Below are 40,706 nucleotides of genomic sequence, written 5' to 3'. Positions count from 1 at the left end.
CTTCCGCCGCCTGGCCATCCGCTACGAACGCAGGCTCGACATCCACCATGCCCTCACCGCCCTCGCCTGCTCCCTCATCTGCCTCAACGCGCTTCAGGAGCGGTTTTGAAAGGCGCTGTTATTGCGGAGAGAGCAGACGGATCAGCCCGTCCAGCTGGTCGAGGTCGCGGTAGCTGATGGTCATGCGGCCGCCGCGCTTGCCGTGCTGGATGGCGACCTTCAGCCCCAGTCGGCCCATCAGGTCGCGCTCCAGGGCCTTGGTGTCGGCATCGGCGCGCACAGGGCGAGCGGCCGGCTTCATCCGCTCGGCCGCCGCCGCCAGCGCCTCCGTCTGCCGCACGTTCAGTCCGCGCGTGACGACCATTTCCGCCAGCCTCACCGGGTCCGGCGCCGTCAGCAGGGCCCGCGCATGGCCCGCCGAAATGCTGCCGCGGTCCAGCATCTCCCGGACCTTGGCGGGCAGCGAGAGCAGCCGCAGCGTGTTGGACACATGGCTGCGGCTCTTGCCCACCGCCTGCCCGAGCGCATCCTGCGTCAGCCCGTACTCGTCCAGCAGCCGCTTATAGCCCCGCGCCTCCTCCAGCGCGTTCAGATCCTCGCGCTGCAGGTTCTCGACCAGCGCGGCGGCCATGGCCATGCGGTCGTCCAGCTCGTGCACATAGACCGGCACCTCGTGCCGCTGCGCCAGCTGCGCCGCGCGCCAGCGCCGCTCGCCGCCGATGATCTGATAGGCGCCCGCCTGTCCCGGCTTGGGCCGCACCAGCAGCGGCTGCAGCACGCCATGCTCACGGATCGAGGCCGCCAGCTCCGCCAAGCCGGATTGATCGATCGGCCCACGCGGCTGAAACGGACCAGGCTCCAGCGCCTCCAGCGGCAGGGTGCGGGGAATACTGGCGCCGGGGCTCGCAGGCGTCGCGGCATTCTGGTCGCCCAGCAGGGCAGAGAGCCCCATGCCAAGCCGGGGTGACTTGCGCGCGCTCATGCCGCCTTACCTCCCCGCGCGCGCTCGCGCCGCAACATCTCGGCCGCCAACTTGACATAGGCCTGCGCCCCCGCCGAACGCGGGTCGTAGAGCAGCACCGGAAGGCCATGCGAGGGCGCCTCGCTGACGCGGATGTTGCGCGGGATCACGGTCTCGAACACCTTTTCGCGGAAAAAGGCACGCACATCGGCCGCCACCAGTTCGGAGAGGTTGTTGCGGCGATCAAACATGGTCAGCACGATGCCGTCCAGCGCCAGGGCCGGGTTCAGCACACGCTTCACCCGGTCGATCGTCCGGGTGATCTGCGAGACGCCCTCCAGCGCGAAGAATTCGGCCTGCAAGGGAATCATCACCGATTCCACGGCCACCAGCGCGTTCAGCGTCAGCAAGCCGAGTGAGGGCGGACAGTCGATCAGAATGAAGTCGAAGCCCTTCAGCGTCTCGCCCGCCGCCTCCAGCGCCAGGCGCAGCCGGTGCTCGCGCTTCTCCATGCCGACCAGCTCGATCTCCGCTCCCGCCAGATCATTGTCGGCCGGCAGAAGGAAAAGGTCCGGCACCTTGGTCGGCCGCATCAGCTCCGCCAGCGGCTTCTGCCCCACCAGCAGCGCATAGGAGCCCGCGCCGCGCTCCCCGCGCGGCAGGCCAAGCCCGGTGGAGGCATTGCCCTGCGGGTCGAGGTCGATGACCAGCACCCGCTTTTTGGTCGCAAGCGCGGTGGCCAGGTTGATGGCGGTCGTGGTCTTGCCGACCCCACCCTTCTGGTTGGCGAGCGCGATACGGCGGAGAGGGGCTGCTTTAGGCGCCGGCACGGCGGATTCCAGACATGCGGAAGAGGGTGGCGTTCGGGTCCGTGCTGCTCTTGAACCGCTCCACGGCCATTGTCCAGCCCGCGGCTTCCGCCTCCGCCAATTCCGCCTCCGCGCTTTTGCCCTTTGGAAAGATTGCGACACCTCCAGGCGCCAGCAGACTCGCCGCCCAAGGCAGCAGCAGCTCCAGCGGCGCCAGCGCCCGCGCCGTCACCACAGCGGCAGGCGGCAGGCGCAAGGCCTCGATCCGCGCCGGATGCACCGCCACATGCGCGAGCCCCAGCTCGGCGGCGGCCGCCTGCAGGAAAGCCGCCTTGCGCCGATCCGCCTCCACCAGGTGCACGGGCCGTGCCAGGGCGGCCGCCAGCACCATCCCCGGAAAGCCGCCGCCGGAGCCAAGATCCACCAGCGCCCCCTCCCCCGCCGGCACCAAGGGCAGCAACTGCAGGGAATCGGCAATGTGCCGCTCCCGCAGCGCTCCGGAATCCCTTCCCGAGACCAGGTTGATCCGCGCATTCCAGCGCAACAGCAGCTCCAGGAACCGCTCCAGCCGAGCCGCCGTTTCACGTGAAACCTGCACCGGCGGCAGGTCCGGCATTGCGCCCTGCTTCACGTGAAACGCTCCTGCCGCCGCCGCAGGTGAACGGCAAGCGCCGCCAGCGCCGCCGGGGTCACACCCGGCACGCGCCCCGCCCCACCCAGCGTCGCCGGCTGCGCCACACCCAGGCGCTGCCGCATCTCATGCGAAAGCCCCGGCACCGCCCCGAAATCGAGCCCGCGCGGAATGGCGAGCTGCTCCTCCCGCTCCAGCAACCGCAGCTCGGCGGCCTGGCGCTGCAGATAGGGTGCATAGAGCGCCTCGGCCTCCACCTGCGCCCGCACGCCCGGTGCCAGGCCCTGCAGCCAGGGGAAGACCGCCTCGACGGCCGGAACATCCACCTCCGGCAGCGCCAGCACCTCCAGCAGGCTGCGCCAGCGGCCATCCTGATTGATGGCGATCCCGGCCGCCTTCAGGGCCGCCGGCGTGCCGCCCTCCACCCGCGCCCGCGCCAGCGCCGCCTCCACCCCCGCGGCGAAGGCGCGGAACCGCGTCGCGCGCTCTGCTCCCACCACGCCCCAGCCCATGCCCTTCTCCGTCAGCCGCAGCCCGGCATTGTCGGCCCGCAGCGCCAGCCGGTGCTCGGAGCGCGCCGTCAGCATCCGGTAAGGCTCCGTCACCCCCTGCAGCACGAGGTCGTCAACCATCACGCCGAGATAGGCCTCGGTGCGCGCCAGCACCCGTTCCGCCTCCATTCCCCCGGCCAGGGCCGCCGCGTTCATCCCTGCCAGCAGCCCCTGCGCCGCCGCCTCCTCATAGCCCGTGGTGCCGTTGATCTGCCCGGCCAGGAACAGGCCCGGCACGTCACGCGCCTCCAGCGTCGGGCGCAACGCACGCGGGTCCACATGGTCGTACTCGATGGCATAGCCCGGCCGCAGGATCGCCGCCTTCTCCAGCCCGGGAATGGTGGCGATGAAGGCGTGCTGCACATCCTCCGGCAGGCTGGTGGAAATGCCGTTCGGATAGATGGTGCGATCCTCCAGCCCTTCCGGCTCCAGGAAGATCTGGTGCCGCTCGCGCTCCGCGAAGCGCACCACCTTGTCCTCAATCGAAGGGCAGTAGCGCGGCCCCACGCCCTGGATCTGCCCGGAATGGATCGGCGCCCGGTGCAGGTTGGCATAGATCAGCGCATGGCCGGCCGGCGTGGTCGCCGTGATGCCGCACGCCACCTGCCGGTTGGTGATCCGCTCCGTCATCCAGGAGAGCGGCTCCGGCTCGCTGTCGCCCGGCTGCATCTCCAGCGCCGCCCAGTCGATCGTCCGTCCGTCGAGCCGCGGCGGCGTACCCGTCTTCAGCCGCCGCATCGGCAGACCCAGCGCCTCGATCGCCACCGCCAGCCCGATCGCGGGCGCATCCCCCACACGTCCCGCCGGAATCCGCCGCTCGCCGATATGGATCTCGCCGCGCAGGAAGGTGCCCGTCGTGATGACCAGCGCTCCGCAGCCGATCCGCGCGCCCTCCGCCGTCAGCACCGCCGAAATGCGCCCCTGCGCATCCCGCTCGATCCCTTCCGCCGCCACCGCGCGGATGGTGAGGCCCGGCTGCGCCTCCAGCAGCCCCCGGATGGCCTGGCGATACAAGGCCCGGTCGGCCTGCGCGCGCGGGCCGCGCACCGCCGGCCCTTTGCTGCGGTTCAGCAGCTTGAAATGGATGCCCGCCTCATCGGCGGCGCGCCCGATCAGCCCGTCCAGCGCATCAACCTCGCGGACGAGATGCCCCTTCCCCACGCCGCCGATCGCGGGGTTGCAGGACATCTCGCCCAGCGTCTCCAGCTTGTGCGTCAGCAACAGGGTGCGGGCGCCGCAACGGGCGGCGGCCGCGGCGGCCTCCGTGCCGGCATGTCCGCCGCCCACCACAACAACGTCGAAAGCATCATCGCGCATGGCGCCATCCTATAGCGCCCCGCGGCCTACTTTCCGATGCAGAAATCCCCGAACACGAGGTCGAGAACCGCCTCGACGCCCACCCGCCCGGTCAGCCGCCCCAGCGCCCGCAGCGCCGCCCGCAGTGCTTCCGCCGCCAGCTCCGGCAGGGGCGCCCGCTCCACCTCGCCGAGCCAGGCCACCGCCTCCCCCAATGCGGCCCGGTGCCGGGGCCGGGTCAGGCTGGCCTCCTCGGACAATCCCGCCCGTGCCGCCGCCGCCTCGGCGAGCACCGCCTGCAGCCGCTCCAGCCCCACCCCCGCCGATGCCGAGACACCCACCGGCGCCACCCCGCCGATCCGCTCCGCTGCCGGCGCCAGATCGGTCTTGTTCGCCACCACCACGACCCCGGGCGCCACCAGCGCCAGCGTCGCCGCATCCGGCGGCTGGTCGGCGGCGAAGACGGCGATCACCAGATCCGCCTCCTCCGCGCGCCGCCGCGCCCGGCGCACGCCCTCCGCCTCGATCTCGTCCGCCGTCTCGCGCAGCCCTGCGGTATCGGCCAGCCAGACCGGCACGCCGCCGAGATCCAGCCGCACCTCCACCACGTCGCGCGTCGTCCCCGCCCGCGCCGAGACGATCGCCGCCTCCCGCCCCGCCAGCGCGTTCAGCAGCGAGGATTTCCCCGCATTCGGCGCCCCGACGATGGCGGCCCAGAGCCCCTCGCGCAGCCGCTCACCGCGTCCGCCATCGTTCAGATGCGCGCCGATCTCCCCGGCCAGCGCCGCCGCTCCCGCGCGCACCTCGGCCTCCAGCGTGCTGGGCAGCCCGTCCTCGGCGAACTCGATGGCGGCCTCCTGATGGGCCAGCAGCCGCGTCAGCCGCTCCGTCCAGCCGGCATAGCGCGCCGCCAGTGCCCCGCCCGCCTGCCGCAGGGCCTGCCGCCGCTGCGCCCCCGTCTCGGCCTCGATCAGGTCGGCGATGCCTTCCGCCGCCGTCAGGTCCATCCGCCCGTTGAGGAAGGCGCGGCGCGTGAACTCGCCCGGCTCTGCCGGCCGTGCCCCGCAGGCCAGCAGCGCCTCCACCACGCCCTCGCGCACGGCCCGCCCGCCATGCAGGTGCAGTTCGGCGGCATCCTCGCCCGTATAGGAGCGCGGCCCCGGGAACCAGAGCACCAGCGCCTCGTCCAGCACCTCGCCCGTTGCGGGGTGCCGCAGCCGCCGCAGGCTCGCCCTCCGCGCCTTCGGCAGCCCGCCGGCCAACTGCTGCAGGATGGCGCCGCTCTCCGATCCGGAAAGCCGCAGCAGCGACACCGCCGCGCGGCCGGCGCCGGAGGCCAGGGCGAAAATGGTGTCGAAAGGCATGATCGAACTCCAGGCGACAGGCCAGGGGCGCTGCCCCGGACCCCGCCGCGAACGACGGGCGGGGTCCGGGGTGGCACTGCCACCCCGGCGGGGGTGCAGGGGGCGGCGCCCCTTGCCGCTATCCCTTCTTCACCACATCCTTTTCGGTCAGCATCAGGCGCCGTGCGCGCCCGCCCTCGACCAGATGCGCCTGGAGAATTTCGTCGACATCCTCGCGCGTCTCCGCCCGGTACCAGATCCCTTCGGGATAGATCACGATCGCCGGCCCGAACTCGCAGCGGTCGAGGCAGCCGGCCTGGTTCACCCGGATGCCGGGGATCCCGAGTTCCTTCGCCCGTGCCTTCATGTAGTCCTTCAGCGCCTCACTGCCCTTGGCCGCGCAGGAGCCGCGGCGATGCCCCTCCGGCCGACGGTTGCAGCAGACGAAGACATGCGCCCGGTAAAAGGGCGGCGGATCGGTCTCACTCACGGATGCGCTCCTTGGGGTGTGAAGCCCCCCCTGCCTCGCCCATGTAGCGAGGACCTACCGGAGCGACCAGAGCCATGCCCGAGATCGCCGAGAACCTGCTGCGCCACGAAAGCTCGCCCTATCTGCTTCAGCATGCGGAGAATCCGGTCCACTGGCGCCCCTGGGGCGCCGCCGCGCTAGAGGAAGCGCGCGCGACGAACCGCCCCATCCTCCTCTCGATCGGCTACGCCGCCTGCCACTGGTGCCACGTCATGGCGCACGAAAGCTTCGAGGATCCGGAGACGGCGGCGCTGATGAACAGCCTGTTCGTCAACATCAAGGTGGACCGCGAGGAGCGTCCGGACATCGACGCCCTCTACATGGGCAGCCTGCACCTGCTCGGCGAGCAGGGCGGCTGGCCGCTGACCATGTTCCTCACCCCCGAGGGCGCCCCCTTCTGGGGCGGCACCTACTTCCCGCCGGAGCCACGCTGGGGCCGTCCTTCCTTCCGCCAGGTGCTGCAGGGCCTGGCGCAGGCCTACCGGGAGGAGGGCGACAAGGTCGCGCAGAACGTCGCCGCCCTGAAGCAGGGTCTCGCCCGCATGGCCGAGGCCAATCCCGGTGCCATGCCCGGCCCGGCCCAGCTCGGCGCCGTGGCCCAGGCCCTCCTCAACGCGCAGGATCGCGTGGCCGGCGGCATGCAGGGCGCCCCCAAATTCCCCAACCCGCCCATCTACCGCTTCCTGCTGCAGATGGCCGAGGCCCTCGGCCAGCCCGTCTGTGCCGAGCCGGTGCATCTGCTGCTGCGCCGGATGAGCCAGGGTGGCATCTACGACCATCTGGGCGGCGGCTATGCCCGCTACAGCACCGATGCCGAATGGCTGGTGCCGCATTTCGAGAAGATGCTCTACGACAACGCGCAGATTCTCGAACTGCTGGCGCTTGCCCATGCCCGCGCGCCCGATCCGCTCTACGCCGCCCGCGCCGCCGAGACCGTCGCCTGGCTGGAGCGCGAAATGCTGGCCGAGGGCGGCGCCTTCGCCGCCACCCAGGACGCCGACAGCGAGGGCGAGGAAGGCCGCTTCTACGTCTGGCAGGCGGATGAGGTCGATGCCCTGCTCGGCGACCGCGCCCCCCTCTTCCGCCGCATCTACGACGTCTCGGAGGAGGGCAACTGGGAGGGCAAGGCGATCCTGAACCGCACCGCCCATCCCGCCCCGCTCGCCGAGGCTGAGGAGGCCGCCCTCGCCGAGGCCCGCGCCATCCTCTTCGCCGCCCGCGCCCGGCGCATCGCTCCCGGCCGCGACGACAAGGTGCTGGCCGACTGGAACGGCCTGATGATCGCCGCCCTCGCCCGCGCCAGCGCCGTCTTCGGCCATCCGGAATGGCTGGCCCTCGCCCGCCGTGCCTTCGCCTTCGTCGCGGAGCGCATGGCCGCCCCTGATGGCCGTCTGCGCCATGCGTGGCGGGATGGCCGCGCCTCCGCCCCCGGCCTGCTGGAGGATCACGCGGCCATGGCCCGCGCCGCCCTGGCCCTGTTCGAAGCCACCGGGGAGGATGCCTTCCTGCGCCAGGCCATCGCCTGGACGGAGGCGGTCGAGCGCCACTTCGCCGCCCCCGATGGCGGCTACTTCACCTCCGCCGATGACGCCGCCGACGTCCTGGTGCGCGGCCGTACCGCCGGCGACAACGCCACCCCGGCCGGCAATGGCCTGATGGCCGAGGTCCAGGCCCGCCTCTATCACCTGACCGGCGACTCGCGCTGGCGCCACCAGGCGGAAGCCACCATCGCCGCCTTCACCGGCCTGACCCAGGCGTTGCTCGCGATGCCCACCCTGCTTGCCGCCGCCGACCTGCTGGAGAACGGCGCCACGGTCGCCGTGGCCGGAGCGCCGGCCGATGCGGCGGCCGAGCGGCTGGCCACCGCCGCCCTGGCCCTGCCGGACGCCGCCGTGACGGTGCTGCGCGTGACGGAGGCGGCGGCCCTGCCTGAAGGCCATCCCGCCTTCGGCAAAGGCCCCGTGGAAGGCCAGGCGGCCGCCTATCCCTGCCGCGGCGGCACCTGCGGCCTGCCCGTGCTGCAGCCGGAGCGCCTTGCCGCCGCCCTCCGCCGCGCCGCCTGAGCCGGGCGGCGCCGTGCGCGCCGCCCCCCTCCCGCATCCCGACTTGACGCTGCGGGCAGAGCGTGTCGAATCAGCATCGCATGCCGCAGCTTTCCTTTCTCACTCCCCTCGGCGCGCTGACCTTGTCCGAGGAGGATGGGGCCATCGTCGCACTGGACTGGGGCCGAGGCCGGGATCAGGCGGAAACTCCCCTGCTCCTCGCCGCGCGCGACCAGATCCAGGACTATTTCGACGGCCAGCGGACGAGCTTCGCCCTGCCCCTGGCTCCCTTTGGCAGTGCCTTCCAGCAGCGGGTCTGGGCCGCCCTGCAGGCCATTCCGGCCGGCGAGACGCGCAGCTATGGCGAGTTGGCGCGCCTGCTCGGTTCCGCGGCCCGGGCCGTGGGGCAGGCCAACGGCGCCAACCCCCTCCCCATCCTGATTCCCTGCCACCGCGTGGTCGGCAGCAACGGCGCGCTGGGCGGCTATTCCGGCGGCGAAGGTCTCGCCACCAAGCGCTATCTTCTGGACCTCGAACGCCGCGCACGGCGCCAGCAAGGGACACTCCTATGAACCACGCCATCCGCATCCATGAACCTGGCGGCCCCGAAAAAATGGTGTGGGAGGAGGTTCCCCTGCCCGCGCCCAAGCCCGACGAGGTACTGGTCCGCCACCACGCGGTCGGCCTGAACTACATCGACGTCTATTTCCGCACCGGCCTCTACAAGATCCCCTCCCTCCCCGCGACGCTCGGCATGGAAGGTGCCGGCGTGGTCGAGGCGGTGGGCAGCGAGGTCACCGAACTGGTGGTGGGCGACCGCGTGGCCTATGCCATGCCGATCGGCGCCTATTGCGAGGCCCGCACCATCAAGGCCGACCGGCTGGTGAAGCTGCCCGATGGCATCGACTTCAAGACCGCCGCCGGAATGATGCTGCAGGGCATGACGGCGCAATACCTGCTGCGGCGCACCTTCCCGGTGAAGGCCGGCGACACCATCCTGGTGCATGCCGCGGCCGGCGGCGTCGGCCTGATCCTGTGCCAATGGGCCAAGCAGCTCGGCTGCACCGTCATCGGCACCGTCTCCACCCCCGCCAAGGCGGAGCTGGCCCGCGCCCATGGCGCCGACCATGTGCTGATCTCCGGCCAGGACGACCTGCCCGCCCGGGTGAAGGAAATCACCAGCGGCGCCATGCTGCCGGTCGTCTATGACAGCGTCGGCAAGGACAGCTTCATGCCATCGCTGGACTGCCTCGCCCCCTTCGGCATGATGGTCTCCTACGGCAACGCCTCCGGCCCGGTGCCGCCCTTCGACATCGGCATTCTCGCTGCCAAGGGCTCGCTCTTCCTGACGCGCCCGACGCTCGCCACCTACACCGCCAAGCCCGCCGACCTCGTCGCCACCGCCACCGACCTGTTCTCGGTGGTGCTCTCCGGCGCGGTGAAGATCAACGTCAACCAGACCTATCCGTTGAAGGACGCCGCCGAGGCGCACCGGGCGCTGGAATCCCGCAAGACGACCGGCAGCACCGTCTTCATTCCCTGACGCCGCCGGGGCCGGAGGCATCCGGCCCCGCCCTTCAGGCCGCCCGCAGGAAATAGCGGTAACGGTAGATCTCCCGCATTCCCAGGGCTTCATAGAGCGCGCAGGCCGGTACGTTACCGGCCGAGACCTGCAGCCAGCCCGTCAGGCCGCCACGCGCCTGCGCCCAGGCCGCGGCGCCGCGCAGCAGCCGTCGTGCCATGCCCTGGCGCCGGAATTCCGGCGCCGCCGCAACGTCGAAGAAGCCGACCAGCCGTCCATCCACCGCCACTTGCGCCGCGGCCGCCGCGCGTCCATCCGGCGTGCGCAGCAGCACCCAGGCGGCCGGCACCAGCATCATGGCGGCCGCCTGCAGCTTCTCCGCCCGGCGCGCCGGCGTCTGGTGCTCCGCCGTGGCGATGAGGGAGAGCCATTCCTCGCCAGGCTGCTCCGCCATCTCAAGTCCTTCCTCCGGCGCCGCGAAGGCGGCCAGCGGGCCAGCCATGACGCGGGACTCCTCATCTGCCCTGTAACCGCGCTCCAGCAGCGCCTCCTCCAGGCCTGGCGGGTCCAGCGGCGTCGAGCGGAACCGGGCCGGCAATCCGACGCGCCGGTAGGCCGCCTCGATCCGGTCCAGCCGCAGGGGCAGGCCGGCATCCGGCGCGGGATCGAGCGAGCTGACCGCATTGGCCCGCCCCGTGCCGCCCAGGAAGGCGCGCAACAGGAAGGGTCCGTCGAAGGCGGTGCGGAGCGCCGGCACGGCGGTGTGCGAGGCGCGCTCCAACTCCACCACCGAGACCCCCTGCCAGGATTTCCCCTGCATCCGCCGCCCTCCTTCGTCACACCCTCAACCTAGCGCGCGGGATGAGGCTGAAAAGGCGAACAGCCGCGCAGCCGGCGCAGGTCGCTGCAGCGGGATTAGCAGGGCTGCCGGCGGAGCTGCCGGCGCGGCACCCAGCGCTCCGGCCGGCTTCCGCGCCAGGAATTCACGGGCTTCGGAGAGGCCGCGATGGTCCCCGGAAGGCAGCGCCTTCCGGAGCGCGAGGCAACCGGCTTCAAGCCGCCCGGATCTCTCCCAGGAAGCTGTCCATCTGGCTGCGCAGCACCTCCGCCTGCCGTGCCAGTTCGCTGGAAGCGCTGCGGAGGTCGCTGGCGGCACCGCCGGTGCGTTCCGCCCCCTCACGCACGCCAGCGGCATGGCGGGAGGCCTCGTGCGTACCGGCAGCCGCCTCCGCCACCGCGCGGCCGATTTCCTGGGTGGCCTGCGCCTGCTGCTCGGTGGCTCCCGCCACCTGCCCCATGGCGCGGTCCAGATCGGCGATGATCTCGGCGATGGCGCCGATCGCCTGCACCGTACGCCCGGTTTCCTGCTGCATGGCGCTGATTTGCGCGGCGATCTCCTCCGTGGCCCGGGCCGTCTGGGCGGCAAGCTGCTTCACCTCGCTGGCCACCACGGCGAAGCCCTTGCCGGCCTCCCCGGCGCGCGCCGCCTCGATGGTGGCGTTCAGCGCCAGCAGGTTGGTCTGCCCGGCGACCTGGTTGATCAGCTGCACCACGTCCCCGATGCGCGCGGCAGCCTCGGCCAGGCTGCGCACCGTGCGGCCGGTCTCCTCGGTGGTGTTGCTGGCCCGGCGCGCCATCTCCGCACTGGTGCGCACCTGCCGCGTCACCTCGCCGATCGAGGAAGCCAGTTCCTCCGCCGAGGAGGCGACCGTCTGCACATTGGTGCTGGCCTGCTGGGCGGCGGCCGCCACCGAGGTGGCGCGATTGGCGCCATCCTCGGCCGTGCCGCTCATCTGGGCTGCCGTCGCGTCCAGCTCGGTCGCCGCCGCTGCCACGCCGCGCAGCACGGCGGCGGTTTCCGCCTCGAAGCCCTTCAGCAGGTGGTCGAGTTTCTCGCCGCGGAGGGCACGGGCCCGCTGCGCCTCGGCCTCCGCCGCCACGGCCCGGTCGCGCTCCAGCGAGGCGGTGCGCAGCACCTCGATCGCCCCCGCCATGGCGCCGATCTCGTCCTGCCGCCCGCGGTGCGGCACGTCCAGCGCCAGCTCGCCCTCCGCGATGCGGCCGACGGCGCCGGTCAGGCCGGCGAGCGGCGCGACGATCCGCCGCAGCATCACCGCCACGCCGCCGAGCACCAGGCCAAGCACCAGCAGCCCGGCGAGGCCGACCAGCAGGAACTCCCGCCAGGCGGCCTCCGCCCCGGCGGCGCTCTGCGCGGCCGCGCTGTCCAGCGCCGCGTCGCGCATCGGCAGGATGCTGACGAGCGCCGGCACCGACCAGGCGCGATAGCCGGCCAGGTCCTCCGGCCAGGGGGAGGTGGTGCCGGCGAGCCGCGCCTGCAGGAGGCGCATGTACTCCCGGTAGCGCGGCTCGGCCTGGCCGATGAAGCCACGGCGCAGGGCCTCATAGGCTGCCACCACCGCCGGCCCGCCGGCCGGCGCCAGACGCTCGGCCGTGGCGAAGGCCGTCTCGATCCTGCCGGTGAAGACCTGCGCATCGCGCAGCGCGTCGGCGGAGGGCGGCCCGGCGAACCAGCTGTTGATCATCAGGCTGCGCCGCCCGGCCGCATCGCGTGCGTCCATGATCTGGAAGGCGATCTCGACCATCGGCGCCAGGTCGGGGCGCAGCGTGCGCAGGCGCGTCTCGGCCAGGCGGCTGAACTGCTGCAGCACGTCCACGCTGGTGCTGCGCAGGGCATTGGTCGCGGTGGTGAGGGCAGGGTCGGTGGCCGTGGCGGCCTGCAGGTTTTCCGCCACGCGTGTCCGCATCGTGGCCAGTTGCTCCGCCAGGGAGCGGAGCGGGGCCAGGTCCAGCCCCGCTTCGGCCGCCGCCGCGCTGGTCGCGGCGAGCAGGCCGTCCACCGTCTGCGCCCGCTCCCGCAACAGGGGGGCATTGGCGCGGCGGCTCAGGTTGGCGGCGTTCAGCTCGCCGATTTCCACCACCAGGGCGGTCTGCGTGCGCATCGCGGCGCTCAGGGTGCCGGTCATGGCCCGCGCTTCGATGGCACGCCCCGCCTGCACCCACGCCGTTCGCGCGAGCCAGCCCGCTCCCAGCAGTGAAGGGGCGGCCACCAGCCCGAAGCCGATCAGGAAAACCCTTGCGATGCGCATGCTGACCCCCCCCCCTCCACCTGCGGAGCGGGGGGGAAGGTCGGGCTGCCCGGGTTACAGGAGGGTTGACGGCGTTACACACGAATCCGTGAGCAACGCCGCCCGGCTGCCGGCGGACAGCGCCCGCCGGCGGCTTCCGTCAGGTATTCATCGCGTCGAAGAAGTCCTGGTTGGTCTTGCTGTACTTCAGCTTGTCCAGCAGGAACTCCATCGAATCCTGGGTGCCCATCGGGTTCAGGATGCGGCGCAGCACCCACATCTTGGTCAGCGTGGGCCGGTCGATCAGCACCTCCTCGCGGCGGGTGCCGGACTTGGTGATGTCGATCGCGGGGAAGACGCGCTTGTCCGAGAGCTTGCGGTCGAGGATCACCTCGGAGTTGCCGGTGCCCTTGAACTCCTCGAAGATCACCTCGTCCATGCGGCTGCCGGTATCGATCAGCGCGGTCGCGATGATGGTCAGCGAGCCGCCTTCCTCGATGTTGCGCGCCGCGCCGAAGAAGCGCTTCGGCCGCTGCAGGGCGTTGGCGTCCACGCCGCCGGTCAGCACCTTGCCCGAGGAGGGCACGACCGAGTTGTAGGCGCGGCCGAGACGGGTGATGGAGTCGAGCAGGATGACGACGTCCCGCTTGTGCTCGACCAGGCGCTTGGCCTTCTCCAGCACCATCTCCGTCACCTGCACATGGCGGGTCGCCGGCTCGTCGAAGGTGGAGGCCACCACCTCGCCGCGCACGGTGCGCGCCATGTCGGTGACTTCCTCCGGCCGCTCGTCGATCAGCAGCACGATGAGAAAGACGTCGGGGTGATTGACGCTGAGGCTGCGGGCGATGTTCTGCAGCATCACGGTCTTGCCGGTGCGCGGCGGCGCGACGACGAGCGCGCGCTGCCCCATGCCGATCGGCGCCACGAGGTCGATCACCCGGGAGGTGTAGTCCTTCTGCACCCCCTTCCCGACATTCTCCGCCTGCGGGTTCTCCATCTTCAGCTGGCGCGTCGGATAGAGCGGCGTGAGATTGTCGAAGTTGATGCGGTGGCGCAGCGCCTCGGGCGGCTCGAAGTTGACGGTATTGACCTTCAGCAGCGCGAAGTAACGCTCCCCGTCCTTCGGCGCGCGGATCTGCCCTTCCACGGTGTCGCCGGTGCGCAGCCCGAAGCGGCGCACCTGGGCGGGGGAGACATAGATGTCGTCGGGGCCGGGCAGGTAGTTCGACTGCGGCGAGCGCAGGAAGCCGAAGCCGTCGGGCAGGATTTCCAGCGTGCCATCGCCGTGGATCGCCTGGTCGTTCTCCGCCAGCTGCTTCAGGATCGCGAACATCATGTCCTGCTTCCGCAGGCTGGAGGCGTTCTCGATCTGCAGGGACTCGGCGAAGGTGAGCAGGTCGGAGGGGCTTTTGGCCTTGAGTTCAGAAAGATGCATGGGTCGGACGCGTTCCGTTCCGGCGGAGAGCAGGGGGACATTTCCGAGGCCACGCAGGAGATTCCGCCTGCAAGGCGGGGCGGCGCGCGCAGGGCGGCCGGCCATGTCCCAGATAAGGAGGAGGGAGTCTCGGCGCCAGCTTGGGCGGAAGCCCACTTGTCGCCAGGACGGGAAGTGGCGGGACGCTACGAGGAACCTTCCCCTCCCGTCAATGGTGCAAATGGCGCTTCAGGGCACCACGTCAAGCTTTTCCCGAAGTTTTTTTGCCGGCGGATGGCAGGGAAAGGCAGCGGGCAGCAGTTCCTCCCGCCCCCGGCTCCCTGCCCCGGCACCTTCAGAACGGCTTCACGATCACCATGATGACGATCAGGATCAGCAACACGGTAGGCACCTCGTTCATCGCCCGCCAGTAGCGTTCGGAATGCCGCCGCTGGTCGGCCAGGAAGTCCTTCCGGGCGTAGCCGAGATGGTGGTGGAACAGCGTCATGCCGAGGAAGCCGGTCATCTTCCCGTGCCACCAGCCGGCGCTCCAGTCCACCACGCCGGGCGTCAGCACCAGGGTAATGCCGAAGGTCCAGGCGGCGATCATCGCCGGGTTCATGATGCCGCGCAGCAGGCGGCGCTCCATCACCTTGAACAGCTCGCTCTGCGCCGAGCCGGGCGCGGCCGGCGTATGATAGACGTAGAGCCGCGGCAAGTAGAACAGCCCCGCCATCCAGGCGAAGACCGAGAGCAGGTGGAGCGACTTGGTCCAGAGATAGTATTCGCCCAGAACATCGAAGGTCATCAGCCGATCCCCAGCAGGCCCGGCAGCTCCGCCATCCGCCCGAAGGGCTGGGCGCCCTGCGCCGCCAGCACCGCCGGGTGCGCCTCCCCGGCATAGGCCAGCACGCGGCAGCCGGCGGCCAGGCCGGCGCGGATGCCGGGCAGGCTGTCCTCCACCACCACGCAGTCCTCCGGCGCCGCGCCGCAGGCGGCGGCGGCGGTCAGGTAGAGGTCGGGGTAGGGCTTGGGCCGGTCCACATCCTCGAAGGAGAAGGTCCGCCCGGCGAAGGCCTCCACCAGCCCCAGCCGCTCCAGCTTGGCGGCCAGCTCGCTGCGCGAGGAGTTGGAGGCGCAGGCACAGGGCAGCCCGGCCTTCACGACCGCCTGCAGCGCCTCGATGGCACCTTCCACCGCCACCACCTCCGCCGCCATGCGCTCGGTCAGGCGGCGGGACATCTCGGCCGGCCAGCTGTCAGGCAGGCGGCCATACTGCGCCTCGATCACCGGTACCATGTCCGGCACGGCGCGGCCGAGGAAGATGCGGCGGCTCTCCTCGGGGGTGATGAACCAGCCGCGCCCGGTCAGGTCCTCCGCCACCACGATGGCGGCCAGCGCCTCGCTGTCGGCCAGCACGCCGTCGCAGTCGAACAGCACCGCGGCCGGGCGGGCGGGCGGCGGGCGCATCACGCGCCCACTCCGGCCGCCAGCGCGCGGGCCCGCGCATGCGGGCAGTCCCCGTAGGCCTTCGGGCACTGCCGCCCCCCGGCGAAGGAGCAGAGCCGCCGGTCGCTCTCCCGCACCCGCCGGACCAGCCCGGCCAGGGCGGCGATGAAGCCGGCATCGCTGTTCTGCGCCGGCACGCGGAAATAGCCGGGCAGCCCGAGCTTGTGCGCCAGCTCGCCGTATTCGACATCCAGCTCCACCAGCGTCTCGGAATGCTCGGAGACGAAGGCGATCGGGCAGACCAGCACCGCCGTCCTGTCCTGCGCCGCCTGCTCCAGCGCCGCCTCGGTGGAGGGCCCGATCCATTTCTGCGGCGTCACGCGGGACTGGTAGCAGATCGAATGGTCCAGCCCCTCGATGCCGATCCGCTCCATCACCGCGGCCACGCTGCGTTCCACCTGCCACTGATAGGGATCGCCGCGCTTGACGATGCTCTCCGGCAGCCCGTGCGCCGAGAACAGGATGCGCAGCGGCACGGCGGGCGACAGTTCCGCGCGCGCCTTCTCGTAGGCGGCGCGCACCAGGGCGGCGGTGGCCGTGGCGAAGCCGTCGTCGGAATGCCAGCAGCACAGCACGCGGGTCGGCCGCAGCAGCCCGATCCGCGCGCAGGCCGCCTCCCAGTCCTCCACCGAGGAGCCGGTGGTGGTGGTGGAATACTGCGGATAGAGCGGCAGCAGCAGGATCTCGTCGGCGCCCCACTCCTTCACCTGCCGCGCGGCCTCCTCGGCGAAGGGGTGCCAGTAGCGCATGGCGATGAAGCAGCGCGCCTCCATCTCGTCGCCGGCCAGCGCCGCCTCCAGCGCCGCCCCCTGCGCCTGGGTCAGCTCCAGCAGCGGCGACCGGCCGCCGAGGATCGCGTAGTTCTCGCTGGCCGCCTTGGTGCGCCGCGCCGCGATGAACCTGCCGAGCCAGGGCCGGATGAAGCCCGGCACCCGCAGGATGGCGGGGTCGGTGAACAGGTTCTCCAGGAAAGGCCGCACCGCCGCGGGGCTGTCGGGCCCCCCGAGGTTGAACAGCACGATGGCAACACGGGGAGCGGGGGCGTCGGACATGCCTCCGGAGATGCCATGCACAAGCCCGTGGTCAAGGCTCCCGCCGATGAATTCCCGCGCCGGTGCGTCTTTCGGCCCCCGTCGCGGAATGGCAGGATGGCGCGACGCCCTCCGCGCTTTTCCTTGTCCTGCCGGCCGCGCCTGCCTAGGTGGGGGCGTGAACGGCTTTGCAGACCTCTGACATGACGGAAAAGAACAACCCTGCGATGAACGACCAGACCCCCGCCCCGGAAACCCCGGCCGACGCCGCCCAGGCGCAGCCCACGCCGGAGCAGCCGGCCGACACGCTGGCCCGCATCGCCGAGCTGGAGGCCGAGCTGGCCCAGATGAAGGACCGCTGGCTGCGCTCGGAGGCGGAGATGCAGAACCTGCGCACGCGCACCAAGCGCGAGGTGGAGGATGCCCGCCAGTACGCCGTGCAGAAATTCGCACGCGACGTGGTGGAGGCGGCCGACAACCTGCGCCGCGGCCTTGACGCCCTGCCCCCCGTGGAGGAGGGCGAGGCCGAGCTGCTGACCAAGCTGCGCGGCGGCTTCGAGGGCGTGGAGCGCGCCTTCATCGCCCTGCTGGAGCGCAACGGCATCACCAAGCAGGACGCCACCGGCAAGCCCTTCGACCCCGAGCTGCACCAGGCCATGGCGCAGCAGCCGCCGCCGGAGGGCGTGGCCCCCGGCACCGTGCTGCAGTCCTGGACCCCGGCCTGGACGCTGAACGGCCGCCTGCTGAAGCCCGCCATGGTGGTGGTGGCCGGCGAGGGCGTCTCCGAGACGGCATGACCCCCGCGCGCGCCATCCTCCCGGCCGAGCTGCCCGCGCTGCTGGCGCTGAACAACCGCCACACCCCGGCGGTGAACGCGCTCGCCCTGCCGGAGCTGGCCGCGCTGGTGGAGGGGGCGCTGCTGGCCCTGGCAGCCTGGGAGGGCGGGGCAGCCCGCGCCCTCCTGCTCGCCTTCGGGCCGGAGGGTCCGGCGCGCGGCCCCAACCACGCCTGGATCCGCGCCCATGCCCCGGAAGCCGCCTATGTGGACCGCCTGGTGGTGGACGGCCCCGCGCAGGGCCGCGGCCTTGGCCGGGCGCTCTACGCCGCGCTGGCGGCGCGCGCCGCCGCCGCCGGCCTCGCCGGGCTGGGCTGCGAGGTGAACCTCGCCCCGCCCAATCCGGAGAGCCTGGCCTTCCACAGCCGCCTCGGCTTCCGCCGGCTCGGCGAAGCCACCGATCCGCGCAACGGCAAACGGGTGGCTTATCTCGCCTGCTCCGCTGCACAATTTTTGCGCAGCGCCGCAACGCCGCCCTTGTCGCGCGGCGCCCGGCTCAATACATCGCTGTCACAAGCGCCCGGAGCCTCCCATCTCCCGGGCGACCCCCTTTCACCCGCCTGATGAGCAAGGGGATGGTTGCGGCGCCACAGGACCGGGCCGCCTCCATCCGCCGCAGAGGAGAACTCGCATGAGCAAAGTCATCGGCATCGATCTCGGCACGACGAATTCCTGCGTCGCCATCATGGAAGGCGGCGACGTGAAGGTGCTGGAGAACGCCGAGGGCGCGCGCACCACGCCGTCGATGGTCGCCTTCTCCAAGACCGGCGAGCGCCTGGTCGGCCAGGCCGCGAAGCGGCAGGCCGTGACCAACCCGACCGACACGCTCTATGCCGTGAAGCGCCTGATCGGCCGCCGCTTCGACGACGCGACGGTGCAGAAGGATATCGGCCTCTCCCCCTACAAGATCGTGCGCGCCGACAACGGCGACGTCTGGGTCGAGGCCGGCGGCCAGAAGATGGCCCCGCAGCAGATCAGCGCCTATGTCCTGGGCAAGATGAAGGAAACCGCCGAGAACTATCTCGGCGAGAAGGTGACGCAGGCCGTCATCACCGTCCCCGCCTACTTCAACGACAGCCAGCGCCAGGCGACCAAGGAAGCCGGTCAGATCGCCGGCCTCGAGGTGCTGCGCATCATCAACGAGCCGACGGCGGCCGCCCTCGCCTATGGCATGGACAAGAAGCACGCCGGCACCATCGCGGTCTATGACCTCGGCGGCGGCACCTTCGACGTCTCCGTGCTGGAGATCGGCGACGGCGTCTTCGAGGTGAAGTCCACCAACGGCGACACCTTCCTGGGCGGCGAGGACTTCGACCAGCGCGTCATCGACTACCTGGCCGACGAGTTCAAGAAGGAGAACGGCATCGACCTGCGCGGCGACAAGCTCGCCCTGCAGCGCCTCAAGGAGGCCGCCGAGAAGGCGAAGATCGAGCTGTCCTCCGCCAAGCAGACCGAGATCAACCTGCCCTTCATCACCGCCGACGCGACCGGCCCGAAGCACCTGGTGCTGCAGCTGACGCGCGCGAAGCTGGAGGCGCTGGTCGATGACCTCGTGCAGCGGACGCTCGAGCCCTGCCGCAAGGCGCTGAAGGATGCCGGCATGTCCGCCGGCGAGATCGACGAGGTGATCCTGGTCGGCGGCATGACCCGCATGCCCAAGGTCATCGAGGCGGTGAAGCAGTTCTTCGGCAAGGAGCCCGCCCGCAACGTCAACCCGGACGAGGTCGTCGCCATCGGCGCCGCCATCCAGGGCGGCGTGCTGAAGGGCGAGGTGAAGGACGTCCTGCTGCTCGACGTGACCCCGCTCTCGCTCGGCATCGAGACGCTGGGCGGCGTGTTCACCCGCCTGATCGACCGCAACACCACGATCCCGACCAAGAAGTCGCAGACCTTCTCGACGGCCGACGACAACCAGACCGCGGTCACCATCAAGGTGTTCCAGGGCGAGCGCGAGATGGCGGCCGACAACAAGCTGCTCGGCAACTTCGACCTGCAGGGCATCCCGCCCGCCCCGCGCGGCGTGCCGCAGATCGAGGTGACCTTCGACATCGACGCCAACGGCATCGTCTCCGTCAGCGCGAAGGACAAGGCCACCGGCAAGGAGCAGCAGATCAAGATCCAGGCCAAGTCCGGCCTGTCCGACGCCGACATCGAGCGCATGGTGAAGGAGGCCGAGGCCAATGCCGAGGCCGACAAGAAGCGGCGCGAGGCGGTCGAGGCCCGGAACCAGCTGGAGGCCCTGATCCACACGACCGAGAAGTCGCTGAAGGAGAACGGGGACAAGATCGGCGCCGCCGAGAAGGGCGAGGCCGAGGCGGCCCTCGCCGCCGCCCGCACCGCGCGGGAGGGCGAGGATGCGGAGGCGATCCGCAGCGCCACCGAGCGCCTCTCCGCCGCGGCGATGAAGATCGGCGAGGCGATCTACAAGGCCAACCCCGCCGAGGGTGCGGCGCCGGAGGCCGGCCAGGCCGAGGGCAAGCCCGGCGAGAAGGTGGTGGACGCCGAGTTCGAGGAGGTCGACCCCACCAAGAAGAAGCCGGAGTGAGGCGTCCGGTGGAGTTCCGCTCCACGCGCTGACCTGCGGGCGCCCGGCTCCGGCGATGGAGCCGGGCGCATCTTCGTTCCGGAGCTTGGGGGACAGGCCGCGTCATGGCCAAAAAGGACTTTTACGAGACCCTGGGCGTGGCCCGGGATGCGGGCGAGGATGAGCTGAAGAAGGCTTATCGCAAGCTCGCCATGAAGTACCACCCGGACCGCAATCCGGGCGACAAGGGCGCCGAGGCGAAGTTCAAGGAACTGAACGAAGCCTATGACGTGCTGAAGGACGCCGAGAAGCGCGCCGCCTATGACCGCTTCGGCCATGCCGCCTTCGAGGGCGGCGGCGGTGCGGGCGCCGGCGGCTTCGGCGGCGGCCCCTTCGGCGGGGGCGGCTTCGGCGGCGGCGGCGGCGGCTTCGAGGACATCTTCGCCGAGATGTTCGGCCAGTTCGGCGCCGGCGGCCGCGGGCGCAGCACCGGCACGGCGGCCGGCCGTGGCGCCGACCTGCGCTACTCCATGGAGGTCTCGCTGGAGGAGGCCTTCGCCGGCGTCCGCAAGACCATCCGCGTCACCACCTCCGTCCAGTGCGATGCCTGCGACGGCACCGGTGCCGAGGGCAAGAACCAGGCGGCACAGACCTGCACCACCTGCGGCGGCGCCGGCAAGGTGCGCGCGCAGCAGGGCTTCTTCCTGATCGAGCGCACCTGCCCGACCTGCAACGGCACCGGCCGCGTGGTGAAGAACCCCTGCAAGGTCTGCGGCGGCGCCGGCCGCGTGCAGCGCGAGCGCACGCTCAACGTCACCATCCCGCCGGGCGTGGAGGACGGCACCCGCATCCGCCTCACCGGCGAGGGCGAGGCCGGCCTGCGCGGCGCCCCCGCGGGCGACCTCTACGTGGACATCAGCATCCGCCCGCATGCCCTCTTCCAGCGGGACGGCGCCAACATCTATGTCCGCGTGCCCTTGCGGATGACCCAGGCGGCGCTGGGCGGCGCCGTGGAGGTGCCGACCATCGACGGCGGCCGCGCCCGCGTCACCATTCCCGCCGGCACCCAGACAGGCGACCAGTTCCGCCTGCGCGGCAAGGGCTTCTCCGTGCTGCGCTCCGCCGCGCGGGGCGACATGTACGTCCAGGTCGCGGTGGAGACGCCGCAGAATCTCTCGCCGCGCCAGCGCGAGCTGCTGGAGCAGTTCGAGAAGGAAGTCGGCCAGGGCGGCAACAGCAGCCCGGAGAGCGAGGGCTTCTTCGCCAAGGTGAAGGAGTTCTGGGACGGCCTCGGCCGCTGAGGGGAAGTGCCGGGGGAAATGAATTCCCCCCGGACCCCCCTTCTTTTCTTTTTGTCGGATAAAAAGAAGATGGGGGTCCGGGGGACTGTCCGAGGCAGTGCCTCGGACCCCCCGGCTTTTTTCTGGCTTCCAAGGGGTCCTTCGCCATGACGCTCCGCATCGGCATCGCCGGCATTTCCGGCCGCATGGGCAAGCTGCTCGCCGAGGAAGTGGCCGCCGCCGGGGCGGAACTCGCCGGCGGCATCGGCCGCGAAGGCGACGCGGGCGCCCTCTTCGCCGCCAGCGACGTGGTGATCGACTTCACCAACGCCGCCTCGGCGGACGCGCATGCCGCGCTCGCCGCGCAGCACGGCCGGCCCCTCATCCTCGGCTCCTCAGGCCTTTCCGCCGCCCAGGAGGCCGCCGTGGCGCGCGCCGCGGAGGGGGTGCCGGTGGTCTATGCCGCCAACTTCGCCCCCGGCGTGAACCTGCTCTTCGCGCTCGCCGAGCGCATGGCCGCCGCCCTGCCGCCCGAGCAGTACGATGCCGAGATCGTCGAGATGCACCACCGCCAGAAGGTGGACGCCCCCTCCGGCACCGCCGTCGGCCTCGGCCGCGCCGTTGCCCGCGGCCGCGGCAAGACGCTGGAGGAGGTCGGCATGGAAAGCGGCCGCGACGGCCATACCGGCCCGCGCGGCACCGGCCCGATCGGCTTCGCCGCCCTGCGCGGCGGCCAGGTGGTGGGCGAGCACACCCTGCTCTTCGCCGCCGGCAGCGAGCACATCGCCCTCACCCACCGCGCCTTCGACCGCCGCGTCTATGCCACCGGCGCCGTCCGGGCCGCGCGCTGGGCGGTGCGCCAGCCGCCCGGCCTCTACGACATGAAGCACGTGCTTGGCATGGCCTGAGCCGGACCGCAGGCTCAACCACTTGCCTGCCTTGGCGTTCCTCTTCCTGAGCCTAAGTCTCACCGACAGGACCAGAGGCGAGCATGCGTGAGCAGGATTCGGCGGCGAGCGGGCAGCGGGAGAGGCCCGACGTCCAGGGCAGCGGCGACAGGCAGAGCGCCGGCACCCCCGCCGGCCAGCTTGAAGAGACCTCCTGTTCGCCCACCGGCGGCCGGAGCGTTCATTCCTGGCAGGAAGCGGCCATCACCGAGCCCGGCCTCGACGGCCGCGGCAACGTCTTCTTCGCCGCGGTCGAGATGACCCGCATGCCGATGATCCTCACCGACCCCAACCAGCCGGGCAACCCGGTCGTCTTCGCCAACCGCGCCTTCCTGGACCTCACCGGCTACCGCGAGGAGGAGATCAGCGGCCGCAACTGCCGCTTCCTGCAGGGCGCGCAGACCGACCGCGCGGTCGTCGCGGAGCTGCGCGAGGCCATCGCCGCCCAGCGCCCCGTCTCGGTCGAGCTGCTCAACTACAAGCGCGACGGCACGCCCTTCTGGAACGCCGTCTTCATCGCCCCGGTCCATGACAGGAACGGCGCGCTGCTCTACTTCTTCGCCTCGCAGCTCGACGTCACCCGCCGCCGCACCTCCGAGCAGGCCTTCCGCCAGGCGCAGAAGATGGAGGCCATCGGCCAGCTCACCGCCGGCCTGGCGCATGACTTCAACAACCTGCTGCAGGTCATCGCCGGCAACCTGGAGCTCCTCGATGCCCGGTTGCAGGACGAGAAGCTGCGCCGCCATGTCGAGCGCGCCAGCACCGCCGCCGAACGCGGCAGCAAGCTGACCCGGCAGCTCCTCGCCTTCGCCCGCAAGACCCGCCTGGACCCTCAGCGCGCCGACATCAACCGCCTGATCGACGACTTCGGCAACATGCTGGAGAGCACCGCCGGCAGCCATGTCGCGCTGCGGTTCAACCAGCGCCGCCGCCTGCCGCCGGTCCTGGTGGACCGCGTTCATCTCGAAATGGCACTGCTCAACGTGGTCATCAACGCGCGGGACGCGATGCCCGCGGGCGGCGACATGACCATCGCCACCGGCATCGCCACCCTGGAGCCCAATGGCCTCCCCGGCGGCCAGTACGTCACCCTGTCCGTCACCGACAGCGGCGCCGGCATGCCGCCGCACGTGCTGGAGCGCGCCGCCGAGCCCTTCTTCACCACCAAGGGCACCGGGCGCGGCACCGGCCTCGGCCTCGCCATGGTGCAGGGCTTCGTGCAGCAGTCGCGCGGCAAGCTGGAGATCGAGAGCGAACCCGGCCGCGGCACCACCGTCCGCATGCTCTTCCCCGTCGCCAGCGAAGCCGCCGAGGCCGCGCCCCGCGCCCCGCTCGCGGCCGCCGGCACCGCCCCGTGCGAAATCCATGCCCAGCAGGCCGAGACCATCCTCCTCGTCGAGGACAGCGACGATGTCCAGGCGCTCGCCCGCGAGCACCTGCAGATGCTCGGCTACCGCATCCTCGCCGCCAACAACGCCGACGAGGCCCTGCGGCTGCTCGACCACCCCTCCACCCCGCCGATTGACCTGCTCTTCTCGGACATCCTGATGCCCGGCAGCATGAACGGCCTCGTGCTGGCCGAGCGGGTGCGCGCACGCCTGCCCGGCGTCGCCGTGCTGCTCACCACCGGCTACAACGAGGACCTCGTCGCCGAGGCCCGCGCCCCCGCGATGGACGTTCTCGGCAAGCCCTACCGCCGCTCCGAGCTGGCCGACCGCGTCCGCGCCGCCCTCAACCGCCGCAGCACCGGCGGCGACGGCGCAGCCCATGTTCCTCGCCCGGATCACGGGCCGCCGCACGAGGCGTGAACAAGGTCGGGGGGAATGAATTCCCCCCGAACCCCCCTTCTTTTTTCCGTGCGTCTTTGTGGGCGCCTGTGGGCTGCGGCAAATGCCTCCTGCCCGGCGGATCAGCCGGGGCGGCGCGGCTGCGCCGGCAGGTCGCGCAGAGCCCGCGCGCCCTCGATCTCCCGGATGCCAGTTCGGCTCCTGCGGCCTTCCCGGGCTTCCGGGCTGCTTGCATTCCTGAATAAATTCCTATAACTTGCCGGCTCTTCCGCATTCCGGAGGCCTCTCTGTGTACGCTCTCCCCCGATCCCGCGCCGCCTCCCGCCCCTGGTCTCCCCTTTCCGATGCGGCCTGGTCCGCCCTCCTGCCCTTTCTGGACCACCCCGCCCCCGGCGCTTCCCGCCGCCCCGGCCGCCCCATCGTCAACCTCCGCGCCCGCATGGACCTCATCTTCCAGGCCGTTACCTCCGGCCTGCCCTGGTCGCGCTTCAGCACGCCGCAGGCCCGTACCGACACCATCCACCGCCAGTTCCGCCGCCTGGCCCATGCCGGTCTCTGGTCGCGCCTGCTGCGCCGCCCGCCACGCCCTGGCCTGGCCGAGGCCCTGCGCCATGCCCGCGCCCTGCTGCGCGCGGCACGCGGCCGCCGGCGCATCCCCGCCAGCCTGCGGTGCCGCTGATGTCCACCGGCGCGCCCCTGCTACGCCGCCTGCGCACTTGACCCTCTGTTCCGCGCTTGCGAAACAGCCGGGCCGCGTTCTGCGGAGATCCAGCCAGGCCGGGGCGAACCGGTCGCCAGCGCGACAAGAGGACGAATTAGGCCATGCGCGACAAGGGCGAGTATCTGTTCACCTCGGAGTCCGTCTCCGAAGGCCATCCCGACAAGGTGGCGGACCGCATCAGCGACACGGTGCTGGACGCCTTCCTCGAAGCCGACCCCTATGCCCGGGTGGCTTGCGAAACACTGGTCACCACCAACCGCATCATCCTGGCCGGCGAGACCCGCGGCCCGGCGAGCGTGACGCCCGAGCTGCTGATGCACCTCGCGCGTATGGCGGTGCAGGACATCGGCTACGACCAGGAAGGCTTCTCCTGGAAGAACGCCGAGATCGCCTGCCATCTGCACGCCCAGTCCGCGCATATCGCGCAGGGTGTGGATGCCGCCGGCAACAAGGACGAGGGCGCCGGCGACCAGGGCATCATGTTCGGCTATGCCTGCACCGAGACGCCCGACCTGATGCCGGCGCCGCTCTACTATGCGCACCTGATCCTGCGCCGCATCTCCGAGCTGCGCCGCAACAACGACCGCTCCGTCGCCGGCCTGCTGCCGGACGCCAAGTCGCAGGTCACCCTCCGCTATGTGGACGGCAAGCCGGTCGGCGTCAGCTCCGTTGTCGTCTCGACCCAGCACGAGGAAGGCCTGACCCAGGAGCAGGTCCGCGCCCTGGTGCGGCCGATCGTCGAGTCGAGCCTGCCGGCCGGCTGGACCGTCCCGGAGGACGAGTTCTACGTGAACCCGACCGGCACCTTCGTGATCGGCGGCCCCGACGGCGACTGCGGCCTGACCGGCCGTAAGATCATCGTGGACACCTATGGCGGCGCGGCTCCGCATGGCGGCGGCGCCTTCTCGGGCAAGGACCCGACCAAGGTGGACCGCTCCGCCGCCTATGCCTGCCGTTACCTGGCCAAGAACGTGGTCGCCGCCGGCCTCGCCGAGCGCTGCACCATCCAGGTTTCCTACGCGATCGGCGTGTCCAAGCCGCTCTCGGTCTATTTCGACCTGCACGGCACCGGCCGTGACATCGACGAGGCGAAGCTGGCCCGCGTGGTCAACGAGATGGTCAATCTCTCGCCGCGCGGCATCCGGGAGCACCTGCACCTGAACCGGCCGATCTACGCGCCGACCTCCGCCTATGGTCACTTCGGCCGCACGCCGGACCTGGAGAAGGGCACCTTCACCTGGGAAAAGACCGACCTCGCCGAGGACCTGAAGCGCGCCTTCGGCCGCTGATCCGCGAGAGGGGCCCTGCCCCTCTCGCATTCTCCCCGCGGGGAACCCGAGGCTCCCGGACTTCCCTTCTGTTGGCGGGGTCCGGGGAGACCCTGTCACCCCGGCAGGGGTGTCCAGAGGGGGCGGCGCCCCCTTTGGCCCCGGCGTATCGCCCTCATCCAACGGTCCCCTCCATGAGCGAGTCGCCCCCTCCCCCTGTACCTGACCGCCTCTATGGCCGCCGCCGCGGTCATCCGCTGCGCGCCCGCCAGCAGCTCCTGCTGGAAGAGACGGCTCCCCGCCTCGCCTTCGACCCGGCCGATCCCTTCGCCTCCTTCCCGGTGCGCCCGCGCGAGCTGTGGCTGGAGGTCGGCTTTGGCGGCGGCGAGCACACCCTGGCGCAGATCGCGGCGAACCCCGAGGCCGGCCTGATCGCCTGCGAGGTCTTCGAGAACGGCATCTGCTCCCTGCTGACGCGGCTCGTGCCGGAAGGCGGCGAGGCCACCGCGCCCCTGCCGCCCAACCTGCGGCTCTGGACCGAGGATGCGCGCCGCCTGTTGCGCGAGTTGCCGGAAGGCGCCCTGTCGCGCCTGTTCCTGATGTTCCCCGATCCCTGGCCGAAGGCGCGCCACGCCAAACGCCGCTTCGTCCATCCGTCGATCCTGCCGGTGCTGGCGCGGGCCATCCGCCCGGGCGGCGAATGGCGCATCGCGACCGACGACCCCACCTACCAGGCCTGGGTGGCTGAGGTGATGGGCGCGCAGGACCTGTTCGAGCGCGCACTCCTGGCGGACCGCCGCCCCGAAGGCTGGCCCGGTACGCGCTATGAAGCCAAGGCGCTGCGGGAAGGCCGGCAGCCGCTCTACTGGAGCTGGCGCCGGCGAGGCTGACGCCGGGCGTGGCATAATGGCCACGCGCCACCTCCGACTGAAGCGGTATCCCACAATGCGATTGACCCTGCCGGTTCATCACGACACCGTGCGCGGCATGGACTTCCCCCGCCTTCCCAACCCGGAACAGGAAGCCGGACGGCGCGGCGCCGAGACGCTGGCGGCTGAGCGTGGCGGCTGCGTTCCCTGGTGCGGCCCGGCCGTCATCGCACTCGCCTCCGGCAGCACCTACGCGGCCGCCTGCACGTTGCTGCACGAAGTTGCGCCCACGCGCTACGCGCCGGGTGAGGAGGTCGTCACCGCCTATTGGCGCGACGTGGTGGCGGCCCTCGGGCGCGCCGGCGTGAAGGCGGCCCCCTGCAGCGTCGAGGGCCGCCCCACCCTGCTCTCCGTGGCGCGCCGCGGCCGGCTGGAACCGGGCCTCTACCTCGTACGCGTCACCGGGCATTTCCTGCTGCTGCGCCTGCACGGCTTCGGGCTCGCGCAGGTGCATGACAACCGCCTCTCCGGCACCGTGCTCTCGCGCCGCACCCATGGCCTCTGCCGGGTGACGCATCTGGCGCGGCTCACCGGCGGTTGACGCCCGCAGAGGGCAGTTTCTTGTAATTCTGCCAAGCTGTTCTATATAATCCGCTCGACATCTTCGCTGCACAGCCAGGGGGGTGGCCTTCACAGGCCGCCTTTTTTGTTTTTGGAAGACGACTCGCCCATTCATGGGGGCCTGGAGGCCCGTATCGCCGCTGCCATCGAGCCCACGCTCACCGCGATGGGGTACGAGATCGTGCGCGTGCTGATCCAGGGCAAGCAGACGCCGACCGTACAGATCATGGCCGATCGCGCCGATGGCCGGCTGATCGGCGTGGAGGATTGCGAGGCGATCAGCCACGCCGTCGGTGCCGTGCTCGACGTCGATGACCCCTTCCCCGGCGAATGGAACCTCGAGGTTTCCTCCGCCGGCATCGACCGCCCGCTCACCCGCACCAAGGACTGGCTGCGCTTCGCCGGGCAGGTGGCCACCGCCGAGATGAGCATCCCCTTCGAGGGGCGGCGGCGCTTCCGCGGCATCATCCTCGGTGCCGACGAGGAGGTGGCGCGGCTGCGGCTGGAGGACGGCACGGATGTCGCCCTCCCGCGCGCCGACATGCGCCGCGCCAAGCTGGTGCTTACCGATGAACTGATCGCCGCAACCGCGGCCGATGCCGCCCATGCGCGCGGGGAGGAGGACGCTCCCGACGCGGATGGTGGCGACTCGCCTTTCGCCAAGAGGAACTGAGGACCATGGCCGCAGACGTCGCCATTGCCCGCCCGGAGCTGCTGCAGGTCGCCGAGGCCGTCGCGCGCGAGAAGATGATCGAGCGCGACGAGGTGCTGGAGGCGATGGAGCAGGCCATCCAGAAGGCCGGCCGCGCCAAGTACGGGCACGAGAAGGACATCCGCGCCATCATCGACCGCCGCAGCGGCGAGGTGAAGCTCTCCCGCTGGACCGAGGTGGTGGCCGAGGAGCCGGTGGAGAACGAGGCGACGCAGATCCCTCTGCGCATCGCGCAGAAGATCCAGCCCGGCATCGAGGTCGGCCAGTTCATCGTCGATCCGCTGCCGCCGATCGACTTCGGCCGCATCGCCGCGCAGACCGCCAAGCAGGTGATCGTGCAGCGGGTGCGCGAGGTCGAGCGCGGCAAGCAGTTCAACGAGTACAAGGACCGCGTGGGCGAGATCGTCAACGGTGTGGTCAAGCGCACCGAGTACGGCAACCTGATGGTCGATCTCGGCCGCGCCGAGGCCCTGCTGCGGCGCGATGAGTGCATCCCGCGCGAGGCCTTCCGCAACGGCGACCGCGTGCGGGCCTATATCTACGACGTGCGCGAGGAGCCCCGCGGCCCGCAGGTTTTCCTCAGCCGCACGCATCCCGGCTTCCTGGCGAAGCTCTTCGCCCAGGAGGTGCCCGAGATCTATGACGGCATCATCGAGATCAAGGCGGTGGCCCGCGACCCTGGCAGCCGCGCCAAGATGGCGGTCGTCAGCCGCGACAGCTCGATCGACCCGGTCGGCGCCTGCGTCGGCATGCGCGGCTCGCGCGTGCAGGCGGTGGTGGCCGAGCTGCAGGGCGAGAAGATCGACATCATCCCCTGGTCGGCCGACAATCCGACCTTCGTGGTGAACGCCCTCGCTCCCGCCGAGGTCAGCAAGGTCGTGCTGGACGACGACAGCAAGCGGGTTGAAGTCGTCGTGCCCGATGACCAGCTATCGCTGGCGATCGGGCGGCGCGGCCAGAATGTCCGCCTCGCCTCCCAGCTTACCCGCTGGGACATCGACATCCTGACGGAAGCCGAGGCCAGCGAGCGGCGGCAGGAGGAGTTCCGCAAGCGGACCGGCCTCTTCGTCGAGGCCCTGGACGTGGACGACGTCATCGCCGGCCTGCTGGTCAGCGAGGACTTCAGCTCCGTCGAGGAACTGCTGGAAGTGCCGGACGATGACCTGGCCGCCATCGAGGGCTTCGACGAGAACGTCGCCGCCGAGCTGAAGCGCCGGGCCCAGACCTGGCTCGACCGGCGCGACCAGGAATTGGACGAGAAGCGCCGCGCGCTGGGCGTCGAGGATGCGGTGGCCGAGGCCGGCGGCTTCAGCCCCGCCATGCTGGTGACGCTGGGTGAGAAGGGCGTGAAGACGCTCGACGACCTGGCCGACCTCGCCGCCGACGAGCTGATCGAGATCCTCGGCACCGAGGCGGTGGACGAGGAAACGGCGAACGCCATCATCATGGCCGCGCGCGAGCACTGGTTCGCGCAGGAGGAAGGTGGCGCCGCCCAGGAGAAGAACGACGAACATTGATCCAGGGCTGATGCCTGAGCCCTTCCCGGAAGGGGAGGGCCCGGAGCCGGAACCGAAAGGCCCCCTGCGCCGCTGCATCGTGACGCGGGAGAGCCTGCCGAAGGAAGCGATGATCCGCTTCGTCATCGGGCCGGGGCGGGAGATCGTGCCAGACCTTACGGGCAGGCTGCCCGGACGGGGAATGTGGTTGAGTGCGCGGGCCGATGTGCTAGAACGCGCATTGAGCCGGGGCGCCTTTCCGAGGGCGGCCCGCGGCCAGGTGCATTTGCCCTCCGACCTTCGCGCCCGGATCGAGACTGGCCTCAGGGGTCGCTTACGCGACCAGCTGGGGTTTGCGCGCAGGGCCGGTCAGGCGGTGTGCGGTTTCCAGCAGGCGCGCGAATGGCTGCAGGCCGGACGGGCTGCCGTGCTGGTCGAGGCGTGTGACGGCAGCCCCAGCGAGCGGGCAAGGCTGGCCGGGCGGCACAAGGTGCCGCTCGTGGTCGTGCTGACAGCAGAGGAGTTGGGTGCGGTGTTCGGACGAGAGCAGGCAGTGCATGTGGCGGTCGGCCGTGGGCCGATTGCGGAGAAACTGGTGCAGGAGGCGGGCCGTCTGGCTGCTGTCTCCGGTATCGCGAGCGGAGCAGGGACGTGAGTCCGGCAACGGCTCGCGATAGGATCGATGGCACAGGACGGATCGGGTTCAGGCGAACGAATGAGCGACCACAATGAGCAGGATGCGGCAAAGGGTCGGTTGAGCCTCCGCCCGGGTGGGCGGATGGAGCTTGGCAAGACCGAAGCGGCCGGTACGGTGCGGCAGTCCTTCAGCCACGGCCGTGGCAAGACCGTGCAGGTCGAGGTGGTGAAGAAGCGCGCCGCTGGCCCGCAGACCGGCGGCGGACGCCCCGCCGGCGGCTCGCAGGCCAGCGGCCCCCGCCCCGCCGGCGGCCCCCAGCGCAGCGCGACCGGCCCCGCCCAGCGCGGCGGCAGCGGCTCCGCCCCCGGGCGCCCGCTGAACCAGGCGGAGCAGGCCACCCGCCTGCGCGTGCTGGAGGAGCATCGCCGCGCCGAGGCGCAGCGCCAGCGCGAGGAACGTGAGCGCCAGGCCCTGCAGCTGCGCAGCGCCGCCGAGGAGGCCGCGCGCCGCGCCGAGGAGGAGCGCCGCGAGGCCGAGGAAGCCGCGCAGCGCGCGGTCGAGGAAGCGCGCCTGAAGACCGAAGAGGAAGCGCGCCGCAAGGCCGAGGAGGAGGTGCGCAAGAACGCGCCGCCGCCGCCTCCGGCGCCGCAGCGTGCGGCCGGTGCTGGCCCGCGCCCGGCGAGTGGCCCGCGTCCCGCCGGTGGCCCCGCCGCCGCTGGCGCGCCGCGCCGTCCGGTCGGGCCGGGTGCCGCCACGCCGGGTGCCGCCGCGCCGCGCCTGACGCTGCGTGGCCGTGAGGAGGAGGAGGAGCGCCCGAGCCCGGCGCGCCGCCCCGGCCTGCCGCCCGCCGCGAAGAAGCCCGTCGCCCCGCCGCCCAAGAAGAGCACGCTGGGTGGCGAACGCCGCCGCGAGGGCAAGATCGACGTCGCCGCCGCCATCGAGGGCGAGGACGAGCGCAGCCGTTCCATGGCCTCCGTCCGCCGTGCCCGCGAGCGCGAGCGGCGGCAGCAGGAGCTGCAGCGCCTTCGCTCCGAGGGCGTGAAGGTGGTGCGTGAGGTCGTCGTCCCCGAGGCGATCACCGTGCAGGAGCTGGCGAACCGCATGGCCGCGCGTGGCGGCGAGGTGGTGAAGGCCCTCTTCCGCATGGGCGTCATGGCGACGCTGACCCAGACGATCGACGCCGACACCGCCGAGCTGGTGGTGAACGAGTTCGGCCACCGGGTGAAGCGCGTCTCCGAATCCGACGTCGAGCTGGGCCTGGAAGGCGCGGTGGACGTGGAGGCGGACCTGCTGCCGCGCCCGCCGGTCGTCACCATCATGGGCCATGTCGATCACGGCAAGACCAGCCTGCTGGACGCGCTGCGCAAGACCGACGTGGCGGCGCGCGAGGCGGGTGGCATCACCCAGCATATCGGCGCCTACCAGGTGACGGTGGAGAGCGGTCAGAAGATCACCTTCATCGACACCCCGGGCCACGAGGCCTTCACCGCCATGCGTGCCCGCGGCGCCTCCGTGACGGACATGGTGGTGCTGGTGGTGGCCGCCGATGACGGCGTGATGCCGCAGACGATCGAGGCGATCCACCACGCGAAGGCGGCCGGCGTGCCGCTGATCGTGGCGGTCAACAAGATCGACAAGCAGGGCGTCAACCTCGACCGCGTGCGGCAGGAGCTGCTGCAGCACGAGGTGGTGGTGGAATCCCTGGGCGGCGACACGCAGGAGATCCAGGTCTCGGCGACCAAGGGCATCAACCTCGACAAGCTGCTCGAAGCCATCGTGCTGCAGGCCGAGGTGCTGGACCTGCGCGCCAACCCGGAGCGCGGCGCCGAGGGCACCGTCATCGAGTCGAAGCTCGACAAGGGCCGCGGCGCGGTGGCCACGGTGCTGGTGCAGAAGGGTACGCTGCACCAGGGCGACATGGTGGTGGTCGGCGCCGAGTGGGGCCGCGTGCGCGCCATGCTCGACGACAAGGGCCGCCAGCTGAAGGAGGCCGGTCCCAGCCTGCCGGTCGAGATCCTCGGCCTGTCGGGCGTGCCGGCCGCCGGCGAGCCGCTCACCGCCGTCGAGGACGAGGGCCGGGCGCGCGAGATCAGCGAGTTCCGCCAGCGCAAGCTGCGGGACAAGCAGGCCGCCGCCGCCGGGGCCGCCCGGGGTACGCTGTCCGAGATGATGGCGCGCATCCAGGCGGGCGAGCAGAAGGAGGTCGCCGTCGTCGTGAAGGCCGACGTCCAGGGCTCGGCCGAGGCGCTCGGCGTCACCCTGGCGAAGCTGTCGCGCGACGAGGTGAAGGTGCGGGTGCTGCACAGCGCCGTCGGCCAGATCACCGAGAGCGACATCCAGCTCGCCAAGGCGTCCAATGCCATCGTGGTGGCCTTCAACGTGCGGGCCACCGGTCAGGCACGGGAGATGGCGCAGCGGGACGGCGTGGACATCCGCTACTACTCGATCATCTACGAGGTGGCGGATGACGTGGAGAAGCTGGTGCGCGGCAAGCTTGCCCCGATCCAGCGCGAGAAGTTCCTGGGCTATGCGCAGATCCTCGAGGTCTTCGAGGTCAAGCGCCTGGGCAACATCGCCGGCTGCCGCGTCACCGAGGGTGTGGTCCGCCGTGGTTGCGGTGTCCGCCTGCTGCGCGATGGCGTGGTCATCCACCAGGGCGAGCTGGCGACGCTCCGCCGCTTCAAGGACGACGTGAAGGAAGTCACGAACGGCTACGAGTGCGGCATGAGCTTCGCCAACTACGACGCCATCAAGGTCGGCGACCAGATCGAGTGCTACGAGACCGAGACCGTCGCCGCGGTCTGATGCCTGCGGCCGGGCCCGACGGCCCGGCCGCCCACTGACAGAAAAAAGAAGGGGGCCTGGGGGAATTCATTCCCCCGGCCTTTCTTCGTTTGGTGAAGAGTAGTTCGTCATGGCCAAGAAGCCTGCCACCCCCGGCGCCCCCAGCCAGCGCATGCTCCGCGTCGCCGAGGAGGTGCGGCACGCGCTTTCCGCCGTCTTCCTGCGCGGCGAGATGCACGATCCCGACCTGGACGGGCGGCACATCACCGTCACCGAGGTGCGCGCCTCGCCCGACCTCAAGCACATGACCTGCTTCGTCGCCGCGCTGGGCCGGCCGGTGACGCCGGAGGAGCTGAAGGGCCTCAAGCGGGTGCAGCCCTTCCTGCGCACGCAGGTGGCCCGCGCGGTCCGGCTGAAATTCGCGCCCGAGCTGCATTTCCAGTCCGACACGGCACTGGACTACGCGATGAAGATCGATGCCGTGATGCGCCGCCCCGAGGTGCAGCAGGATCTCGCGCCGCGCCCGGAGGAGGACGAGGCGCCTTGAGCGGCTCCGAGGCGCCGCCGGATGCCGCGCCGGTCATCCGCACCATCGCCATGCCGGCGGATACCAACCCGGCGGGCGACATCTTCGGCGGCTGGCTGATGGCGCAGATGGATCTGGCGGCGGGCAATGCCGCAGCCCGCCGCGCGCGCGGCCGCTGCGCCACGGTCGCGGTGGAGGCGATGAGCTTCCTCTCCCCGGTGCGGGTGGGCGACGAGGTCAGCCTCTATGCCGAGATCCTGGCCACAGGGCGCACCTCGCTGCGCATCCGCGTCGAGGCGTGGCGGCGTGAGCGCGAGGGCGAACACACGAACCGCGTGACCGAGGCGGTGTTCACCTTCGTGGCGCTGGATGCCACCGGGCGGCCGCGCCCGTTGCCGGCCGCGTAAAGGCCGGGGGAATGAATTCCCCCGGACCCCCTTCTTTTTTCTGTCCGTTTGCGTGCGAGCGGCGGGGGTAGTATCCCCCCAGCCCCCGGATGGAAGGTCCAGGAAACTCAGTTTCCTGGCGGGAGAGCGCGAGAGGGCGGAGCCCTCTCGCAGACACGCCCAGTCACAAAAGAGATCTCATGCCTCGCCCCTACCGCAAACCGAAGGGCCGCCCGCTGGATGGCTGGCTGATCGTGGACAAGCCCTCCGGCATCGGCTCGACCGATGTGGTGAACAAGCTGAAGCGTGCCTTCCAGGCGCAGAAGGTGGGCCATGGCGGCACGCTGGACCCGCTGGCGACGGGCGTGCTGCCGCTGGCCTTCGGCGCCGCGACCAAGATGGTGCCTTACGTGATGGACGGCACCAAGACCTACCGCTTCACCCTGAAGTTCGGCGAGGCGCGCGACACCGACGACGCCGACGGCCAGGTGATCGCCACCTCCGAGGCGCGCCCGACGGACGAGGCGATCCGCGCTGCGCTGCCCGCCTTCATCGGCGACATCATGCAGATCCCGCCGATCTACTCGGCCATCAAGGTGAATGGCGAGCGCGCCTATGACCTGGCGCGCGAGGGGCAGCTTCCCGAGCTGGCGGCCCGCCCGGCGCGGGTGGACCGCTTCGAGCTGGAATCCCGCGCCGATGCCGATACGGCGGTGTTCTTCGTGCAGTCCGGCAAGGGCGTCTATATGCGCTCCCTGGCGCGCGACATCGCACGGGCGGTGGGCACGGTCGGGCATATCGCCACGCTGCGGCGGATGCGGGTCGGCCCCTTCCTGGAGGAAGCCGCGATTCCGCTGGACAAGCTGGTCGGGATGGAGGATATCCCGCCCCCTTCCCCGGATCTTCTGCTTCCCGTGACGACCGCGCTGGCCGACATCCCGGCACTGGCCCTCACGGAAGCCGAGATTGCCCGCCTTTCCTTCGGCCAGGCGATATCCCTGGTCGAGCTGATGGGGCGGATCCCAGGCGATGCCAGCCCCGATGGTGGGCTGGTGCGCGCCATGGCGGGGGAGCGCCTGAAGGGCCTCGCCAGGCTCGAATCCGGCCTGCTCAGGCCGGAACGCTGGCTGGGTCCGGGCGAAACGACCCTCGTCGCCCCGCCGCCCGCGGGCGCGGACGGCGACACAGAATGAAAGGCTGAAGCCGATGTCGACGATTACCGCCGAGCGCCGCGCGGAAGTGATCCAGCAGTATGCCACCAAGGCCGGCGACACCGGCAGCCCGGAAGTCCAGGTGGCGCTGCTCTCCGAGCGCATCTCCTCGCTGACCGAGCATCTGAAGGCGCATCCGAAGGACTTCCACAGCCGCCGTGGCCTGCTGGTGCTGGTCGGCCAGCGCCGTGGCCTGCTGGACTACCTGAAGCGCAAGAACCAGGGCCGCTACGCCTCCCTGATCGAGCGCCTCGGCCTGCGCCGCTGAGCTGCCTGCCGGGGGAAGCACATTCCCCCGGCCCCTGGGCAACGGGCGCCGCCGCCTTGCGCTGCACCGCCCATGATCTGCCCGCGCCTTCGGCAGCGCCTCAGCTTGCCGCCACTTCCCCTCCCATTCCGCAGATGCAGCAGGTGCCGTTTTGTGGCACATGCCTTGCTTGCTCCGGCGTGATGCATCGCTCCCACGGGAGAAATGAATGCGCCACGATTGCACCGATCTTCCCGGGCGGTTAACGGGCAAAAGGCAGGCCCTTGCAGGGCTGCCCTGCTCCTGGCGCAGAGCCGCCAGCACACGGGAGGAGCCGCCGGCCGCTGGGCCGATGGCGCAAAGAATGGGAGTGAGAGATTGATGAAGCCGATGCGGCTTGCCACCCTTCGCACACTCGGTGTCGCCGTCCTGGCCACCGCCATGGCGGCTCCTGCCCTGGCGCAACAACAGCCGGCGCAGCAGAACGCGGCCACGATGGACGCCATCAAGTCCCGCGGCACGCTGAGCTGCGGCGTGAACACCGGTCTCGCCGGCTTCGCCCAGCCGGACAGCCAGGGCCGCTGGACCGGCTTCGACGTGGACTACTGCCGCGCCGTTGCGGTCGCGCTGTTCAACGATGCCAGCAAGGTCCGCTACGTGCCGCTCACGGCGCAGAACCGCTTCACGGCGCTGCAGTCCGGCGAGATCGACATGATGGCGCGCAACACCACCATGACGCTGTCGCGCGACACCTCGCTCGGCCTCGACTTCCCGGCCATCAATTTCTACGACGGCCAGGGCTTCATGGTGAAGGCCAGCCTCGGCCTGAAGTCGGCCAAGGAGCTGAACGGCGCCACCATCTGCGTGCAGCCCGGCACCACGACCGAGCAGAACCTGACGGACTGGGCCCGCAGCAACAGCATCCAGTTCACCCCGGTGGTGATCGAGCGGGTTGAGGAAGTGGTCGGCGCCTATACCTCCGGCCGCTGCGACGCCTACACCACCGACGTCTCGGGCCTGGCCGCCACCCGGTCGGCGCAGCCGAACCCGGGCGAGCACCAGATCCTGCCCGAGGTGATCAGCAAGGAGCCGCTGGGCCCGGCCGTGCGCCATGGCGACCAGCGCTGGGCCGACCTGGTGCGCTGGACCCACAACGCCCTGCTGGCCGCCGAGGAGCTCGGCATCACCAGCAAGAACGTGGAGCAGGTGGCCGCCAGCGACTCCCGTCCCGAGGCGCAGCGCCTGCTCGGCAAGACCGGCGGCCTGGGCGAGATGCTGGGCGTGGACAATGCCTGGGCCGTCCGTGTCATCAAGGCGGTCGGCAACTATGGCGAGATGTTCGACCGCCACCTGAAGCCGCTTGGCATCCAGCGCGGCCCGAACGCGCTCTGGACGCAGGGCGGGCTGCAGTACGCGCCGCCCTTCCGGTAAGGCGCGGGCCGAGCGATCGCGGGGCCGGCCCGCCGGCCCCGCACCTCCCTCCCCGCCGACGGGCGCACAAGACGCCGCGGCGGGGCGGAGCCTGGTCAAAGACAAGAACGGGGCTTCAACATGTCTGATACCGCCGCCGATCCCAGGCTGCTGCGCGCACCGCCGAAGCGCGGTATCCGCCTCTCCTGGGCCGATGAACGGCTTCGCGCCATCGTCTGGCAGGTGCTGGTGCTGGGGGTTGTGGGCGGCATCGTCTGGTGGCTCGTCCGCAACACCCAGCACAACCTGGAAGTGCGGCGCATCGCCACCGGCTGGGACTTCCTCTCGCGCGAGGCCGGCCTGCCCATCGCCGAGTACGTGATCCCCTATACCCCCGCCAGCACCTATGCCCGCGCCCTGCTCGTCGGCGTGCTGAACACGCTGAAGGTGGCGGTGGTGGGCATCATTCTCGCCACCATCATCGGCACGCTGCTCGGCATCGCCCGCCTGTCGAAGAACTGGCTGCTCTCCCGCATCGCCGGTGCCTATATCGAGCTGATCCGCGACGTGCCGCTGCTGCTGCAGCTGCTGTTCTGGTACACCCTGCTGCAGGCGCTGCCCTCGCCCCGCCAGGCGCTGCACCCGGTGGAAGGCGTGTTCCTCTCCAACCGCGGGCTGCGGCTGCCCTGGATCGAGTGGCAGGACGCGCACAGCTTCGCGCTGCTCGGGCTGGTCCTGGGCGCGGTGATCACCTTCTTCTATGCCCGCAGCGCCCGCGCGAAACAGATGGCCGACGGCCAGCCGCGCAAGATCTGGCCGGCGGCGCTGGGGCTGATCATCGGCCTGCCCGTGCTGATCTGGCTGGGCTTCGGCGCCCCCTTCACCGGCGACATCCCGGCGTTGCGCGGCTTCAACTTCGCCGGTGGCATGGCCGTCACGCCGGAATACTTCGCGCTGCTGCTGGGCCTCGTGACCTACACCGCCGCCTTCATCGCGGAGATCGTCCGCGCCGGCATCCAGGCGGTGGCCAAGGGGCAGTGGGAGGCGGCCGAGGCGCTCGGCCTGCCGCGCGGGCTGATCATGCGCAAGATCGTGCTGCCGCAGGCGCTGCGGGTGATCGTGCCGCCGATGACCAGCCAGTATCTCAACCTGACCAAGAACTCCTCCCTGGCGGTCGCCATCGGCTACCAGGACATCGTCTCGATCGCCAACACCACGCTGAACCAGACGGGCCAGGCCATCGAGGGCATCACCATCATCATGGTCGTGTACCTGACGATCAGCCTGTCGATCAGCCTGTTCATGAACTGGTACAACGCGCGGATCGCGCTGGTGGAACGCTGAGCCATGAGCATGAACGCAACGGGCCCTGGCCCGCGCATTGTGGGCTTTTCCGGCGTCGCTGGCCCAAGGGCCAGCCATGCGGCGCGGATCGCGCTGGTGGAGCGCTGAGCCATGGCCGAGATCACCGCCGAAGCCACCACCCCCCGCGACGTGCCGGAAAGCCCGGCCGAGCCGCGCCGCCCGCCGATGCTGGCCGTCGGGCCGGTCGCCTGGATGCGGGCCAACCTGTTCTCCTCCTGGATCTCCACCGCCGTCACCCTGGCGCTGGCCTACCTGATCATCCGCTGGGCGATCGGCTTCGTGGACTGGGCCTTCGTCAACGCCATCTGGTCGGTGCCGGTGACGGAGCAGGGCGCGCAGACCCAGGCCTGCCGCGCCCTCGACCATGCCGGCGCCTGCTGGGCCGTCATCACGGAGAAGCACCGCTTCATCCTGTTCGGCACCTATCCCTATGAGGAGCACTGGCGGCCGGCGCTCTGCATCCTGCTGTTCATCGGTCTCTACATCGTCTCCGCCATGCGCCGCTTCTGGCGGCCGGCGCTGGGGCTGATCTGGCTGGGGACGCTCGTCGTCATCGGCGGGCTGATGTGGGGCGGCGTGCTCGGCCTGCCCTATGTGCCGCAGGAGCGCTGGGGCGGGCTGGTCATCACCCTGATCCTCTCCACCTTCGGCATCGCGCTGGCCTTCCCGCTCTCCATCCTGGTGGCGCTCGGGCGCCGCTCGCGGATGCCGGCGATCAAGATGCTCTGCGTGGTCTATGTGGAGCTGATCCGCGGCGTGCCGCTGATCAGCCTGCTGTTCATGGCAAGCGTGATGTTCCCGCTCTTCCTCCCGGAGGGCGTGAATTTCGACAAGCTGCTGCGCGCGCAGGTGGCCATCATCCTGTTTGCCGCGGCCTATCTTGCCGAGGTGGTGCGCGGCGGCCTGCAGGCACTGCCCAAGGGCCAGTACGAGGCGGCCGAGGCGCTCGGCCTCTCCTTCTGGCAGAAGACCGGCTTCATCATCCTCCCCCAGGCGCTGCGGCTGGTGATCCCACCGCTGGTGAACACCTTCATCGGCATGTTCAAGGACACCTCGCTGGTGCTGATCATCGGCATCTTCGACCTGCTGACCGCCGGCAAGACCGCGATCATCGAGCCGGCCTGGCAGGGCTTCGGCGTCGAGGTCTACATCACCGTCGCCCTCATCTACTTCGTCTTCTGCTTCGCCATGTCGCGCTACAGCCAGTCCCTGGAGGCGGAGCTGAACCGCCACCGCGTCCGTTGAGGCCGCGCATGACCCGCAACCCTTCCTCCCACGGAGCCCACGCCGCATGAGCGCCACGACGGACATGGCGGGCCAGAGCTCGCAGCTTGCCTCCGCCGCCCGCACCGATGGCCCGCCGGCCATCCTGCTGGACAAGGTGAACAAGTGGTACGGCAGCATGCACGTGCTGCGCGACGTCACGCTGAATGTCGCGCAGAGCGAGCGCGTGGTGGTCTGCGGCCCCTCGGGCTCCGGCAAGTCCACCATGATCCGCTGCATCAATCGCCTGGAGCAGCACCAGGAGGGGCGCATCGTGGTGGACGGCATCGAGCTGTCCGATGACCTGCGCAGCCTTGACGCCATCCGGCGCGAGGTCGGCATGGTGTTCCAGAGCTTCAACCTGTTCCCGCACCTGACGGTGCTGGACAACTGCACCCTGGCGCCGATCTGGGTCCGCCGCATGCCGAAGAAGCAGGCGGAGGAACTGGCGATGGACTACCTGGAGCGGGTGAAGATCCCGGAACAGGCGATGAAGTACCCCGGCCAGCTCTCGGGCGGCCAGCAGCAGCGCGTGGCGATCGCGCGCGCGCTCTGCATGAAGCCCAAGATCATGCTGTTCGACGAGCCGACCTCGGCGCTCGATCCGGAGATGATCAAGGAGGTGCTCGACACCATGGTGATGCTGGCCGACACCGGCATGACCATGATCTGCGTGACGCACGAGATGGGCTTCGCCCGGCAGGTGGCCGACCGCGTGGTGTTCATGGACCGCGGCGAGGTGGTCGAGGCCGGCGTGCCCGAGCAGGTCTTCAACGATCCCAAGACGGACCGGCTGAAGACCTTTCTCTCCCAGATCCTGCGCGGGCACTGAGGCCGCGCACGGGGGCGCTGCCCCCGCACCCCCGCCGGAGAGGCTCAGCCTCCCCGGCCCCCTGCATCAATTGGTGCTTTTCTCAAGAAGCTCGAGGAAAGTACTTTGCCAGGGGGAACAGGTGTCATACCGCCGAGGCGAGGAGTTGACTCACCTGTGACGGCGGTGGGCACAGCGGTCATGGTTCGCTGGGCTCCTGGCGTTCGGGAGCTTGGTGATGGCGCGGGACTACCGATCCGAGGTGATCTGAGTGCGGCGGAG

Annotated in this window: 37 protein-coding genes and 1 pseudogene; 26 read left to right on the top strand and 12 right to left on the bottom strand. The window is 70.8% G+C overall.

Annotated elements, in window-relative coordinates:
- Nucleotides 1-109: pseudogene (locus QMO56_RS24295) on the top strand (IS5/IS1182 family transposase); the annotation flags it as partial.
- A gap of 9 nt (nt 110-118) precedes the next feature.
- Here the strand turns inward: QMO56_RS24295 and QMO56_RS24290 are convergent.
- The 6 genes from QMO56_RS24290 to QMO56_RS24265 form a co-directional block, all read right to left on the bottom strand.
- Nucleotides 119-982 (bottom strand): ParB/RepB/Spo0J family partition protein, encoded by an 864-nt coding sequence (locus tag QMO56_RS24290; protein WP_283529864.1) that lies wholly within the window; start codon nt 980-982, stop codon nt 119-121.
- Nucleotides 979-1,791: a ParA family protein gene (locus QMO56_RS24285; protein WP_283529863.1), complete on the bottom strand. Its 813-nt coding sequence runs from the start codon at nt 1,789-1,791 to the stop codon at nt 979-981. Before QMO56_RS24285 ends, QMO56_RS24290 begins: the two co-directional genes overlap by 4 nt.
- The gene (gene rsmG / locus QMO56_RS24280) at nt 1,778-2,386 is read right to left on the bottom strand and encodes a 16S rRNA (guanine(527)-N(7))-methyltransferase RsmG (protein ID WP_283529867.1); all 609 of its coding nucleotides are present in this window, start codon (nt 2,384-2,386) and stop codon (nt 1,778-1,780) included. Before rsmG ends, QMO56_RS24285 begins: the two co-directional genes overlap by 14 nt.
- 11 nt (nt 2,387-2,397) lie before the next feature.
- Entirely contained in the window at nt 2,398-4,269 is a 1,872-nt protein-coding gene (gene mnmG, locus QMO56_RS24275) for a tRNA uridine-5-carboxymethylaminomethyl(34) synthesis enzyme MnmG (protein WP_283529862.1), read from the bottom strand.
- A gap of 26 nt (nt 4,270-4,295) precedes the next feature.
- Nucleotides 4,296-5,612 (bottom strand): tRNA uridine-5-carboxymethylaminomethyl(34) synthesis GTPase MnmE, encoded by a 1,317-nt coding sequence (mnmE, locus tag QMO56_RS24270; protein ID WP_283529861.1) that lies wholly within the window; start codon nt 5,610-5,612, stop codon nt 4,296-4,298.
- 118 nt (nt 5,613-5,730) lie between these two features.
- Nucleotides 5,731-6,081 carry a ferredoxin gene (locus tag QMO56_RS24265; RefSeq protein ID WP_283529860.1) on the bottom strand — a complete coding sequence of 117 codons (351 nt, stop codon included), beginning with the start codon at nt 6,079-6,081 and terminating at the stop codon, nt 5,731-5,733.
- A 74-nt stretch (nt 6,082-6,155) separates the two neighbouring features.
- On the opposite strand from QMO56_RS24265, the gene QMO56_RS24260 reads away from it, so the two are divergent.
- The 3 genes from QMO56_RS24260 (at nt 6,156) to QMO56_RS24250 (ending at nt 9,705) form a co-directional block, all read left to right on the top strand.
- A complete protein-coding gene (locus QMO56_RS24260; protein ID WP_283529858.1) occupies nt 6,156-8,183 on the top strand; it encodes a thioredoxin domain-containing protein in 2,028 nt (675 codons plus the stop codon).
- Between the two features lie 80 nt (nt 8,184-8,263).
- Nucleotides 8,264-8,734 carry a methylated-DNA--[protein]-cysteine S-methyltransferase gene (locus QMO56_RS24255; protein WP_283529857.1) on the top strand — a complete coding sequence of 157 codons (471 nt, stop codon included), beginning with the start codon at nt 8,264-8,266 and terminating at the stop codon, nt 8,732-8,734.
- The gene (locus tag QMO56_RS24250) at nt 8,731-9,705 is read left to right on the top strand and encodes a quinone oxidoreductase (RefSeq protein ID WP_283529856.1); all 975 of its coding nucleotides are present in this window, start codon (nt 8,731-8,733) and stop codon (nt 9,703-9,705) included. Before QMO56_RS24255 ends, QMO56_RS24250 begins: the two co-directional genes overlap by 4 nt.
- A 34-nt stretch (nt 9,706-9,739) precedes the next feature.
- Here the strand turns inward: QMO56_RS24250 and QMO56_RS24245 are convergent, their stop codons facing one another.
- From QMO56_RS24245 to hemH, 6 genes are all read right to left on the bottom strand, one after another.
- Nucleotides 9,740-10,504, bottom strand: coding sequence for an N-acetyltransferase (locus QMO56_RS24245; RefSeq protein ID WP_283529855.1), 765 nt, complete (start codon nt 10,502-10,504; stop codon nt 9,740-9,742).
- 232 nt (nt 10,505-10,736) lie between these two features.
- Nucleotides 10,737-12,791 carry a methyl-accepting chemotaxis protein gene (locus QMO56_RS24240; RefSeq protein ID WP_283529854.1) on the bottom strand — a complete coding sequence of 685 codons (2,055 nt, stop codon included), beginning with the start codon at nt 12,789-12,791 and terminating at the stop codon, nt 10,737-10,739.
- A gap of 139 nt (nt 12,792-12,930) precedes the next feature.
- A complete protein-coding gene (rho, locus tag QMO56_RS24235; protein WP_283529853.1) occupies nt 12,931-14,205 on the bottom strand; it encodes a transcription termination factor Rho in 1,275 nt (424 codons plus the stop codon).
- Nucleotides 14,206-14,539: 334 nt separating this feature from the next.
- Complete coding sequence (gene hemJ, locus QMO56_RS24230; RefSeq protein WP_283529851.1) at nt 14,540-14,992, bottom strand: protoporphyrinogen oxidase HemJ; 453 nt, start codon at nt 14,990-14,992, stop codon at nt 14,540-14,542.
- Nucleotides 14,992-15,654 carry an HAD family phosphatase gene (locus tag QMO56_RS24225; RefSeq protein ID WP_283529850.1) on the bottom strand — a complete coding sequence of 221 codons (663 nt, stop codon included), beginning with the start codon at nt 15,652-15,654 and terminating at the stop codon, nt 14,992-14,994. Before QMO56_RS24225 ends, hemJ begins: the two co-directional genes overlap by 1 nt.
- Complete coding sequence (gene hemH, locus QMO56_RS24220) at nt 15,654-16,745, bottom strand: ferrochelatase (protein WP_283529849.1); 1,092 nt, start codon at nt 16,743-16,745, stop codon at nt 15,654-15,656. Before hemH ends, QMO56_RS24225 begins: the two co-directional genes overlap by 1 nt.
- Before the next feature lie 182 nt (nt 16,746-16,927).
- Here hemH and QMO56_RS24215 point away from each other — a divergent pair, with 182 nt between their 5' ends.
- The 22 genes from QMO56_RS24215 to QMO56_RS24110 all read left to right on the top strand — a co-directional run bounded on the left by QMO56_RS24215 (nt 16,928) and on the right by QMO56_RS24110 (nt 40,445).
- On the top strand, nt 16,928-17,521 hold the full coding sequence (locus QMO56_RS24215) for a nucleotide exchange factor GrpE (protein ID WP_283529848.1): 594 nt from the start codon (nt 16,928-16,930) through the stop codon (nt 17,519-17,521).
- Complete coding sequence (locus tag QMO56_RS24210) at nt 17,518-18,123, top strand: GNAT family N-acetyltransferase (RefSeq protein WP_283529847.1); 606 nt, start codon at nt 17,518-17,520, stop codon at nt 18,121-18,123. The genes QMO56_RS24215 and QMO56_RS24210 overlap by 4 nt, the downstream gene beginning before the upstream one ends.
- A gap of 67 nt (nt 18,124-18,190) precedes the next feature.
- Nucleotides 18,191-20,104, top strand: a complete 1,914-nt coding sequence (dnaK, locus tag QMO56_RS24205) for a molecular chaperone DnaK (protein WP_283529846.1) — start codon at nt 18,191-18,193, stop codon at nt 20,102-20,104.
- 104 nt (nt 20,105-20,208) lie between these two features.
- The gene (dnaJ, locus tag QMO56_RS24200; protein ID WP_283529845.1) at nt 20,209-21,384 is read left to right on the top strand and encodes a molecular chaperone DnaJ; all 1,176 of its coding nucleotides are present in this window, start codon (nt 20,209-20,211) and stop codon (nt 21,382-21,384) included.
- Nucleotides 21,385-21,530: 146 nt separating this feature from the next.
- Nucleotides 21,531-22,271: a 4-hydroxy-tetrahydrodipicolinate reductase gene (gene dapB, locus QMO56_RS24195; protein WP_283529843.1), complete on the top strand. Its 741-nt coding sequence runs from the start codon at nt 21,531-21,533 to the stop codon at nt 22,269-22,271.
- A gap of 83 nt (nt 22,272-22,354) precedes the next feature.
- On the top strand, nt 22,355-24,118 hold the full coding sequence (locus QMO56_RS24190) for a histidine kinase famiy protein (RefSeq protein ID WP_283529842.1): 1,764 nt from the start codon (nt 22,355-22,357) through the stop codon (nt 24,116-24,118).
- A gap of 268 nt (nt 24,119-24,386) precedes the next feature.
- Entirely contained in the window at nt 24,387-24,776 is a 390-nt protein-coding gene (locus QMO56_RS24185) for a transposase (RefSeq protein WP_283529841.1), read from the top strand.
- Between the two features lie 143 nt (nt 24,777-24,919).
- Nucleotides 24,920-26,107 (top strand): methionine adenosyltransferase, encoded by a 1,188-nt coding sequence (metK, locus tag QMO56_RS24180; RefSeq protein WP_283529840.1) that lies wholly within the window; start codon nt 24,920-24,922, stop codon nt 26,105-26,107.
- 173 nt (nt 26,108-26,280) lie between these two features.
- On the top strand, nt 26,281-26,976 hold the full coding sequence (locus QMO56_RS24175) for a tRNA (guanosine(46)-N(7))-methyltransferase TrmB (RefSeq protein ID WP_283529839.1): 696 nt from the start codon (nt 26,281-26,283) through the stop codon (nt 26,974-26,976).
- A gap of 55 nt (nt 26,977-27,031) precedes the next feature.
- On the top strand, nt 27,032-27,556 hold the full coding sequence (locus QMO56_RS24170) for a hypothetical protein (protein WP_283529838.1): 525 nt from the start codon (nt 27,032-27,034) through the stop codon (nt 27,554-27,556).
- A gap of 111 nt (nt 27,557-27,667) precedes the next feature.
- Entirely contained in the window at nt 27,668-28,249 is a 582-nt protein-coding gene (rimP, locus tag QMO56_RS24165; RefSeq protein ID WP_408906550.1) for a ribosome maturation factor RimP, read from the top strand.
- A gap of 5 nt (nt 28,250-28,254) precedes the next feature.
- The gene (nusA, locus tag QMO56_RS24160) at nt 28,255-29,805 is read left to right on the top strand and encodes a transcription termination factor NusA (protein ID WP_283529835.1); all 1,551 of its coding nucleotides are present in this window, start codon (nt 28,255-28,257) and stop codon (nt 29,803-29,805) included.
- A gap of 10 nt (nt 29,806-29,815) precedes the next feature.
- Nucleotides 29,816-30,439, top strand: a complete 624-nt coding sequence (locus tag QMO56_RS24155; RefSeq protein ID WP_283529834.1) for an RNA-binding protein — start codon at nt 29,816-29,818, stop codon at nt 30,437-30,439.
- Nucleotides 30,440-30,499: 60 nt separating this feature from the next.
- Nucleotides 30,500-33,226 (top strand): translation initiation factor IF-2, encoded by a 2,727-nt coding sequence (gene infB / locus QMO56_RS24150; protein WP_283529833.1) that lies wholly within the window; start codon nt 30,500-30,502, stop codon nt 33,224-33,226.
- A 109-nt stretch (nt 33,227-33,335) separates the two neighbouring features.
- Complete coding sequence (rbfA, locus tag QMO56_RS24145; protein ID WP_283529832.1) at nt 33,336-33,752, top strand: 30S ribosome-binding factor RbfA; 417 nt, start codon at nt 33,336-33,338, stop codon at nt 33,750-33,752.
- A gap of 50 nt (nt 33,753-33,802) precedes the next feature.
- Entirely contained in the window at nt 33,803-34,138 is a 336-nt protein-coding gene (locus QMO56_RS24140) for an acyl-CoA thioesterase (RefSeq protein ID WP_283529865.1), read from the top strand.
- A gap of 179 nt (nt 34,139-34,317) precedes the next feature.
- Nucleotides 34,318-35,310, top strand: a complete 993-nt coding sequence (truB, locus tag QMO56_RS24135; RefSeq protein WP_283529830.1) for a tRNA pseudouridine(55) synthase TruB — start codon at nt 34,318-34,320, stop codon at nt 35,308-35,310.
- A gap of 13 nt (nt 35,311-35,323) precedes the next feature.
- Nucleotides 35,324-35,596 carry a 30S ribosomal protein S15 gene (rpsO, locus tag QMO56_RS24130; RefSeq protein ID WP_283529829.1) on the top strand — a complete coding sequence of 91 codons (273 nt, stop codon included), beginning with the start codon at nt 35,324-35,326 and terminating at the stop codon, nt 35,594-35,596.
- Between the two features lie 360 nt (nt 35,597-35,956).
- Entirely contained in the window at nt 35,957-37,006 is a 1,050-nt protein-coding gene (locus QMO56_RS24125) for an amino acid ABC transporter substrate-binding protein (RefSeq protein WP_283529828.1), read from the top strand.
- A gap of 120 nt (nt 37,007-37,126) precedes the next feature.
- A complete protein-coding gene (locus QMO56_RS24120) occupies nt 37,127-38,329 on the top strand; it encodes an amino acid ABC transporter permease (RefSeq protein WP_283529827.1) in 1,203 nt (400 codons plus the stop codon).
- Between the two features lie 111 nt (nt 38,330-38,440).
- Entirely contained in the window at nt 38,441-39,595 is a 1,155-nt protein-coding gene (locus tag QMO56_RS24115; RefSeq protein WP_283529826.1) for an amino acid ABC transporter permease, read from the top strand.
- A 46-nt stretch (nt 39,596-39,641) separates the two neighbouring features.
- On the top strand, nt 39,642-40,445 hold the full coding sequence (locus tag QMO56_RS24110; protein ID WP_283529825.1) for an amino acid ABC transporter ATP-binding protein: 804 nt from the start codon (nt 39,642-39,644) through the stop codon (nt 40,443-40,445).
- Nucleotides 40,446-40,706 lie beyond the last annotated feature (261 nt).

This window comes from Roseomonas sp. E05 (assembly GCF_030063475.1).
Classification (GTDB): Bacteria; Pseudomonadota; Alphaproteobacteria; order Acetobacterales; family Acetobacteraceae; genus Pseudoroseomonas.
This window is presented reverse-complemented; position numbering and strand designations above follow the sequence as displayed.

Excerpts from the sequence above, each read along its gene's own strand:
- QMO56_RS24290 (WP_283529864.1), bottom strand. The coding sequence starts at position 982 with ATGAGCGCGCGCAAGTCACCCCGGCTTGGCATGGGGCTCTCTGCCCTG.
- rsmG (WP_283529867.1), bottom strand. The coding sequence starts at position 2,386 with ATGCCGGACCTGCCGCCGGTGCAGGTTTCACGTGAAACGGCGGCTCGG.
- mnmG (WP_283529862.1), bottom strand. The coding sequence starts at position 4,269 with ATGCGCGATGATGCTTTCGACGTTGTTGTGGTGGGCGGCGGACATGCC.
- mnmE (WP_283529861.1), bottom strand. The coding sequence starts at position 5,612 with ATGCCTTTCGACACCATTTTCGCCCTGGCCTCCGGCGCCGGCCGCGCG.
- QMO56_RS24260 (WP_283529858.1), top strand. The coding sequence starts at position 6,156 with ATGCCCGAGATCGCCGAGAACCTGCTGCGCCACGAAAGCTCGCCCTAT.
- QMO56_RS24255 (WP_283529857.1), top strand. The coding sequence starts at position 8,264 with ATGCCGCAGCTTTCCTTTCTCACTCCCCTCGGCGCGCTGACCTTGTCC.
- QMO56_RS24250 (WP_283529856.1), top strand. The coding sequence starts at position 8,731 with ATGAACCACGCCATCCGCATCCATGAACCTGGCGGCCCCGAAAAAATG.
- QMO56_RS24245 (WP_283529855.1), bottom strand. The coding sequence starts at position 10,504 with ATGCAGGGGAAATCCTGGCAGGGGGTCTCGGTGGTGGAGTTGGAGCGC.
- QMO56_RS24240 (WP_283529854.1), bottom strand. The coding sequence starts at position 12,791 with ATGCGCATCGCAAGGGTTTTCCTGATCGGCTTCGGGCTGGTGGCCGCC.
- rho (WP_283529853.1), bottom strand. The coding sequence starts at position 14,205 with ATGCATCTTTCTGAACTCAAGGCCAAAAGCCCCTCCGACCTGCTCACC.
- hemJ (WP_283529851.1), bottom strand. The coding sequence starts at position 14,992 with ATGACCTTCGATGTTCTGGGCGAATACTATCTCTGGACCAAGTCGCTC.
- QMO56_RS24225 (WP_283529850.1), bottom strand. The coding sequence starts at position 15,654 with ATGCGCCCGCCGCCCGCCCGCCCGGCCGCGGTGCTGTTCGACTGCGAC.
- hemH (WP_283529849.1), bottom strand. The coding sequence starts at position 16,745 with ATGTCCGACGCCCCCGCTCCCCGTGTTGCCATCGTGCTGTTCAACCTC.
- QMO56_RS24215 (WP_283529848.1), top strand. The coding sequence starts at position 16,928 with ATGACGGAAAAGAACAACCCTGCGATGAACGACCAGACCCCCGCCCCG.
- QMO56_RS24210 (WP_283529847.1), top strand. The coding sequence starts at position 17,518 with ATGACCCCCGCGCGCGCCATCCTCCCGGCCGAGCTGCCCGCGCTGCTG.
- dnaK (WP_283529846.1), top strand. The coding sequence starts at position 18,191 with ATGAGCAAAGTCATCGGCATCGATCTCGGCACGACGAATTCCTGCGTC.
- dnaJ (WP_283529845.1), top strand. The coding sequence starts at position 20,209 with ATGGCCAAAAAGGACTTTTACGAGACCCTGGGCGTGGCCCGGGATGCG.
- dapB (WP_283529843.1), top strand. The coding sequence starts at position 21,531 with ATGACGCTCCGCATCGGCATCGCCGGCATTTCCGGCCGCATGGGCAAG.
- QMO56_RS24190 (WP_283529842.1), top strand. The coding sequence starts at position 22,355 with ATGCGTGAGCAGGATTCGGCGGCGAGCGGGCAGCGGGAGAGGCCCGAC.
- metK (WP_283529840.1), top strand. The coding sequence starts at position 24,920 with ATGCGCGACAAGGGCGAGTATCTGTTCACCTCGGAGTCCGTCTCCGAA.
- QMO56_RS24175 (WP_283529839.1), top strand. The coding sequence starts at position 26,281 with ATGAGCGAGTCGCCCCCTCCCCCTGTACCTGACCGCCTCTATGGCCGC.
- QMO56_RS24170 (WP_283529838.1), top strand. The coding sequence starts at position 27,032 with ATGCGATTGACCCTGCCGGTTCATCACGACACCGTGCGCGGCATGGAC.
- nusA (WP_283529835.1), top strand. The coding sequence starts at position 28,255 with ATGGCCGCAGACGTCGCCATTGCCCGCCCGGAGCTGCTGCAGGTCGCC.
- QMO56_RS24155 (WP_283529834.1), top strand. The coding sequence starts at position 29,816 with ATGCCTGAGCCCTTCCCGGAAGGGGAGGGCCCGGAGCCGGAACCGAAA.
- infB (WP_283529833.1), top strand. The coding sequence starts at position 30,500 with ATGAGCGACCACAATGAGCAGGATGCGGCAAAGGGTCGGTTGAGCCTC.
- rbfA (WP_283529832.1), top strand. The coding sequence starts at position 33,336 with ATGGCCAAGAAGCCTGCCACCCCCGGCGCCCCCAGCCAGCGCATGCTC.
- QMO56_RS24140 (WP_283529865.1), top strand. The coding sequence starts at position 33,803 with ATGCCGGCGGATACCAACCCGGCGGGCGACATCTTCGGCGGCTGGCTG.
- truB (WP_283529830.1), top strand. The coding sequence starts at position 34,318 with ATGCCTCGCCCCTACCGCAAACCGAAGGGCCGCCCGCTGGATGGCTGG.
- rpsO (WP_283529829.1), top strand. The coding sequence starts at position 35,324 with ATGTCGACGATTACCGCCGAGCGCCGCGCGGAAGTGATCCAGCAGTAT.
- QMO56_RS24125 (WP_283529828.1), top strand. The coding sequence starts at position 35,957 with ATGAAGCCGATGCGGCTTGCCACCCTTCGCACACTCGGTGTCGCCGTC.
- QMO56_RS24120 (WP_283529827.1), top strand. The coding sequence starts at position 37,127 with ATGTCTGATACCGCCGCCGATCCCAGGCTGCTGCGCGCACCGCCGAAG.
- QMO56_RS24115 (WP_283529826.1), top strand. The coding sequence starts at position 38,441 with ATGGCCGAGATCACCGCCGAAGCCACCACCCCCCGCGACGTGCCGGAA.
- QMO56_RS24110 (WP_283529825.1), top strand. The coding sequence starts at position 39,642 with ATGAGCGCCACGACGGACATGGCGGGCCAGAGCTCGCAGCTTGCCTCC.